This is a genomic window from Lactiplantibacillus pingfangensis, assembly GCF_005404945.1.
Classification (GTDB): domain Bacteria; phylum Bacillota; class Bacilli; order Lactobacillales; family Lactobacillaceae; genus Lactiplantibacillus; species Lactiplantibacillus pingfangensis.
In genome coordinates, this window is record NZ_BJDG01000018.1 from 1 (window position 1) to 57,671 (window position 57,671).

At 44.4% G+C, this 57,671-nt stretch carries 51 protein-coding genes and 1 riboswitch (1 of these 52 running past the window's edge); of the genes, 13 read left to right on the forward strand and 38 right to left on the reverse strand.

The genetic code is table 11. The features are described 5' to 3' along the window. Nucleotides 1-307: 307 nt before the first annotated feature. Entirely contained in the window at nucleotides 308-1,975 is a 1,668-nt protein-coding gene (locus FFM74_RS09025; protein ID WP_137626304.1) for a BCCT family transporter, read from the reverse strand. Nucleotides 1,976-2,841: 866 nt separating this feature from the next. On the opposite strand from FFM74_RS09025, the gene FFM74_RS09030 reads away from it, so the two are divergent. Next, entirely contained in the window at nucleotides 2,842-4,680 is a 1,839-nt protein-coding gene (locus FFM74_RS09030; protein ID WP_137626305.1) for a heavy metal translocating P-type ATPase, read from the forward strand. Between the two features lie 8 nt (nucleotides 4,681-4,688). Here the strand turns inward: FFM74_RS09030 and FFM74_RS13660 are convergent, their stop codons facing one another. After that, on the reverse strand, nucleotides 4,689-4,853 hold the full coding sequence (locus FFM74_RS13660; RefSeq protein WP_171000695.1) for a hypothetical protein: 165 nt from the start codon (nucleotides 4,851-4,853) through the stop codon (nucleotides 4,689-4,691). A 150-nt stretch (nucleotides 4,854-5,003) separates the two neighbouring features. Continuing rightward, nucleotides 5,004-6,692 carry an adenine deaminase gene (gene ade, locus FFM74_RS09035; RefSeq protein WP_137626306.1) on the reverse strand — a complete coding sequence of 563 codons (1,689 nt, stop codon included), beginning with the start codon at nucleotides 6,690-6,692 and terminating at the stop codon, nucleotides 5,004-5,006. Nucleotides 6,693-6,763: 71 nt separating this feature from the next. Continuing rightward, a riboswitch (purine riboswitch) is annotated at nucleotides 6,764-6,862 on the reverse strand. Between the two features lie 479 nt (nucleotides 6,863-7,341). Here ade and FFM74_RS09040 point away from each other — a divergent pair. Beyond that, nucleotides 7,342-8,439: an SIS domain-containing protein gene (locus FFM74_RS09040; RefSeq protein ID WP_223877208.1), complete on the forward strand. Its 1,098-nt coding sequence runs from the start codon at nucleotides 7,342-7,344 to the stop codon at nucleotides 8,437-8,439. A gap of 260 nt (nucleotides 8,440-8,699) precedes the next feature. Here the strand turns inward: FFM74_RS09040 and nhaC are convergent, their stop codons facing one another. From nhaC to FFM74_RS09055, 3 genes are all read right to left on the reverse strand, one after another. Next, a complete protein-coding gene (nhaC, locus tag FFM74_RS09045; protein ID WP_137626307.1) occupies nucleotides 8,700-10,130 on the reverse strand; it encodes a Na+/H+ antiporter NhaC in 1,431 nt (476 codons plus the stop codon). Nucleotides 10,131-10,580: 450 nt separating this feature from the next. Further along, nucleotides 10,581-11,570 carry a 2-hydroxyacid dehydrogenase family protein gene (locus FFM74_RS09050; protein ID WP_137626308.1) on the reverse strand — a complete coding sequence of 330 codons (990 nt, stop codon included), beginning with the start codon at nucleotides 11,568-11,570 and terminating at the stop codon, nucleotides 10,581-10,583. Nucleotides 11,571-11,703: 133 nt separating this feature from the next. After that, nucleotides 11,704-12,579: an alpha/beta hydrolase gene (locus tag FFM74_RS09055; RefSeq protein WP_223877209.1), complete on the reverse strand. Its 876-nt coding sequence runs from the start codon at nucleotides 12,577-12,579 to the stop codon at nucleotides 11,704-11,706. Nucleotides 12,580-12,781: 202 nt separating this feature from the next. On the opposite strand from FFM74_RS09055, the gene FFM74_RS09060 reads away from it, so the two are divergent. Further along, entirely contained in the window at nucleotides 12,782-13,282 is a 501-nt protein-coding gene (locus FFM74_RS09060) for a phosphatidylglycerophosphatase A family protein (protein WP_137626310.1), read from the forward strand. A 182-nt stretch (nucleotides 13,283-13,464) separates the two neighbouring features. On the opposite strand, the gene FFM74_RS09065 is transcribed toward FFM74_RS09060, so the two are convergent. Beyond that, on the reverse strand, nucleotides 13,465-13,869 hold the full coding sequence (locus FFM74_RS09065; protein ID WP_137626311.1) for a Spx/MgsR family RNA polymerase-binding regulatory protein: 405 nt from the start codon (nucleotides 13,867-13,869) through the stop codon (nucleotides 13,465-13,467). Between the two features lie 223 nt (nucleotides 13,870-14,092). Further along, nucleotides 14,093-14,452, reverse strand: a complete 360-nt coding sequence (locus tag FFM74_RS09070; protein WP_137626355.1) for a DUF488 domain-containing protein — start codon at nucleotides 14,450-14,452, stop codon at nucleotides 14,093-14,095. 38 nt (nucleotides 14,453-14,490) lie between these two features. On the opposite strand from FFM74_RS09070, the gene FFM74_RS09075 reads away from it, so the two are divergent. Continuing rightward, nucleotides 14,491-15,126, forward strand: a complete 636-nt coding sequence (locus FFM74_RS09075) for a DNA-3-methyladenine glycosylase (RefSeq protein ID WP_137626312.1) — start codon at nucleotides 14,491-14,493, stop codon at nucleotides 15,124-15,126. Between the two features lie 46 nt (nucleotides 15,127-15,172). On the opposite strand, the gene rbsK is transcribed toward FFM74_RS09075, so the two are convergent. From rbsK to deoC, 4 genes are all read right to left on the reverse strand, one after another. After that, nucleotides 15,173-16,093 (reverse strand): ribokinase, encoded by a 921-nt coding sequence (gene rbsK / locus FFM74_RS09080; protein WP_137626313.1) that lies wholly within the window; start codon nucleotides 16,091-16,093, stop codon nucleotides 15,173-15,175. 12 nt (nucleotides 16,094-16,105) lie between these two features. Then, nucleotides 16,106-17,122 (reverse strand): aldose 1-epimerase family protein, encoded by a 1,017-nt coding sequence (locus tag FFM74_RS09085; RefSeq protein ID WP_137626314.1) that lies wholly within the window; start codon nucleotides 17,120-17,122, stop codon nucleotides 16,106-16,108. A gap of 17 nt (nucleotides 17,123-17,139) precedes the next feature. Then, entirely contained in the window at nucleotides 17,140-18,507 is a 1,368-nt protein-coding gene (gene fucP / locus FFM74_RS09090) for an L-fucose:H+ symporter permease (protein ID WP_137626315.1), read from the reverse strand. Nucleotides 18,508-18,666: 159 nt separating this feature from the next. Then, the gene (gene deoC, locus FFM74_RS09095) at nucleotides 18,667-19,317 is read right to left on the reverse strand and encodes a deoxyribose-phosphate aldolase (RefSeq protein WP_137626316.1); all 651 of its coding nucleotides are present in this window, start codon (nucleotides 19,315-19,317) and stop codon (nucleotides 18,667-18,669) included. 135 nt (nucleotides 19,318-19,452) lie between these two features. Here deoC and FFM74_RS09100 point away from each other — a divergent pair, with 135 nt between their 5' ends. Then, a complete protein-coding gene (locus FFM74_RS09100) occupies nucleotides 19,453-20,391 on the forward strand; it encodes a sugar-binding transcriptional regulator (protein WP_137626317.1) in 939 nt (312 codons plus the stop codon). 73 nt (nucleotides 20,392-20,464) lie between these two features. Here the strand turns inward: FFM74_RS09100 and FFM74_RS09105 are convergent, their stop codons facing one another. The 7 genes from FFM74_RS09105 to FFM74_RS13665 all read right to left on the reverse strand — a co-directional run bounded on the left by FFM74_RS09105 (nucleotide 20,465) and on the right by FFM74_RS13665 (nucleotide 25,147). Then, entirely contained in the window at nucleotides 20,465-20,788 is a 324-nt protein-coding gene (locus tag FFM74_RS09105; protein WP_137626318.1) for a hypothetical protein, read from the reverse strand. A 71-nt stretch (nucleotides 20,789-20,859) separates the two neighbouring features. Then, entirely contained in the window at nucleotides 20,860-21,993 is a 1,134-nt protein-coding gene (gene mutY, locus FFM74_RS09110; RefSeq protein ID WP_137626319.1) for an A/G-specific adenine glycosylase, read from the reverse strand. Nucleotides 21,994-22,058: 65 nt separating this feature from the next. Continuing rightward, nucleotides 22,059-22,427 (reverse strand): hypothetical protein, encoded by a 369-nt coding sequence (locus FFM74_RS09115; protein ID WP_137626320.1) that lies wholly within the window; start codon nucleotides 22,425-22,427, stop codon nucleotides 22,059-22,061. 32 nt (nucleotides 22,428-22,459) lie between these two features. Beyond that, on the reverse strand, nucleotides 22,460-22,966 hold the full coding sequence (locus FFM74_RS09120; protein ID WP_137626321.1) for a putative immunity protein: 507 nt from the start codon (nucleotides 22,964-22,966) through the stop codon (nucleotides 22,460-22,462). Nucleotides 22,967-23,263: 297 nt separating this feature from the next. After that, nucleotides 23,264-23,707, reverse strand: a complete 444-nt coding sequence (locus FFM74_RS09125; RefSeq protein WP_137626322.1) for an Hsp20/alpha crystallin family protein — start codon at nucleotides 23,705-23,707, stop codon at nucleotides 23,264-23,266. A 102-nt stretch (nucleotides 23,708-23,809) separates the two neighbouring features. Next, the gene (locus tag FFM74_RS09130; RefSeq protein WP_171000696.1) at nucleotides 23,810-24,148 is read right to left on the reverse strand and encodes a hypothetical protein; all 339 of its coding nucleotides are present in this window, start codon (nucleotides 24,146-24,148) and stop codon (nucleotides 23,810-23,812) included. An 855-nt stretch (nucleotides 24,149-25,003) separates the two neighbouring features. Then, nucleotides 25,004-25,147, reverse strand: coding sequence for a hypothetical protein (locus FFM74_RS13665; RefSeq protein WP_171000307.1), 144 nt, complete (start codon nucleotides 25,145-25,147; stop codon nucleotides 25,004-25,006). 164 nt (nucleotides 25,148-25,311) lie between these two features. On the opposite strand from FFM74_RS13665, the gene FFM74_RS09135 reads away from it, so the two are divergent. Beyond that, nucleotides 25,312-25,950, forward strand: coding sequence for an SDR family oxidoreductase (locus FFM74_RS09135; RefSeq protein ID WP_137626324.1), 639 nt, complete (start codon nucleotides 25,312-25,314; stop codon nucleotides 25,948-25,950). Between the two features lie 213 nt (nucleotides 25,951-26,163). After that, the gene (locus FFM74_RS09140; RefSeq protein WP_137626325.1) at nucleotides 26,164-26,622 is read left to right on the forward strand and encodes a GNAT family N-acetyltransferase; all 459 of its coding nucleotides are present in this window, start codon (nucleotides 26,164-26,166) and stop codon (nucleotides 26,620-26,622) included. Between the two features lie 40 nt (nucleotides 26,623-26,662). Here FFM74_RS09140 and FFM74_RS09145 read toward each other — a convergent pair whose 3' ends face one another. Further along, nucleotides 26,663-27,295 carry a uracil-DNA glycosylase gene (locus tag FFM74_RS09145; RefSeq protein ID WP_137626326.1) on the reverse strand — a complete coding sequence of 211 codons (633 nt, stop codon included), beginning with the start codon at nucleotides 27,293-27,295 and terminating at the stop codon, nucleotides 26,663-26,665. A gap of 245 nt (nucleotides 27,296-27,540) precedes the next feature. Between FFM74_RS09145 and FFM74_RS09150 the strand changes: the two genes are divergently transcribed. Next, complete coding sequence (locus FFM74_RS09150; RefSeq protein ID WP_137626327.1) at nucleotides 27,541-28,662, forward strand: NAD(P)-dependent alcohol dehydrogenase; 1,122 nt, start codon at nucleotides 27,541-27,543, stop codon at nucleotides 28,660-28,662. 432 nt (nucleotides 28,663-29,094) lie between these two features. Here the strand turns inward: FFM74_RS09150 and FFM74_RS09155 are convergent, their stop codons facing one another. The 11 genes from FFM74_RS09155 to FFM74_RS09205 all read right to left on the reverse strand — a co-directional run bounded on the left by FFM74_RS09155 (nucleotide 29,095) and on the right by FFM74_RS09205 (nucleotide 46,271). Then, a complete protein-coding gene (locus FFM74_RS09155; RefSeq protein ID WP_137626356.1) occupies nucleotides 29,095-29,985 on the reverse strand; it encodes a DMT family transporter in 891 nt (296 codons plus the stop codon). A gap of 178 nt (nucleotides 29,986-30,163) precedes the next feature. Beyond that, entirely contained in the window at nucleotides 30,164-30,859 is a 696-nt protein-coding gene (locus FFM74_RS09160; RefSeq protein WP_414672078.1) for a VIT1/CCC1 transporter family protein, read from the reverse strand. A 27-nt stretch (nucleotides 30,860-30,886) separates the two neighbouring features. After that, nucleotides 30,887-31,564 carry a VIT1/CCC1 transporter family protein gene (locus FFM74_RS09165; protein ID WP_137626329.1) on the reverse strand — a complete coding sequence of 226 codons (678 nt, stop codon included), beginning with the start codon at nucleotides 31,562-31,564 and terminating at the stop codon, nucleotides 30,887-30,889. Between the two features lie 264 nt (nucleotides 31,565-31,828). Next, the gene (locus FFM74_RS09170) at nucleotides 31,829-32,818 is read right to left on the reverse strand and encodes a choloylglycine hydrolase family protein (protein ID WP_137626330.1); all 990 of its coding nucleotides are present in this window, start codon (nucleotides 32,816-32,818) and stop codon (nucleotides 31,829-31,831) included. A gap of 91 nt (nucleotides 32,819-32,909) precedes the next feature. Next, on the reverse strand, nucleotides 32,910-34,922 hold the full coding sequence (locus FFM74_RS09175; RefSeq protein ID WP_414672079.1) for a heavy metal translocating P-type ATPase: 2,013 nt from the start codon (nucleotides 34,920-34,922) through the stop codon (nucleotides 32,910-32,912). A gap of 463 nt (nucleotides 34,923-35,385) precedes the next feature. Next, the gene (locus FFM74_RS09180; protein WP_137626331.1) at nucleotides 35,386-36,747 is read right to left on the reverse strand and encodes a PTS sugar transporter subunit IIC; all 1,362 of its coding nucleotides are present in this window, start codon (nucleotides 36,745-36,747) and stop codon (nucleotides 35,386-35,388) included. 197 nt (nucleotides 36,748-36,944) lie between these two features. Continuing rightward, nucleotides 36,945-37,715 carry a MurR/RpiR family transcriptional regulator gene (locus tag FFM74_RS09185; RefSeq protein WP_171000698.1) on the reverse strand — a complete coding sequence of 257 codons (771 nt, stop codon included), beginning with the start codon at nucleotides 37,713-37,715 and terminating at the stop codon, nucleotides 36,945-36,947. Nucleotides 37,716-37,837: 122 nt separating this feature from the next. After that, complete coding sequence (locus tag FFM74_RS09190; protein ID WP_137626333.1) at nucleotides 37,838-38,269, reverse strand: CopY/TcrY family copper transport repressor; 432 nt, start codon at nucleotides 38,267-38,269, stop codon at nucleotides 37,838-37,840. Nucleotides 38,270-38,542: 273 nt separating this feature from the next. Continuing rightward, nucleotides 38,543-41,662, reverse strand: coding sequence for a bacterial Ig-like domain-containing protein (locus FFM74_RS09195; protein WP_137626334.1), 3,120 nt, complete (start codon nucleotides 41,660-41,662; stop codon nucleotides 38,543-38,545). A gap of 259 nt (nucleotides 41,663-41,921) precedes the next feature. After that, on the reverse strand, nucleotides 41,922-45,518 hold the full coding sequence (locus FFM74_RS09200; RefSeq protein WP_171000700.1) for a BspA family leucine-rich repeat surface protein: 3,597 nt from the start codon (nucleotides 45,516-45,518) through the stop codon (nucleotides 41,922-41,924). 477 nt (nucleotides 45,519-45,995) lie between these two features. Further along, the gene (locus FFM74_RS09205; RefSeq protein WP_137626336.1) at nucleotides 45,996-46,271 is read right to left on the reverse strand and encodes a hypothetical protein; all 276 of its coding nucleotides are present in this window, start codon (nucleotides 46,269-46,271) and stop codon (nucleotides 45,996-45,998) included. Between the two features lie 141 nt (nucleotides 46,272-46,412). On the opposite strand from FFM74_RS09205, the gene FFM74_RS09210 reads away from it, so the two are divergent. From FFM74_RS09210 to FFM74_RS09225, 4 genes are all read left to right on the forward strand, one after another. After that, a complete protein-coding gene (locus FFM74_RS09210) occupies nucleotides 46,413-46,829 on the forward strand; it encodes a Zn-Finger Containing protein (RefSeq protein ID WP_137626337.1) in 417 nt (138 codons plus the stop codon). A gap of 112 nt (nucleotides 46,830-46,941) precedes the next feature. Then, on the forward strand, nucleotides 46,942-48,387 hold the full coding sequence (locus FFM74_RS09215; protein ID WP_137626338.1) for a DHA2 family efflux MFS transporter permease subunit: 1,446 nt from the start codon (nucleotides 46,942-46,944) through the stop codon (nucleotides 48,385-48,387). Between the two features lie 122 nt (nucleotides 48,388-48,509). Continuing rightward, nucleotides 48,510-48,701 (forward strand): hypothetical protein, encoded by a 192-nt coding sequence (locus FFM74_RS09220; protein WP_137626339.1) that lies wholly within the window; start codon nucleotides 48,510-48,512, stop codon nucleotides 48,699-48,701. A gap of 12 nt (nucleotides 48,702-48,713) precedes the next feature. After that, a complete protein-coding gene (locus FFM74_RS09225) occupies nucleotides 48,714-49,010 on the forward strand; it encodes a hypothetical protein (protein ID WP_223877211.1) in 297 nt (98 codons plus the stop codon). A gap of 884 nt (nucleotides 49,011-49,894) precedes the next feature. Here the strand turns inward: FFM74_RS09225 and FFM74_RS09230 are convergent. The 5 genes from FFM74_RS09230 to FFM74_RS09250 form a co-directional block, all read right to left on the reverse strand. After that, nucleotides 49,895-50,203 carry a helix-turn-helix domain-containing protein gene (locus FFM74_RS09230; RefSeq protein WP_137626340.1) on the reverse strand — a complete coding sequence of 103 codons (309 nt, stop codon included), beginning with the start codon at nucleotides 50,201-50,203 and terminating at the stop codon, nucleotides 49,895-49,897. Next, entirely contained in the window at nucleotides 50,200-50,601 is a 402-nt protein-coding gene (locus tag FFM74_RS09235) for a type II toxin-antitoxin system RelE/ParE family toxin (protein ID WP_137626341.1), read from the reverse strand. Before FFM74_RS09235 ends, FFM74_RS09230 begins: the two co-directional genes overlap by 4 nt. A gap of 784 nt (nucleotides 50,602-51,385) precedes the next feature. Further along, the gene (locus FFM74_RS09240) at nucleotides 51,386-52,480 is read right to left on the reverse strand and encodes a hypothetical protein (RefSeq protein ID WP_137626342.1); all 1,095 of its coding nucleotides are present in this window, start codon (nucleotides 52,478-52,480) and stop codon (nucleotides 51,386-51,388) included. A gap of 155 nt (nucleotides 52,481-52,635) precedes the next feature. Beyond that, nucleotides 52,636-53,019 (reverse strand): DUF1398 family protein, encoded by a 384-nt coding sequence (locus FFM74_RS09245; protein WP_137626343.1) that lies wholly within the window; start codon nucleotides 53,017-53,019, stop codon nucleotides 52,636-52,638. Nucleotides 53,020-53,065: 46 nt separating this feature from the next. Continuing rightward, entirely contained in the window at nucleotides 53,066-54,439 is a 1,374-nt protein-coding gene (locus tag FFM74_RS09250) for a cytosine permease (protein ID WP_137626359.1), read from the reverse strand. Between the two features lie 218 nt (nucleotides 54,440-54,657). On the opposite strand from FFM74_RS09250, the gene FFM74_RS09255 reads away from it, so the two are divergent. Next, on the forward strand, nucleotides 54,658-55,875 hold the full coding sequence (locus FFM74_RS09255; RefSeq protein WP_137626344.1) for an MFS transporter: 1,218 nt from the start codon (nucleotides 54,658-54,660) through the stop codon (nucleotides 55,873-55,875). Between the two features lie 64 nt (nucleotides 55,876-55,939). Here FFM74_RS09255 and FFM74_RS09260 read toward each other — a convergent pair whose 3' ends face one another. Continuing rightward, on the reverse strand, nucleotides 55,940-56,773 hold the full coding sequence (locus tag FFM74_RS09260; RefSeq protein WP_137626345.1) for a PRD domain-containing protein: 834 nt from the start codon (nucleotides 56,771-56,773) through the stop codon (nucleotides 55,940-55,942). Between the two features lie 21 nt (nucleotides 56,774-56,794). Beyond that, a protein-coding gene (locus FFM74_RS09265) for a glycoside hydrolase family 1 protein (RefSeq protein ID WP_137626346.1) crosses the window boundary here: on the reverse strand, nucleotides 56,795-57,671 show its 3' portion. 575 nt of this gene lie beyond the right edge of the window; the window shows 877 of its 1,452 coding nt (coding positions 576-1,452); its start codon lies beyond the right edge, outside the window; the stop codon is at nucleotides 56,795-56,797.

Consider the following 57,671-nt stretch of genomic DNA (forward strand, 5'->3'; position numbering starts at 1 on the left):
GCATAAAAAGTGCATAAAAAATCCGTTGCCAGTAACCAAGATTGGTCTTGATTACCAACAACAGATATTATAGAGCCGGTTTAACTTATTTTATTGTCTAAAGGTTGAAAGCACAAAAAGAGTCGTGAACAGGACCCTATCAGTAACAGTGGCTTTTAAACTCGCAGTGAGCGCTTCGCCAGGCAGAAACTAGTTAATTGTAGCTGCAGATTGAGACTGATAACATCGGTCCCACGACCGCGTGTTATCAATCCCAATCGGAAGCGGCTAAATTTAAGTTATCCATGCGCTTTTGTCATTTCAATCTCTAGTCCGTTTCCGAAGCAGATTTACGCCGTGTCCGGCGTTCACCGGCATAGTCGGATTTGGTTGAAATCTCAACGTCACGAGCAAGCGCTTCACGTTTAGCCGCGACTTTCTCTCTTGCAGCGACCTTCGCCGCTTCCTTCACTGGATCCGTTGTCAAATCATGATAGATTGAAACTAACAAGACCAAGCAAACCGCTATCAGTGGGAATCCAGACATCGCACAGATAGACTGAATGGCTTTGAAACCACCAACCGTTACTAACCCTAATGAGAACAGTAGAAAAATCACGACCCAGCTCATCCGATTGAAACGACTTGGTTGTTCACCAACTGATAATTGTTTACTCGTGAATGATGACGTAATGAACGCAAATGAGGAAACTGTGGTTGCCAAGAAAATGAAACATGAGAGGCAATATAAGGCCAACATGATCATTTTAAGTGGCAAGGTGGTCAAGACGGCCGCAATCACCGCGGCTTGGCCTTGGGTATTCAAGATATGCACTAAGTTAACGATACCCATTTTTTGTAAGTACAACGCGTACCCACCTAAAATGGCGTAAAAGCTCACACAACCTAAAGAACCCCAGAGTAACATCCCGCCTAAGACCTGACGAATGGTCCGACCGCGTGAAATCCGCGCGATAAACAACCCCATGACTGGCATAAAGGATAACCACCAGCCCCAATAGAAAATGGTCTGACTCTGCATGGCAGTCATTGGGCCATTTGGTGACGAGTTAAAGCTCAAACTGACAAATTTATTAATAAACAAGCCAATACTATTGGTTTCAGAATTTAAGATATACGTCGTTGGACCGACGAGTAAAACAACAACTAAGAAGCCAATGGCTAACCAGATATGGGCTGAACTTAACCGGCCAATCCCGCGTTTAAGCCCATTGAAGACGGCCGCTGCGAAAATGACAAATAAAATCGCAAATAGACCAAGCTTTAAGGTCATCGTATCGGCAATTCCAGTAACCGTGCTCAAAACTTTTGAAATAACGGGAATTTCCATCCCAACAGAAGTCCCGACACCACCCATAATTCCGATGATGACTAGGAAATCAATGACATTGCGGGCCAGCTGTTTGCCGAGACCCGGACCTGCTAAAACTGAAATGGCGGCACTAAGCCGTTGCACTTTGACATGCTTCACATACATCGCATAAGCAATCCCAATCGTGGCTGGTGCAAACATCATCCACGCCATGGGGCCCCAGTTGAACTGGCCGAGCATGTGCGCATAATTATACGCGGAATTTGAAAATGGCTTGACGCCAAATGACGGATTTTGTAAATATCGCAATGGATCGGCGATACTCAACATCAATATGCTGGCATCGATCCCGGTTGCGTAAACCATGCTGCCCCAATGAAAAGTCGAAAATTCCGGTTTGTCTTTGGGACCGCCTAGTTTGGTTTTACCGAACTTACTAAAAGCCAAGTAAATGAAGAAGATAAAGTTGATGACGTAAACGAGCATATACAACCAACTCATGTTGACCGTTAACCAGTTTAAGATTGACCCTAAACCAGTCTCCAATGATTTCCCACCGACTAATAAAAACACTGACGCGATGGCAAATAAGCCAATCGTTGGTAAGTAAACCCACCAATCAATATTCTTGCTTTTTAAAATAATAAACCTGCTACTGAACATATACTTTCTATATCAAATATTCGTGGTTCTTCCTCCCATCACTGGGAGTCCCCACGCGTTAATTTCCGACTAGCAATCGGTACACCCCTCCGAGATTGATTCCTCGGAGCACTCAGTACCCTTATTAAATAAGGTTTAATCGGCATTGTCTACAGAACTCGGTTTGTGCTAACTCAAAATCAGTAGCAGAATTTCCTTCTTTCCGTTGGTTGAATTCCGCGGGACGCCATACTGACAATTTTTAATTGCTGAATCTACGTTGGTATTCATAGCAATGTTAAGAGTGTGAACGAAGGCGGGAGCTGGTGAGCATTGCCTAGCCAATCACATAATGCGTTTTTGGCATTCTGTGACTGGCGTAGCAAGCGGAACCCGTGCCGGTTCACACTCTAACACACAACGTAACGATCAAATTGTTACATTCAATATCTTGCTAATGGATAACCCCCTTGAATTTATCAGATAAGTTAGTTGTATGCAGTCACCTAGCAAGTTTAAATGGTGCCATCATACACAAAAAGGTCGCACAACAGGGTAACAAGTTACCACCTGTATCGCGCGACACCGCTAATACAAATGCTGATTTCAGTATTTATTCTGATATCTGATATTCATCTATTAGTATACTAGCATTAGAAATAATGTAAAATGACTGGTTTGTCAGGCGTTTAAGCCTATCATGATAAGCTTAAGCCACCTTTTAACCGGTCTTTTTTGGGCTTTTTTCAGAAAATTAATCTCAATTTCCGCAAATTATTATGTTTTGTTTAGAATCATTCTTATCTGTTTAAATTTAAACCATTAAGTGTTACGCTTGTGCTAATCATAAAGGAACCGATTACAAAGTTCAAGAGGAGGGGTTATAAATGCGACATTATTACAAATTAACTTTAACCGTTAGTGTTGGGATTGTGGCACTAATCTTAGAGTTTGGCTTACACCAACAGTTAGCCGCGCAAATTATCATTACGTTGATGGGGTCAATCATGGCCCTTTCCATGTTTGTTGAAATGGTCAAAACATTGCGGTCGGGGAAATACGGCGTCGATTTACTCGCCATCACCGCCATCGTTGCCACTTTAGCCGTCAGTGAATACTGGGCTGGGCTCGTCGTTTTAATTATGTTAACGGGTGGTGACTCACTCGAAGACTACGCTGCCAAACGAGCGAACACCGAATTAAAGGCGTTGCTAGATAATTCGCCGCAGACTGCCCATCGGCTCGTTGACGGTCAATTGAAAGACATTGCGGTTGAAGATGCGGTTGTTTCAGACCAATTAGTCGTTAAGCCCGGCGAACTCGTCCCCGTTGACGGTCATTTAATTGACGGTACGGCGCTTTTCGATGAATCTTCCCTAACTGGTGAATCCAAACCAGTTGAAAAAGTGGTCGGTGATGATTTAATGTCTGGGGCCGTCAATGGCGATAGCGCGGTGACGATGGTCGTTGATAAAGTCGCGGCCGATAGTCAATATCAACAATTGGTTAAATTAGTCAAAGAATCCGAAGCACGACCCGCAAAATTCGTTCGCTTGGCTGATCGCTATGCTGTCCCATTCACCTTAGTAGCTTATGTGATTGCCGGCGTTGCTTGGGCGCTGAGTGGTGACCCCCATCGTTTTGCAGAAGTCTTAGTCGTTGCTTCCCCTTGTCCATTGATTCTAGCTGCGCCCGTCGCACTCGTTTCTGGGATGAGTCGCACGAGTCGAAACGGGATTGTCGTGAAAACTGGGGACATGTTAGAAAAACTATCAACAGCAAAATCAGCGGCATTTGATAAGACTGGCACGATTACTAGCGGCCAATTAACGGTCAACCAAATTTTGCCACAGACCGGTTTTACCGCCGAACAAGTGTTGCATTTAGCAGCTAGTGCCGAACAAAATTCAAGTCATATTTTGGCACGTTCGATTGTTAAATATGCGAACCACACACCATTAAGTCCGGCCAACGATTTGGCGGAAGTTACTGGCAATGGGGTCACCGCTCAAGTCGATGATCACAACGTTAAAGTCGGAAAATTAAGCTTTGTTGACCCTCAGACTAGCGAAAAGCCCTTGGCTCAAACCGCGATTTACGTGGCGATTGATGACCAATACGCCGGCGTTATTACTTTTATTGACAACGTCCGACCAGAAGCCGCGGCCACCTTACAAGCGCTGCATGCTGAAGGGGTCAGAAACGTGATGATGCTCACTGGGGATCAACGGGCCATTGCCGATAAAATTGCGGCCGAAGTTGGCATTGATACCGTGCAAGCCGACTTATTGCCCGCCGATAAAATCAAAAATCTAAAAGCCATTCCCGAAGCCGGTCGACCAGTTATCATGGTGGGTGATGGCGTTAACGATGCGCCCTCTTTAGCCGTAGCGGACGTTGGGATTGCCATGGGAGCACACGGCTCAACCGCTGCCAGTGAATCGGCCGATGTGGTTATCTTAAAAGATGATCTCAGTCGCGTCGTGACCGCCATTCAAATTGCTAAAGATACGATGGCCGTGGCAAAACAGTCCGTCTGGATTGGGATTGCCATCTGTACCATTTTAATGTTAATTGCCAGTTCTGGGATTATTCCGGCACTCTTTGGGGCGATGCTACAAGAAGTTGTCGATACCGTTTCTATTTTATGGGCCCTACGCGCATTGCGTGACCGTCCTCATGCCGCGATTAAGCGCACAAAAACAGCCACGATTCGACAAAATTAAGGGCCAACTTATGTTAAGCTGGAATGAAACGAAACGGACGTGATTGTATTGCCTAAATGGGTACTCGACTGGTCGGAAGGTTCTTTAATTTTCATCATCGTCTTAACACTAGTCTCAGTCATTTTGCTCAGTGTGCCATTAAGAGAAACGATTCCAGTAGACTTTTTATACATGCTCATCACCTTTTACTTTGCTTGGCGACGAAGTAAACGACCAAAGAACTGATTACGACTAGCACCTTTAATAATTAAAAAAACAGATTGTAACTCAGTCACTCACCGTTGACACTTGGTGAATAACTGAAATTAGCAATCTGTTTTTTGTCAGGCGATACTGCCTTGATCTTCAACCGAAATCAATTTAAAGCTGTCATAGTCGAACAACCCACGATCCGTTAGTTTTAACGTTGGAATAACGGGAAGCGTTAGAAATGACAAGGTAATAAATGGATCAAATGGGATGGTCGTTTCACAAATTTGGTTATAAGCGGCTTTGATTGTCCCCAGTTGTTGTGACGCAACGTGATAAGAATCGGCTGAGAGTAGCCCACCAATCGCCAATGGCATGTTGGCAATAACTTGTTCATCATCCGCGACGGCAATGCCACCATTCGTCGACGTAATCTGATTAATCGCCCGCAAGATCGCCAGGTCCGACGTCCCAACCGCCACGATATTGTGGGAATCGTGAGCGACTGAACCAGCCACCGCCCCATGTTTTAATTGGAAGCCATGCACGAGGCCAACACCTACTCGACCGGTATTCTTATGCCGTTCCACCACAACCATTTTCAAAACATCTTGTGCCAGATCGGTCTGAAACTCGCCATCAACAACTGGCACATCCAAATGGAGATGATCGGTCTCAATATGGTTCGGTTGCACCCCAATCACATTCACGTGACCGGTCTTTAATCGTAATTTCAAGTCTGCTAGCGTGGCATGTTGATGAATCCGAGTTGCCGTGAATGGCAATGGCGTGGTTGCTGCTTCTGAGGTAATCCACTGGCCATTTTTCATGGTCCGCGCAATCTTCACCGATTCCAGGTCATCCAAGACCACTAAATCTGCCAACTTGCCGGCTGTTAAACTACCACGATCATTCAAGCGGTGCGCGTTAGCCGCGTGATAACTCGCCAATGTATAAGCTAAAGCCGGCCGCATGCCGTTTGCAATTGCTAATTTGACGTTATAATCAATCGACCCTTCCGTAATCAAATCGGCAATCGTTTTATCATCTGTACAAAAAGCAAACCGACTCGCATTAGCTTCCGTGACCGCGCCAATCGTCCCTAAAACGTCGCGTTCAACTGTGCCTTCACGCAGGAAGACAAACATCCCAGCTTTCACGCGATCTAACGCTTCGGTGACGGTCGTACATTCATGATCGGTATCCAGACCAGCATTACGCATGACGTTTAATTGATGGGGCGTCAATCCGGCCGCATGCCCATCCGCATGATAGCCATGCGCGGCAGCATCCCGAATTTTAGCCAAAGTATCTGAATCACCACGCTCAACGGCACCATAATCCATCACTTCGGCGAGCCCATGAACTTCTGGTTCTGTGTATAACGGCCGTAGATCTGCGGCATGTAACGTGGCACCATTATCGTCGAACGGCACACAGGGTACCGACGATGGCAACATAAAGAAGACATCCAGCGGCGTTTGACGGGCATCATCAATCAAATACTGAATCCCCGCCGTCCCAGCAACATTCGCCAATTCGTGTGGATCGGTCGCAATCGCTGTAACGCCGTGTTTCAATAAAACCTTACCCAATTCACTTGGCGCGACCATCGAACTTTCCATATGGACATGTGCGTCAATCATACCTGGTACGACCCATTTGCCGGTAGCATCATAGTGGTTCTCAGCTTGAAATGGCTCGTCCTTTAAGTTACTAATAATCCGACCGTCTTTAATCCACAAACTCGTTGCCTCAAATTCACGTGTTAACACATTTAAGACTTTAGCACCAGTAATAACCATATCCACTTTTTCTGTCATGCCGCTCTCCTTCTGCCTATTCAGAAAGAAAAAGAGCCGACCACTAGCCGTCGCAAAAAGAGCTACGGAAGTCATCGACTCAATTCGCTTATAGTCCAACATTTACGGTGCTGGGTAGAAACTTGCCATCCTTATCATGGCATTATATAGGCAATTAATTTATTTAACTGTTTTGGTTTGTCAGTAACCTTAGCAGACTTGTCCATTAAATGCAAACTCAATTCATTGATTGTAAGTGAATGAATGGATGGCTGCTAATTTCCGCCTACCGGGGGCTTCGTTTGGGGCTGGAACGCCATGAACCAGTTTTGAGTCAAAAGGCGGTCTCAAAAGCTGGTTTTTGACTAACCGTGGACAACTACCACGCTAAGTCAAACGCCACGGCTGAGCCCCAAACGCCCCCCTCACGGCTAGAGATGTGCATTATTTTGATTTTGAATGACCAGTCACCTAAAAATCTTAGCTGGCTGTGCAACGGTAGAACTAGTCAACATTTAAAAGTAATCGTACCTATGATTATTCAGCAACAAATCAATCAAGCGAGTCAACGGTTACCCGTTGCTTTCACCCGAACGACCGACTATGATATGAACAGCTAATAAAAACATTATTTAACAAACTAATTAATATTCGTGAGGTGCAATTTTTTATGATGATGATGAATAATCCAACGATGTTATCTTATATTCGCCGGGAGCAAACGGTCCTCGGAAATTTATTGACCGCTTATCCAGATGCAACTGCCAACGCCCTAGCCACTGTACCGACAACGACGAAGCATTGGCTCATTCTAACAACGGCTTCCAGTCTTAACGCTGCCAAGAGCGCCCAACCATACATGCAAAAGATGGCTGATACGCAAGTTGATATCGTAGACGCCGCGACCTTTCTCCATTACGGCCACGTTAATCCAGCCATCGACACAATCATCGGGATCTCCCTTAGTGGTGAGAATCAAACCACGATTGCCGCCATCAAAAAGGCCCAAGCTGGGACCACTGCCACGACAATTGCGATGACGGCTCAAAAAGAGAGTGAAATCGTTAGCGTCGCCGATACGAGTTTTAACCTACTGACGGGCAAAGAAACGATTCCCTATATAACGCTAAGTTATAACGCCATTGTCCTATCACTAATGTTTTTGAGCTTACGCAGCGCTGCCGATCGTGGATTACTGACAGAATTGGCCGCCAACCAAGAACTTGATGACTTTGGCCTGATCATCGAGCACATGAATGAGACCATTCAACGGGCCAATGACTACTACCGTAAATTCACCATTGATTTCGGCCTGGCCACGGAATTTACAAGTATCGGTGCGAGCAATTTAGCAGGCACGTTGGCTGAAATGCAGACTAAGTTTACCGAAATCGTCCGCGTCCCAACCCATGGTTACACCTTGCCTGAATTTACCCGCGGCGGCTATCTTGGTGCTCATGAAACCCAGCGACAATTCTATTTAGAGCTGACAACCAATCCAACTGTCATGGCAGACTTGCAAGCGGTCAAAGCCTATGAATCACGGCTAACCCCGCATATTTACACGATTAGTTTCATTGATGAACAGCCAGCCATCAATGATGGACAGACCTTGCAACTTTACCCGATTGAAGATGATTTGAAGGTTCCACTGTTAGCAATCATCCCATTCCAAGTCCTCTGCTGGTACATTGCAAAGGCAAAAGGCATCAATTTGTCACATCCGATTTTTGATAATTTTCAAGCTAGTTTGAAAGCTGAAGAATAAGTTAAACGAGCCTGGGGCAATCCTCAGACTCGTTTTTTTAACTTCGAATATTTGTCCTCGAAACGTGGAACAAAACATCCCTGACTTGGATCGGTCCCACGACTGCATGCTAGCAGGTCCAACCGGAAGTAACATCTGTTAATTACGCTGTATGCGCTAGTTACTGACCAGATGGGGGCTTACTCGCAAATTTTTTAACTATAACCTAAAACGACCGATAACAGCTTGGTAGCTTCCAAGCCATTATCGGTCGCATTTTCTTAATTTATTTCAGTGGCTTGTGTCAATTTAGCCTTCGCTTTTTTCGTTTGACCAACGTGTGCTAATCCAATACCAGTAAACCCACTGATAATCGAAATGATTGGGCAAAGTAAGCTAAAGAAAACGAATGGTAAGTACTGAACCGTTGGTACACCTAGGGTTGTCGTTAAGAAGACCCCACCAACACCCCAAGGAACTAAGTAGTTGATGACCGTCCCACCATCTTCTAAGACCCGACCAAGGGATTGATCCGCTAAACCACCTTCGTTAAAAGCTTTACGGAAGGCACGACCAGGTAAGATGATGGATAAGAATTGTTCACCAACAAAGACATTGACACCGATACAAGTTAAAATCCCCGCAGTAATCAACTTACCATCACTCGTTAAATGTTTGGCAATCGGCGTCATAATTTGACCAATTAAGCCAAATTTCATCAACAGACCACCTAAGGAAAGTGTGACCACGATCAAGGCCACCATACTCATCATGCTGACAATCCCACCACGAGATAATAGCGTATCCACACTGGCATTCCCGGTTTTTGAGACGAAGCCGGTATTAATAATTGCAGTTAGTTTGGTCATAGTAATTTTAGGTTGTTCAAATAAAATCAAACCGGCAGAAACAAAGATATTTAGTAGCATCGTTGGAATCGCGGGCATTTTAAAGCCGGCACAAACGAAAACTAGAATAATTGGTAACAAGGATAACGCGGAAATGCTGAAGTTGCCATTTAAGACAGCCACGGTTTCATTGATCTTGGCTAAGCTCACGTTGGCATTGTCATGACCTAAAACGGCGAATAATCCAAGGCTAATCAGGCCAGCTGGCAAGGTCGTCCAAAGCAAGTGTTTGATATGGGCAAATAAATCCGTATCAACGACTGCTGAGGCTAAGTTGTTTGTTTCAGATAGTGGGGATAATTTATCCCCGAAGATTCCGCCGCTAATAATCGCCCCGGCAACTAACGCTGGATTCAAGTTCATGGTGACACCCATCCCGAAAAAGGCAATCCCAACCGTCGAAGTCACGGTAAAGGCACTCCCGACAGCGGCACCAACTAACGTACAAACGATAAAGACGGACGGTAAGAACCACTGAATGTTAATCAATTTAAACCCAATCACCATCAAGGTCGGAATGGTCCCAGCCGCAATCCAAGTTGAGATCATCGCGCCAATTAAAATAAAAATGAAGATTGGAATGATCCCTTGATCAATACCTTCTTTAATGCCGGCATTCACCGCGGACCAAGGAAAGCCGCGTAGCATCGCCCAGGCGGTAACCACCCCCATGGCTAATAAGACTGGGACTTGAGGTGACAGGCCGAAGCCAATAACACCGAGGCTCATAATGCCTAAAACGACTAACAAAACGATTACTGCTTCTAAGGTGCTAATTTTCGGGGTGCTTTTGGTTTTATTCATGATTAATAACTCCTTTAATCAAAACTTCAGTAACAACCAACTAGCAGCGCCGATATCGCGCAATCCCACCACAATGTTTAAGTGTCATTCTAATCATCCTCTTCTATATAAAAAAATCGTCCCCATTGTTCGTTAGAACAACAGGGACGATTAGACTAGTCGCGGTACCACCCAGGTTGAGGATTCATTAAAAAATCCCCACTCACTAGAAGATAACGGTTCTAGTTATTACCCGTCCAAATCTGAAACTCCGTTACCGTATTTCAACCACAGCTCCTGATCGGTTCGCAGCAACCACCGACTTCCTGACACCCAGACCTGCATCTACTTGATGTAACGTTTAACGTTCGCTTATTAACTTGTGATTAACAATACCACCGTTATTTTTAATCGTCAAGACATTATTCTAATCTTTTTATAATTTAAGGTAACAACGACCAGCACTATGCCTTAATCGCGCGGCTTAACTGGTGCTTTAACGCCATTCACGACCGCTTGCGGCAATTCATCATTTAAAACGGCAATCGCATTACCGGTCACAATTTTAGCCATGGCGTCACGCGCTTCAACGGTCGCATTACCAATATGCGGCGTCAAGACGACGTTTTTCAGTTCAGCGAAACCGGGAGTTAGTTCAGGTTCCGTTTCATAAACATCCAACGCGGCGCCGGCAAGTTTTCCTTGTTGCAATCTTGATAATAGCGCCTGTTCGTCCACTAATGGGCCACGAGCGGCGTTAATGACATAGGCACTCGTTTTCATCAGCGCCAATTGATCCTTGCCCAATAAATGTTGGGTTTCACTGGTCAGTGGGGCGTGTAAGCTGACAACATCGGCCGTCTTTAATAACTCGTCTAGGGAAACATAAGTTGCGTCCGTCTTGCTAGCACTAAATACATTCAGGGGATGCCGTTGCGTATAAATAATCGTCATCCCAAACGCGTGTAACCGTTTAGCCACTGCTTGACCAATCGCACCCATTCCAATAATTCCGAGTGTCTTCCCTTTCACTTCATGGCCTAAGAAAAACAGCGGTGCCCAACCATCAAAGCCAGTTGTTCGCATGACTTGGTCCCCTTCGACCAAGCGATGCACTAATGCCAAAATCAAGCCAACAGTAACCTCAGCCGTGCTTGCGGTTGATACCCCCGGGGTATTGGTGACCGCAATCGCCCGATTGGCTGCATAATTGACATCAATATTATTGAATCCGGCACCAAAATTCGCAATCAGCTTTAACTTGGGTGCGTGGTCAATCACATCGCGATCAACTCGAGTTGAAAGTGGTGTAATCAACACTTCAGCATCCGCGACGCCCGCAACTAATTCCTCGTGCGAGATCAACCCGTTGCCTTGATAAACTGCTGGTTCGAGCCCAGCACGTTGTAAACTAGTAATCCCACTCGTGGGAATTGCCGCTGAAATAAAAATCTTTGCCAATGTTATTGCTTCCTTTCAAAGAGTGGGACAAGGGGCGGGTTGCTACCGAGCAAAGCCGCTTGTGCCACGTTTCGACAATAAATATTCGGAGCTACAAAAGAACCGACCACTAATGTGGCTGGCTCATCGTCACTTACCATAAAAATGAAATCATCGCTTTTGCGACTTGTGGATTTTGATTTAATGCACAGTGGGCCGCGTTCGAGCCACTATAAAACTGTTCTTGGTACGTGGCTAACTGTCGCCGTAAAACATACCCAATTGAGCGTGCCGAGGCGACGCTGACATAACCATCATTGTTAAACCCGTTATCAGTATCACCAATCACATTCAACATTTTAACGTCTTTCGGAAAGTTATGTCGTTGTTTGACCATGGCCGCAAAATGGCTCGTGAACCGAATTGGCTTGGCCGTCATCTGCCGGACTTGGCGCTCAGTTTCGGCATTTAAATAGCCAGTTAAACCATCGAATGGCCCACCAATCGTCACCACTTTGTTCAACGTTGGCAGTTGCCGGTCATGGCCATACTTCAACGCTTGATTCACAATGTCATTAGCACCCAGTGAATGACCGACGGCGTTATATCGGTTGACCCCATACTTGGTCTTTAATTGAACCAGCACTTGATGTAACCAATAGATCTGGGCCTTTTGTGACGCATGATTATCTTGAAAAATAACTTGCACCATCGGATTCTTGAGTGACTGATGCCAGTAACCCTTGAATGCCATGACGCCATTTTTATAAACATGGACCACGAGTGCCTTCTGTGCCGCACCGGCCTTTTGCGCATGGGTCATTAAATAATTAGTCGAACTCGCGCCACCATTGTAGCCATGTAAAAATATCGTTGCTGTCTTCGTTTTCTGATACTGATTACTGAGTTTTACCGCCGTTGTCGGCGTTAACTGGCTCGTCACCTTTGTAATTTTTGGATCACTGTTGCGGGCACCAATTAGAATAACTGCCATGCCGATTACAAAGGCCAACAGTAGAAATTGAAGCACCGTTCTAAACCGTTTCACCAAAATTTTCGCTCTCCCTATTATGTTTACTCTTTCTATTCTAACCGATTCAACCCAAATCACAATTATTATCTTTATCTGACTTAATCATGGACCGCTTCGATATCGTTTTTAACTTAAGACGCCTATAATTAAACTTGTGCCAGTTAGGCCACTATTTTAACGAACAGGCTTGGAGGAAATCATGTACGATAAAAATTTTAAATACCCGGATAAAGCGGCTTATGATTTTGTCATCAAAGCGCTCGCTGCCAAGGGTATAACCTATAAAGAAATTGCACAAATCACCTATAACTTACAAATTAATTATGTCCCCAATCTAACCATTGAAGAATGTGAACTGGAAACCAAAGAAGTGCTCCACAAACGCGAATTGCTGAATAATGCCATGGTCGCACTGGAACTTGACCGGCTGGCAACTGAGGGACAACTTAAAGAACCCTTGCAAACAATCATCGCTAGCGATGCGGGGGTCTTCGGGGTCGATGAAGGCTTAGCTTTGAATATGGCTAACATTTATGGGACTATCGGTGTCACCAATTATGGCTACGTTGATAAGGTCAAGGAAGGCGTCATTAAAAAGCTTGACACCGACAAGTCTGGCGCTGTAAATACCTTTATTGATGACTTAGTCGGCGCAATTGCCGCCGCTGTAGCGGCTAAAATTGCCCATAAATACGCTTAATCATTTACCAGCTGTGTACATCCAAAATTGGTTAGACCAGTGTCACAACTTCGATTAATATCAAGATTGTTATAAAAGTAAAAGAACGTCAACTGTCCTAATCAGTTTAGGAAGCCAGTTAACGTTCTTTTATTAACTTATTTTTCACTAAGATTAGTTTATGACAGCTAATCAAACTAACCTTAGGCCAGTTGATGTTCTGATAATGCCTTCATCTTCAAGACACGTTGATCCCGTGGAATAAACATGCGAATCTCATCCTGATTAAAACCACATAATAACCGATGATCATCAAAAATAATTGGCCGACGTAACAACTGTGGCGTTTGACTTAAAACATGGACCGCTTCACTCAGCGACATGTCCTCAATCGGCGTCGTCCGACTCAATTGTTGGTACGCATTTGACTTGGTGCTAATTAAATCATCAATTCCGTCGTACGTGTACTGTAGCAAATGTTTAATTTCAACTTCAGTCAACGGCTGGGCATTCATGTTGCGTTCATGGAACGGAATTCGATGCTCTAATAACCAACGATGGGCTTTCCGACAACTTGCGGTACTTGGTAACACACATAAGTTTATCATATTATTATCCCCAATCTTGCTTGCCTCACAATGCAACCCCCATTATTGTGCACTGTAATAGTTGACGTCATTAATTAACACCCTAATCATAGCAAAATTATGTTCTAATTGCTAGCGTTTTCAAGAAAATAATAAAAATAATTTGATGACCGCAGTTTATAAGCCGAATTATTCGGATTTTATAATGACCATCATTAAGAAATTAATATTAAATCAGCAGTTATTAGCCCCGTTCTTGCAAGTAAGCCAGTAAAACGACGGCTTGGTTGTGCTGCTCATCCTTAGCGCCGTATAATAAGATAACGTTGGTTTGCTTGAGTTGTTCGGCTACTTTTTTTACAAACTCAGCGGTCATCGGATTGGCTTCAATTTCTGCAAGATACCGTTTTTGAAATTCAGGATACTTGGCAGGTTCGTGATTGAACCATTTGCGTAATTCGGTAGTTGGTCCCATTTCTTTGGCCCAATCATCCAAATGTGCATTTACCTTAGAAATACCTCGTGGCCATAAGCGGTCGACTAAAATCCGATAACCATCCAGATCGGCTGGCTTCGTATAAATCCGTTCTAATTTCAAGTCCAACTTCATCATCTTCAATCTTTAGAATTCGAGGAATTATCTTGTCTCACTCACAATACGTCAATGCCGACTTTTTTACCGGTCGGCCAACAATTGAAATCGCCCAAGCGTTATTAGGTTCAACCTTATTATATCGCACTCCCGAAATTACGGGTGGCGGTTTAATCGTTGAAGCCGAAGCTTATTTGGGCACTAATGACACTGCCGCACACGCGTTTAAAGGTCGGCGCAGTGCCTTCAGTGAACCACTCTACCGCGGCCCGGGGACCTTATATATCTATCGCTTACGTGCCAACTATTTATTGGATATTGTCACGCAACCGGCAGAGACGCCCGAAGGCATTCTCATTCGTGCCATTGAACCGAGTATTAATCCCGAACAACTCATTAAAAATCGCGGCAAAAGTGGCGTGCTCGTTACCAATGGTCCAGGAAAACTCATGCAGGCACTCGGCATCCAAGATCAAGGCATGAATTTGATGGCAATTAATGATAGTCAGCTAGCCGTCGACCTTGGTCAACGAAAAGTCCCCCGGCAAATTTTAGCGTTGCCGCGCGTTGGTGTGAATCCCAACGCTGCCAGTGGCCAGCTTCCACTGCGTTTTGTGGTTGCCGGTAACCCTTACTTGAGTGATATTAAGAAACGCGATTGGCAGTCGGACCATGGTTGGAAATAAGTCAAAAAAATTGCAAGCCTAAAATAAGGCTTGCAATTTTTTTATATTAGACAGGTTGAACCAACATATCAACCAATTCAGCCTTAGTTGGATAAGACTTTTGAGTACCTTTTTTAGTAACCGTCATCGCTGCATATTGATTCGCATGTTGTAACGCTGTTGGCACATCTTCACCCTCAGCGAAATAGTGTGAGAAACTCCCGATAAATGAATCACCAGCTCCAGTCGTGTCAACGGCCTTGACCTTCATCCCTGGAACAATTTCCGAATGTCCGGCGGTAACCCAGAGTGCACCTTTGCTGCCAAGCGTGATGATCAAGTTCCCAACACCACGACCAATTAGGTTTTCGGCAGCCAATTTAATCTCATCCAAATTACCCGTTGGCATGCCGGTTAATGTCGCCAATTCAGTTTCATTAGGGGTAAAGAAAGCGACTTTTGAAACATAATCAATGTTTAAGTCTTCATTAGCAGGGGCTGGATTAAGTAATACCGGCACACCATACTTCACGCCCAAATCAATGGCATGATAATTTGTTGCTAACGAAATTTCTTGCTGCAACACAATTAGTTTTGAGTTTTTAATGAGATCTACTTTTTCATCTAAAACGGCTGGCGTTAATTCTTTATTAGCACCTTTGATAATTAAAATCCGATTATCACTCGTTGGATCAACAAAGATTGGTGCAACCCCACTCGCTTGATGACCAATGCCGATACCATCAGTCCGAATTCCACTAGCCTTATAGTTTGTAAGTTGTTGTTGACCAAAATCATCATTACCGACCATTGTAATAAAGTTAACGTCGGAACCAAGACGGGCTGCAGCCATCGCTTGATTAGCACCTTTGCCACCAAAACCCATACTAAATTCTGGGGCTTCAATTGTCTCGCCTTCAATCGGCATTCGATCAACATACGCGGTTAAATCAATCATATTTGAGCCAATTACTGTAATATCTGCCATGATGTGGCCTCCTTAGTTTTCCAAACCTGTCGTGACGGTAAACTGCCGTTGTTCCATCGGCTTCAATTGGATTAAGGTTCCTGCCTTTTCAGCAGCGTGCTTACCTTCTGGCGTGCTTGTCCCAGGTAACGCAAAAGCGGCAACTTGTTGGTCAGCATTGTATAAAATCCACCGAGTCGCAATTGGGAATTGGCTCGTCTTGAATTTTGTTAAGAAGTTATGTTCATCGTTTAAGTGCAAGCGGAATTCAGCAACATCCGTGAATTGGGTCAAATCTTTAGAGAAGAATACAATCTCTGGGTCATAGTGATCCGGATCATCTAATCTATTGATCAGTTCACCGCTAGCTTTAAGTTTATCATTATACGCTAACCAATCTGGCGTTGGGTGCACATGACTTGGCACCGTTTGACGTAATTGGAAGGCTTCATCGGGCATATTTTGTTCAATTCTGCCATTTTCTGCATAGGCATAATTCATGTGACACATATATTGTAATGGCATTGGTTGATACTTGGATAAGTTCGTGACACTCAAATTAATATCGAATAACCCAGAATCTTTACGCATCATGACTGAAGGTTCACTTAAATAATGATCGCCAAAACCTTTGACATATTCAAAGTCTGCATGAATCGTTAACGTCCCTTCCCCTAAGGTTAAATAAGCATGATCCATTCGACTAGTTGGAAATTCACCATGTAGTTGATAGTCATCTTCCGGCGCCGGCGTCCCATTGCCTAGTAAGCCAGAAGTGAATTGGAAACAACCATACGTATCTGCAATCCCCTTACCCGGAAGTGGTTGCGAAAACATATCCTTCATTTTTAATGAGATATTGTCAAAAATTGCATCCCAGATAATTAGCCCCATAAATGGCAGGACTACTAAATGGCCTCGACTATTTTCAATCCGCAAACCGTCGACACTCGAAGGATACGTAAAAGTTGTTGCTTTAAAATCATCATCTTGGTACAAAACTTTTTCTGCTTCTCCAAACATTGCATGGGTTAAATTAATTTTTTTCATTTTAGTTACTCCTCGTTTTAATTGGCAACACGTTGGTGTTTTTGATAGTAGTCGTACGCATATAAACCTACAACTGCAAAACTAATGACATTGATAACGAATGATAGTGAGATAGAGCCGGTCATGTCGGCAACTGCCCCTTGTAATAATGGTGAAACCGCCCCACCGATAATGGACATCACCACAATGGCACCGGCTGTTTCGGTATAACGTTTATCCTTCACAGTGTTTAAAGTCTGTGAGTAAATCGTTGGCCAGCCTGGGCCAAATAAACCGCTTGCAAGAATGGCGAAATAAATTGCCGTGATGTTTGGCACGAGCATGACATAGATTAAGGCTAAAACACCGATGACTGAGAAGCCCATCAGAACTTGCGATGATTGGAATCGTTTCATCAGGCTCGTGGCAATAATCTTACCTAAGAAGAATGCAATATAGCTATATACCATAAAGGTTGAAGCATCCCGTTCAGTAATCGTCTTTGAAAAGCTCATAGCCAACGTGATTGTGAATGACCAAACTGCCGTCTGCATACCCATGTAGATAAATTCAGTTCCAATCCCCTTCATAAATTCTTTGTTATGAATGAGGTAACTTAGCGTTTCACCAATTTTTGCGTCAGCAACTTGCTTCGTTCCCTTGGCTGCATGTGGACGACCACTTGGAAATTGCGTTAAAGCAAATAGTAGCATCCCCACAATCAGGACAATAATAATGTATTTATATGGTAGTAATGTCTGTTGCAGCATTTTTTGGCCATAGGCTAATCGAGCAGCACCATGCATTTTAGCCATGGTAGATTCTAAGCTCGCACCGTCGTTAAAGACTAAATACTTTCCTAATAAAATCCCCGCAACCGCCCCAATGGGGTAGAAGATTTGTGAGATATTCAGACGAACGGTTGAGGCTGATTTAGGCCCCATTAACGTTGAAAACGTATTGGCACTCGTTTCCAAGAAACTTAATCCGCAGGCGATTGCAAACAATGCAATCAAGAAAACCCCGTATGTTGCTAGATGTGACGCTGGGAAAAACAACCAGCAACCGACCGTGTATAAAGTCAGTCCCATTAAAATCGCAAACTTATAAGACGTTTTTTTAATAATTCGGCTAGCCGGAATGGCTAAGATAAAGTACCCCAAGTAGAAGGCACTATTGACAAACGCACTGGCGGCATTGCTCAGTGTAAAAATCGTTTTGAACTGCGTAATCAAAATATTATTTAAACTAGCCGCCGCTGCCCATAGCGGGATTAAAAGCGACAACAACATAAATTGGAAGATTGGTGTCCGGTCTAAGTACCCATCATCAAGCTCTTTCGCGTGCAGTTTAATAAAACCGAACTGACGCTTGGGTTTGAGCGACCCATTAATTGGTTTTTCCATGTGACGAAAATCCTTTCATATCTAAGTTGATCAATCTAAGTTCAGCTGAACAATCGTGGTACTTTTATGTGTTATGACTTAACAAGTCTAATCGCAAGCATGTAGCGCTTACATTTACGATGTATAAGTTGAGCCGCTTTGCTCACGGCTCGCTTAGCTTTACGCTTTCCCAATAATTTTCATGCTGGCACTTACGCCTAAACGTTCAGCACCGGCAGCAATCATTGCTTGGGCTTCTTCAGCAGAATGAATACCGCCAGAAGCCTTTACTTTAATACGCCCATTAACTGCAGCTGTCATCAATTCAACATCATGAACTGCAGCGCCACGTGTTGAGAAGCCAGTAGATGTCTTAACAAAATCCGCGCCAGCAGTTGCGACAATATCACTAGCACGACTGATTTCTGCATCCGTTAACAAGGCCGTTTCGATAATGACTTTTACGAGCTTACCGGCTTGATGACCAGTTTCAACCACTGCTTCGATATCTTTTTGAACGATTTCATCATGACCTGATTTGAATTCACCAATGTTCATGACCATATCAAGTTCGTCAACACCGTCCGCGATGGCTTGCTTACTTTCAGCAACCTTAATTGCAGTCGTATTTGCGCCTAGTGGGAAACCAATAACACAAGCAGTCTTGACTTCTGAGCCCGCTAATTGCGTATGTACGTGGTTCACCCAGTATGGATTGACCATTACTGAGAAGAAATGATTATCTAAAGCTTCCTTGGTCACACGATCAATTTGAGCCTCAGTCGCTTCCGGATTGAGTAGTGTGTGGTCGAGATAATGATTTAATAACATGTTTTTGAAACCCCTTTCTTTTTCAACAAAATCATCATATCAGGGAATTGAACATTTGTAAACACTTACTTTGAAATTATGTTCAATTTGTAAAATGTGCTATAATAACGCTATCAATAACGATGGAGTACGCTAATGGATAATCAGGATAAAATTAAAACTGCTTTAAAAGTCTGCCATTTATATTACGAAGACGGCCTCAGTCAAGGCGAAATCGCCAGTAAATTATCAATTTCACGCCCCACAATTTCACGGTTGCTACAGTTTGCCCGTGATCATGGCTTACTTAAAATCGAGATTATGGATCCGTTGAAAGATTTAGATGTCCTTGCAGCACAATTAGAAAAAAAGTATCATCTCAAAAAAGTGATTCTTATTTTTGACGCCACAAATGATCTTGAAGCAATCAACCCCAAAATTGGGGTGGCCGCCGCTGACTACCTAGAAACCATCGTCAAAGATGGGGATAGTATTGGCATCAGTTGGGGAGAAACCCTCGAAAGTGTTGCAAATCATTTGCATCCTAGTAAAACTAATAACGTTTCTGTCGTTCAACTCAAAGGCAGTGTGTCTGGAAGCGAAATGAATAACTTTGCAAATGATATCATCAATAAATTTAGCAATGCCTTCCACACTGATGCTGTTAATTTGCCACTACCAGTTATCTTCGACAATGCCACAACTAAACAAGTTGTCATGCAAGATCGATTCATCAATGACATTATTCAAAAGGGCATCAACACCAATATCGCACTATTTACTAGTGGTACTGTCCGAGATGATGCCATGCTTTTCAATTTAGGCTATCTTAGCAATGGTGAAATTAGTCGCTTGCAAGAACAGGCCGTGGGAGATATCGTTTCCCGCTTTTTAACTGCAACTGGTGAGATTGCCAATTCAGGCATCAATGACCGCACCGTCGGGATTCCATTGTCAGCACTGCACAACAAGGACTACTCAATTTTAATTTCTGGCTCAAGTCGCAAAGTCGCCTCTATTCGCGGGGCCCTACTTGGTGGTTATGCGAACGTTTTAATCACCGATTCGCAAACTGCTGCGGCGTTATTAGCCTAAAATCGCCAAAATAAAAAGCACCAGTTTAGTCCATCATCATGACGAGACTAAACTGGTGCTTTCGATTTAGGCGTTACCCTTCACCCACGACAACTTCAACCTGCCCACGTTTGGGGACGAAGTTGATATCATAGATTGGTTCGCGTAAAACTTTCTCATATTCTTCAAGAACATCATTCGGTAGCGGCGTGTGCGCCGACAGCGCTTGTAAGAGATCATCGACCGAATAAACCTGAGTCATGTCAACGAATAACCGGATATTGCTGATGGCGTCATTGAGTAATTCCGTCAAAACCGCATTGGGTTTGCCATTACCATCCGTCACCACAACTTGATTACTGTCCACTTCCTGATGATTTATCTTAGTTAACTTAACGATATCAAATATATTAAGCATGTGGTCTCGCCCTCCGTTAGTTTCTGTCGTTTTCCGCGCCAATAATTAGTTGGTAATAGTTTACCACAATCTCACTGCCTTGCGGGTAGTATCGCATGCTTGGGCTGAGTGCTTTGATAACGATCCCAAATCTTAGCCTGAACTTTGGGCATTGGATATTGACTTAGGTCGCTTGCACGAACCGTCTGACCGGCAAAAAAAGCTAAGTCAGCTGGGGCGACTTGACCTTGTAACAACTGGATGGTCCACTTTTGGTGGGTGAACGTATGCGTCACTGGCCGAACAGCGAGTGGCACTGCAGTCAGGGCCAACTGATACTCTCGTTTAAAATAGGCCACCGTCGCAGTAACTAGTTCAGTTGGCGTATACTCATCTTCTAAATCCAAATCAGTCAACTTAATCAGCGGGACGGTCCATAAATTAGCGAGCATTCCCTGACTACTCCGTTGGGTCAGCAACCAATCTGGCCCCATTTTAGTGACCACCGCCACATAATCAAACGGCTGTGGTCGTGGCTTTTTCGTCCGTACTGGGTATGCCAGTTCTTTGCCATCTAAATAGGCTTGATTGAAGCTTTTTACCGGTGAGTGCGCCGTATCTGGTTGGCGCGCCGTCATGTAACTTGCGCCAAGATCCATGATGGCTTGATTAAAATCCCCCGGCCGCTGACGAGAAATAATTTTGCTAATCGCGGCCTCAAAAATAGCCCGCGTCCCCGGCTTCGTAATATCAGCGTCAATTTCCAGTAGCCGACTAAACACTCGATAGGCATTCCCATCGACCGCTGGCACTGGTTCGTTAAAGGCAATACTGGCAATTGCGCCGGCTGTATAGGGACCGATGCCAACCAAGTCGCTCAGCTCAGCAGCCGTCTGTGGCCACTGACCGTTGTAATCGGCCAATAACTGCCGCGCACAGCGTTGCATATTGCGTACCCGAGAATAATACCCCAACCCCTCCCAGGCCTTTAGCAACCGTTCCTCGGGCGCCTGCGCCAATGCCGTTACAGTTGGAAACCAGGTCATAAAGCGCTGATAGTACGGAATAACCGTTTGAACTTGGGTCTGTTGTAGCATGATTTCTGATACCCAGACATGGTATGGCTCATGATCTTGTCGCCAAGGCAAGTCACGGCCATTTTCGTCATACCAGTCTAACAAGGTCGTTTGAAATGCCTTGATTGTGGCAGGTGACCACTCAATCATTTTGTGTCCTCCTAAAAACGCCACGCACCCAGTTTCCGGGCTCGTGGCGTTACTTTTTATTTTGCTTATTCTAACCGGTCAGCTAAATCAACCAGTGTCTTTTCGTAATGATCAGTGACACTCGCATCTTGAAAATCGGCATTAAAAACCGCCAATGTCATATATTCTGGATACTTCACAATCACCGTTGCTAAACGGTCATTCGATTGTGGATACTTCTGATCTTCATTATTTAAAATGTCCAAACTTGCTTGGTAGCAAACATTTGCTAAAAATAAATAATCGACAAAATAGTTAAAACCTAATTCATTTTTTAATTTAAAATGCGCGTCAGCGTCCACCGTTTCATGAATATTTGTTAAATACTTAGTCACGATTTCTTGATATTGACGCAACAACTCTTGCTTGGCTTCCGCATGTGCTTCGGTTGTCATAAATTTCCCCACCTAACTTAACTCTGTGAGAATTATAACATATGCCGCAACCCCAAATTAATGTTTTGGACGAGGCCAGCCAGTTGTTGATATTGCCATTGGCGTTCAGCAGTTACAGCGGCCGCATCATTCGGCTGCGTTAAATTGATTAATTTGATGCCTTGATCAGCGGCGCGCAACGCATTTTCATCGACATAAGCCGACGCAATCGCCCAGCTGACACATTCCAAAGCAGCTGCACCAATCGAGCTCGTGCTGTCCGCAATCATCGCATCAACCTTGGCACTTGCTTGCCGAACTTGATAGACATTTGCTAAATTAACCTGCCACAATTCATTGGCATCAATCGCTAATCGTAATTTACGATCATACTTCTGATTGTCATCGACATACTGCATCGCCTTTTTCGCGATAATCAACGCCCATTTGGCGAGTTGTTGTTGTGAGAGTTCACCAGTTAACCCTTCGATTTGGGACCGTATTCCAGGGTCATCGTCAATCGATATCTTAGGGTGACTCGGTCTAAAACCTTCCGTCATCACGCATTCCTACTTTCTGCTATTCCTACGACTACTATTCCAAACTATACGCCATCAGGCACTGCCGCTGCTAAACAGGCAACGACTTGCTCAGGGTTATAAAATGACTCCGATAATGCGACTGATGTTACTGCATTGTAACAGAAATTCAGCTGCTTTTGGCAACTAAACCTCAAATCGCAAAAATTCTTCAACTTTGATTTTATGATGACTGAAACTTGGCACATGAAGTTCCGGTTTAAGCGTCAAAAAAAACGGTGTCTAAGCTTCAGCACTCAGGACACCGTTTGACATTAATTATTGAATTTCAATATGGTGCGTGTCAGCCGCAGCCTTCTTAGGCAACGTCAACTTTAACACCCCATCTTCATAGTGGGCTTCAATTTTTGAGGCATCAACATCTGGCAAAGCATATTGACGGCCAAAGCGACCAGTCCGGCGTTCGCTAGCAATGATGTTGCCATCCTTATCGCTGTCATCACTAATACTATCGCGTTTAACCGCAATCGATAAGTTGCCATCGCGATACTTCAAAGCAATGTCATCCTTCTTAATGCCAGGGACATCAACGTGCATCTCATATTGTTCATCGGTTTCTTTGATGTCAGTCTTTAAAACAGCGCTGGAACCAAAGTTACCTGAAAATGAACGTTCCAAACCATTCACTAAATCATCCATCTTAGTCAAATCATTAAACCGATCAAATAAGTCGTTGTGCCAATTCATCATATCGTTAGCCATATCTAAATCACCCTTTCAACTTGATTACAAGTTCTATCCTAATCATTTAATGCATAATTGCAAGAATTTAGCACTCTTAACATTCGAGTGCTAAATTCAAATTTAATCCACTTGATAAACACCCATATCGACCGGAATAACCCGCACCACTTTATGCGGCGTAATTGTCAGGTTCTTGGTCAAACTTTGTAGTGGCCAACGCGATTTTGGTCGATCAGCTAATTCGAGACCAACCAGCATCCGAATGCGATCCAAAATATCAGGAACTGCGTAGGCATTGTCACCTTGGTTAAACGAGGTCTGTAACATATTAATCTCAACTTGTAAGTGCTGATCATGATAACTGAACGTAACCGGCACATAGACTAACTCGGTGGACGAACTGGTTTCTTGCGCAAGCGTTTGATCCAGCGTCGCAATAAAAGTCGTAAATTGATCCATACGAGCCACCCCCATTCGTTGCTAATATTATACAGCGGAGAAACTCAGACGGCTATCTTTATGCTAAAAAACATCAGTGTCTGGCTTTTCGCTAAATTCATGGTTTTCATGATAAATTCCGCCTACCGGGGGCTTCGTTTGGGGCTGGAACGCCATGAACCATTTTTGAGCCAAAGAGCGGTCTCAAAAGCTGGTTTTTGACTAAGCGCGGATAAACCCACCGCGCTAAGTCAAATGCCACGGCTGAGCCCCAAACGAAGCCCCCTCACGGCTAGAGATGTGTATTATTTTGAATTGTCAGTCAGCTAAAAAACCTAGGCAGTTGATGATCGAACTTAATCGACGTTTGCAAACAATCGTATCGGATAGCTACCATTCAAATTTCTTGTCTGAAGGTTGGAAGGTGACTAGTGGCTATCAATTTCATTTTAACAAGGTTTTCAAGTGAAATATTAATCACGAACAGTCAATGAAAATCGCCAAGAAAGTTTAAAACATTGCTAACTGGCACCATTATTTTTAAGAATCAAATCAACTGTTTTTAAGTCTTTTATCCATATAACCATTAGCCTGGCTGAAGGGCGACGCTGATTGCATCGGGTTTTGCAACCATTCCGGGCGAAGGACAAGACCGACCCTCAGGCTTGGCCTGGTCCCTCGTCCGCATGTAATCAGCGACGCCCGGAAGCGACAACGTTGACTTTTTTCATCATCAAAGTACTGGTACAACTGCATTTATTAGTGTTTTTCGTCAAATATCATGAAAGACAGTTTCTCTCTATTTGATGTGTGCTAACGCAAAAAAAGACCAATCACACTAAATGTGGTTGATCTCTTTGGTATGAACGTTAGAAATTAGTTATTAGATAATTTCTTAGCATCTTCATCGATCGTTTCAAAACCGGAAACGCCGTTCTTTTGCTTTGGATGCTTTGCACGTTCTTCTTCAGCTTTTTGAATCATAGCCTTTTTTTGTTCTTTGCTAAGCTTTTGTGCCATGATAATCGCCTCTTTTGTTTTGGAAAACGGATACATTATCCGTTACAAGTTCATTATAGTGCTAAATTCAAAAAGTGGCACACTTTTGCCTAAAAAGTTTTGAACCCTTCGACTTGCATTCTGTAACCATAAGTTTTACAGTTAAGACATTCAGGAGGGATATTATGACAAAAGTACTGATCCTCGGTGCCGCTGGCCAAATCGCCCGGTTAGCCGAACAACAATTTTTAGCAACGAAAGATGTAGAACTCACACTTTACTTACGTAACGCCGAACGGGTCGCTGCGTTAAAGTCAGATCGCGTCAACGTCATTGATGGAGATACGACGGATGTCAACAAGCTGACCCAAGCAATGCAAGGTCAAGATGTGGTTTATGCCAACTTGGCTGGTCAAAATATCAAAGCGCAAGCTGAGAGCGTTTTGAAGGCCATGCATGCGGCCGGCCTCAAACGCCTCATCTGGATTTCAACCTTAGGCATCTATGACGAAGTTCCTGGCAAGTTTGGCCAATGGAACAATGATACCTTAGGCAGTTATTTGACGACCTACTACAGTGCCGCCGAAGTCTTAGAAAATTCTGACTTGGACTATACAATCATTCGCCCAGCTTGGTTAACTAATAAAGATGAAATCGACTATGAAACAACTGGTCGTCACGATGCCTTTAAAGGGACCGAAGTTTCTCGTAAGAGTATCGCTGCGTTAGTCGTTAAACTCGCAGAAACTCCCGGTGAAAGTGTGCGTGAATCACTCGGTGTCAACAAACCAAATACCGATGGCGACAAACCGGCTTGGTATTAATCCAATAATATAATCGAATCAAATTTGCAGCCATTATTTATCATGTAATGGCTGCAAATTTTTTAATTTATTTTTCATTTTTGGCCCTATGAAATCAAGCTTTCAAAATCGAAGTCCTTTCGAGTTGACGCCGCTAAACTCGGGTGTTAAATTGTAGACTCAATTTGAAAAAAACTTGGATTTTCTGATCCAATTTTCAAGGAGGACTTCTAAATGAATTTAAAATGGTTCGTTAAGCAATTTAACGGTCTGACGACTACCCAGTTACACGACATTTACCAATTACGCGCAAAGACGTTCGTTCAAGAACAGGCGCGCAGTTACCAAGATCCCGATAACACGGATTTTGATGCCCGCCACGTGTTTGCTTACGATGGCAACCAGCTAGTGGCTTACGCTCGCATCTATGAACACGATGGTCTCGTCACCTTTGGCCGCATCACGACCGACAGTAGTTACCGCGGTACTGGTCTCGGCAAACAACTCATGAATCACGTCATGGCAATTTTAAAGGTTCATTACACGACCGCGACGATTGAAATTGATGCCCAAACGCAAGTCCAAAAATTTTACGAAAAATTCGGCTTAACCACGCAGGGTGAACCATTCACAGACCTAGGTGCAGAAGTCATTAAAATGCAGGCCCCTGCTCGCGCTCTGGTCCTTGCTTAAACTCAAGTCCAGCTCAGCCATTTGACTAGCCGGACTTTTTTTAATCCCATTGATTAGTTTGTAGCACCTGTTTTAAAGCCGCCAGGTCAGCTTCAACGGTCGGTAAAATCTGTTTAAACCGGCGACTATAAGATGGGTGGTAGAGCGGAAAAATTGAATAGTTGCTTGCCGAGAGTTCAAACGCTTGATCCTGTGTCGACCATTGCCGAATTGGCGCTTGAATCAGCTGGCCGTGCACGGCACTAATTTTCACCTTCGGACCGAGCAGCCGTTGCAAACCGGTATTGCCTAAGGGCACCAACAGTCGATCATGTAATTGTCGGAGTTCCATATCCAACCACGGGGCACTCGCTTCAACTTCAGCCCGGGTTGGTCGCCGATCACTTTTCCGGCCAGTAGCGCCGACTTTAAATGGCCGAGAACGCACGGCACCAGTTAAATAAATCTGATCACGCGTTAAGCTTAGCTCAGCTAACCAGCGATTCAATTCACTGCCGGCCGGCCCTTGAAACGGATGACCAACTTCCGCTTCAACCTTGCCGGGAGCCTCAGAAACCATGACGAGCACCGGTTCTAGTGACCCTTCACCCGGTACATAGCCTTCCAAGCAATCAAATTGTGATAATAAGTCACGTCCTGCCGCTTGTTGTGATGCTGTCAATAATGTTGCCATTCGTGATCCCTCCACTTGTTAACTAATCATTTTACCCCGAACTCATCACGTCAAATTCCAGACGTCAAATCTACAGAGCTTTTGTACCAAATCTACATTTTTTGAAATCAATCACTATTATACCGGCATTTATAGCTCGTTCCAGCATACCGATGACCGCTTGCACGTGATTGTGTAATGTGTCACAATGTCAATTGTAAGCGCTTTACATATACGCTAAATTTCAAAAGTGAGAACTCGATATTATGAAAATTAAAGCAGCCGTTGTTGATCAAGTCAATGATCCATTCGTGATTAAAGATGACATTGATTTATCCGAGATGGGACCAACTGATTTACAAGTCAAATTAGTTGCCAGTGGCATCTGCCATTCCGATGAGGCCATCCGTAAAGGTGACGCCTCATTAGGTTATCCGGTTATTTTAGGCCATGAAGGCTCTGGGATCATTGAAAAAGTTGGTTCTCAGGTGAAAAATTTCGACGTTGGTGACCACATTGTGATGTCCTTCTATGCCAATGGCACCTGCGATAATTGTCTGAAAGGTACGCCAACGAAATGCCGAAACTACGCCGATTATAATCTCAGTGGCACCCGTCCCGATGGTAGTGATCATTTCCAAGAAAATGGTCACCACGTCAGCGACATGTTCGACCAATCCTCGTTCACAACTCACACCGTTGTCGACCAACGTAACGCCGTGAAAGTTGATAAGGACTTAGATTTGCGGCGACTTGGACCGCTTGGCTGTGGCTATGTCACTGGTAGTGGCACTGTTTTAAACAGCTTACAACCTCGGCCCGGTCAAACCATCGCGGTCTTCGGAACTGGTGCGGTCGGTTTAGCCGCAATGATGGCTGGTAAGATTTCTGGTTGTACCGAAGTCATTGCCGTCGATATTGTCGATTCTCGCTTAGCGTTAGCCAAAGAACTTGGCGCAACCCACACCATCAATAGTAAAACCGAAGATCCTGTCGCAGCCATTAAAAAATTAACTAACGGCTACGGCGTTGACTTTACGGTTGATACCACCGGTGTGGAACCAGTCATGATTTCAGCCATTCATGCCTTGGCACAAGGTGGGACGGCCGCATTAATCGCTGTCACTGCCAAAAACATTACGATCAGCTCATGGAATGACCTCTGTGTTGATGATAAAAAAGTCATCGGCGTTAATATGGGCGATTCAATCCCACAAGTTGATGTTCCTCGCCTAATCGACTTTTACAAGCACGGCATGTTCCCATTTGAAAAGACTGAAAAGTTCTACAAATTTGATCAAATTAACGAAGCAAACGCCGATTCTGTCAGCGGTAAGACCATCAAACCAGTTTTGATTATTGATGAAGACTACCAACCAGAAGCCTAAAGCACGCTAGCCTTAGTCGTTAACGAATCAGCAAGAAAACTCCTTGTTTTTCCAAGCAACAGCGCAAACAACGCCGACACAATTTTATGTGTCGGCGTTGTTTGATCGTGCCTGTCTAAAAGTTGCAAGTACAAAAGGAAACGTAAACCGGACCATATCAGTAACAGTCGCGCCTATACTAAACTCGTGGTGAGCGCTCCGCTAAGCTTAATAGCTGGAGGTTGGGACTGATAACATCGGTCGTGATGGTGGCGTTACATCGGCTGCTTTTTGCCGACGTTACCCCACGGACGGGCCGGGACACTTGCGATTTGTGCAAGGGTTTCCGGGCGAGGCCCAAGACGTGCTTGGCTTGGGCCGGTCCCACGACCGCATGTTATCAATCCCAACCGGAAGTGAGGCTGTTGATACGATAAGGCTTAATTGTCTGGCTTAATCTAAATTCGGATCGCTGCGGAAACGTTGCAAAATGTAAATTGCGAAGACGACCAGCACGGAACCGATAATCTCAATAAAGCTTACTTTCAACCCTAAGAAAATAATACTCAGAATAAAGGTGACGACCGGTTGAACCGCATCCACGATACTCACTACCGCGGATGGTGCAAATTGGAGACTATGTAACAAGGATAGAAAGGCAAAAATTGTCCCAATTAAGACGATTGCCCCAATTGACAGCACTAAACTCGGCGTGATTTTGGGTGCGCCGCGCCAAAGCGGGTGATATAAGTTAAAGAGGACTCCCGCAATCAACGTCCCCCACCCTAGAATGACGACCGGTGAATTTTCGGAGACGATTTTACGTGGCAAGACCACGTATAACGCCGCCGTTACCCCGGACAAGACACCCCAAACGAGTGCATCCATCGGAATCGCCAATTCATGAATATTTCCACGCGTAATGGCTAAGAAGACGCCCAATAATGACACGCCAAAGGCAATCATATCCGTTCGCAACGGCCATTCACGTTTGAAGGCTAAAGTTCCTAACACAATAAATAGCGGACTTAAATATTGCAAAATCGTGGCAGCGGCCGCCGTCCCTTTTTCGATACTGACGTAAAAGGTGTACATGTTCGCCATCAATCCCAAGGTCGCATAAGCCACCAGTTGGCCGACAGACGCCCAGGAATGGAACACTTTAAAAATACCACGGCCTTGTTGCACCGCACCAATTGCAAGTAAAATCACCCCAGCAGATAAGGTCCGGACTGATAAGAACCAGTCAGCAGGAATCGCCTGATTTTGTGAGACAAATTGCATCACCGTACCGGAAATTCCCCATAACGTCGATGCCAACATTGCCCACATGATACCTTGCATATAGCGACTTCTAGTTTTTGTTTTCAATTCTCATTTACCCCAATTAATCAATTAATGGCAATATTATACCGGGGCTTGATTAAAACTCACTGAAAATTTGTCGCGAATTTTCAATAAAAAACAATGGACTCGAGCAAAAACGCCGAATCCATTTCATTAGTCATTTGATATTGATATTTTAAAATAATGTCCCGATATAGTAGTGAATAAACATGGTAATAATACCGACAATCACATTTCGCGTCACCGCTGTCTTAACGTTACCTTTGCCCAGCACGGCTGACAAATAACCCGTTAATGCCACTGACAATGACACGGCAACGATCGTCCCAGGCCATTTGAGTGCCGTGGGTAAAAACGTCATGGCGACCAATGGAAAGACCCCGCCTGCCGAAGCCGAAAATAAGGAAGAAAAGGCCGCATCCCACGGATTCATATAATGGCCTAACTTCATATCGTATTTGATACTGACCATTGTCTCTAGTGGTTTCTTGGCCAATAAATCTTTACCAATCGCAACCGCGGTTGCTTCTGTTACGCCTAGCGTCATATAGTGTCGCTTAACGGCTGCGAGTTCATCATCAAAATTCGTCTTTAACAATTGCCGTTCCTTTTCAACGACTGCTTTTTCAGTATCCTTTTGGGTGCTAACTGAAGCATACTCACCTGAAGCCATTGAAAAAGCACACGCCAATAAATCAGATAGCCCGGCGATAAATATCGTAAATTGATTGCTCGTTGCCGCCGCAACACTGAATAACACCCCAACGACCGTTAAAATACCGTCATTCGACCCTAGCACGCCGGCCCGTAAAGTATTCAGTTTTTCGTCCATCGTTTTAGTTTTATCATTGGACTTTGTTTTTGACATCATCATCTGCCAACTCCCCCTTAATTCTCGCTATGCAAATAAGTGACCAATGAAATACGTCACTAGCATCGTCAACAATCCCGCAACAACATTACGGAAAACGCTGTGCTTCCGGTCGGCATTCCCTAAAACTGCCGCAGAATAACCAGTAATTGCTAACGCAATTGCGACCGCAACGACCGTCGCTAAGACTTTGATGCGTGCCGGGAAAAAGGTAATTGAGACTAACGGTAAAATTGACCCGGTTGGGAATGAAATCATTGACGCAATCCCTGCTGCATAGGGACTAATAAATTCACTCGGATTAAATCCATAACGTTCACGAACCGTTGTCACCAGGGCATCATCTTGCATCATTTCCTTAGTTGCCTGTTGCGCTAATGGCGCACTAATCCCCTGATCGACATACTTTTGCATGACCATCTTGCTTTCATGCTCATAATCCGTTTCTAAAGCGGCTTTCTGACGTTTAATGGCCATTTTTTGAGCATCTTTTTGCGTATTAACCGAGACATATTCGCCCATCGCCATCGAAATTGTTCCGGCTAACATCCCCGCCAAGCCTGAAATCAAAATTGAATAACTATTGGTGGTTGCTCCGGCGACCCCGACAACAATCCCTGCGACAGAAAGAATACCATCATTGGCACCCATCACACTCGCCCGTAAAACGTTAACGCGTTGCGCTAAAGTCCTTTTTTGTTTCATTTGTTACAACCCCCATTAGCTACTTTATAATCATTATCACCTAGTAGATGTTATTCCTTTTTGTTTAAAAATGCAAGCTGTTTCGGCATAAAAAGTTATGTATCCCTAAATTCAATCCAAGTGTACCATTAATTTCATTGTTTTGTTAAATTAACTAAAACTTGATTGACCTAAAGCTGTGCGATCAATCACGACTGATCACTAGGAAACCGACTAATTTAGACACAAAAAAGCGCCTAACCCTAATCAGTTAGACGTTCTTGATTAATTGACTGCATTAAATTGTTGGGTAGTAGCTAACGCAAATTCAGTTGGTTCGGCTGCTGTCATTAGGTCTTCCGTCAACGCAACCCGGGTGATCGTTTGATCATTATATGGTTGCATATAAAATGCTGGTTCAGCCATACTCATATATGACCGATATTGCGTATAATCCGCAGAACCATCTGACTTAATTTTGACCCCTTTAGGAATTTCAACCGAATTTAACATGTGTGATAAGGCATTCACCGCATCACCATCAGTCTCAACCTCATCCGTATGTTCACGGTTAAAGACCGTCCGAATGAAACGTGAAGGTGAGGTGTAGTCCCCAGGCATGCCTAAGGCGCCAGTTCCTGGGCCAAAAGCATTCACCGTTAACTCACCATATTGCCGATTAACGGCATGTGGTTCTGGTTGGAGTTCCACGTAATTGCTCAAGTTTTTTAAATGCCAATCAAAGTCGGGTGAATTGGTCATGACACCAACCGGATTCTTCATATAATGCATGCCATCAGCTTCTTGTTCCAAAACATAGGTCTCGCCTTGGCGATCGCTGATAATCCAGTGTAATGGCACGACGATATTCAACAACGGTGCGGCAGATTCGGTAATCGTTAAGTCCGCGAGCCGGTCAGCCAGTTCAGCGGTGTTCTTAACATTACCTAAAATCCACATAATGACTTCATGTGGCGCCAAGTTGATTTGACCATCAACCGGTTCCATGGCGTAGTGCGCCTGCCCGGCAAAATACAACGCTGCAGCACTGACACCATATTCATTAACCCCATCGACTAGAATATAGCCGTTCAAATCACGCCCAGTTCCCGCAAAACTGTATGGCGTGTCAAAGCCTGTCGGATTCGAGACACTCGTAAAGTGGTGTTGTCGAGGAATTACCACCGGTCGACCACCGAGTTCAAAGGCAAAATCCATTGTCCGGGCTAAGAATTGATCACCACCCGTTGTTTGATACGTTAAACTTGTACACATGGGACTCACTTCCTTGATTTCAATACTATTATTTTAGCACCTAAATCAAGGAGACACACGCATTTGCAACAATTAATTTACGGTCATCAGTTTAATCTTTAATATGCAAGGTCATCGCGTTAATTGCCACGACCACCGTGCTTAAGGCCATCACAGCCGCGCCGACCATTGGGTTTAGAATGAAGCCGATTGGGGCTAAAACACCGGCTGCCAATGGAATCGTGATGACGTTATAACCAGCTCCCCACCAGAGGTTTTGGGTCATCTTCCGGGTGGTTTGCCGTGCTAATTCAAGGAATTCGACCACATCGTTAGGATTACTCTTAACTAAGACAACGTCCGCTGAATCAATCGCAACATCCGTCCCAGAACCAATTGCGACCCCAATTTCAGCACTCGCCAAGCTAGGCGCATCGTTGACACCATCACCAATCATCATGACATGACTGCCATCACTTTGATACTGTTTAACTAACTTAGCTTTATCTTCAGGTAACAGGCTGGCATGAACTTCAGTGATCCCAAGTTGTTTCGCAACGACTTGCGCACTCTTTTCATTGTCACCAGTTAACATCACTGGGGTAATTTTTTGCGCCTTGAGACTATCAATTAAATTCTTGGATTCTGGCTTGATCTGATCCCCTTGGGCGACATAACCCAGAACTTGTTGATCTTGAACTAAGAAACTGACGGAATTACCGGCTGAAGCCAAACGATTGAAGGCTGCCACATCATAAGCCAACTTTTGTTTGTCTAAATAAGCCGCTGACACGATTTCATACGTTTGACCGTTAACCGTGCCACTCAGCCCAACCCCGGTAATTTGATGACCGTCCGTGGCTTCTGGAACGGTTAAACTTTGCGCTTTAGCGGCCTTTAAAATGCCGACTGCTAAAGGATGACTCGAACCATTTTCCAAACTTGCCATAATCGTTAAAACGTCTTCCGCCTGATAGTTTGCGTCCAAATTTTGGTATTCAGCGACTTTAAAGTTCCCAGCCGTTAAGGTCCCGGTTTTATCCATTAAAGCGTAGTTCAACTTCTTCACTTGTTCCATTGAATCCCGGTTCCGAATGAGTAAACCGTGGCTGGCCGCAATCGCGGTACTACGCGCAACGACCAATGGCACTGCTAAACCAAGTGCATGTGGGCAGGCAATGACTAAGACAGTGACCGCAATGGAGAGGGCCAACGCCAAATTACCAACCAACATCCAAACGATAAAGGCAACAATCGCAACCGTTAAAGCCGCATAGAACAATAGACCGGCGACACGATCAGCCATATTTTCTTGTTCCGACTTGGCAGCTTGTGCATCGGTGACTAATTTCATCACTTGTGCTAAATAACCCGTTTCACCAGTCCCAGTGACCCGCATTTCAAAAGTTCCTTCGCCGTTAACTGACCCACCAACGACTTTGCCATCTGGACCTTTTTCAACCAAACGTGCTTCACCAGTAACCATGGATTCGTTAACTGACGTATTCCCACTAACAATGACACCATCGGCCGGAATCTTTTCACCAGCGCGAACCTGAATATGATCTTCTTCAACTAATTCTGAAACATCAACATCTTTCGTTTCACCGTTGACGACTTTGTGGGCAGAACTTGGTAATAATTTGGCTAAATTATCTACCGCAGATCCGGCATTCATGACCGTATCCATTTCAATCCAGTGCCCTAACAACATGATGTCGATCAACGTTGACAGTTCCCAGAAGAAGTCAGTGACTTGTGGCGTCACATTTAAGACATTATTCGCAATCACCGCGTAAATACTGTAGACGAATGCGACACCAATGCCCATTGCGATCAAGGTCATCATCGCCGGCTTCTTGTTGGCTAGTTCAGCTTTCGCGCCGCTGAAGAATGGTTGCCCGCCATAGATGAAGACGATCGTCCCAATGACCGCGACCAAGTAATCCGACCATGGATGAAAAATTAATTGGAATGGCAATTTCATGCCCATCATCGGGCTCATCAAGATAATCGGTAACGTTAAAATTAAGGAAACCCAGAACTTCCGTTTCAAATTCCCCATATGCATCATTTGCCCGCCACCCATATCCATGTCCATATCAGACATATCCATCTTGCTCATGTTCTTCTCTGGCGTCGTCTTTGGCATGTCGTTCATTTCTGCTTTATTCATACTAACAACCTCCCCAACTTTCTAACTCATATCGTTTACATTTGTAATTCATGACTAAAGTTTACAATCGTAAACGATAAAAGTCAAGTCATTAGGTCATAAAAATTTAAATTAATTATGGCATCATCTGACAAGAACCGCTAAATCGGTAACGGATACGTCTAACTAACAAATAATGTGCGTAGACTAGTGCCGCTATAATGCAAATTACGTCGTTGCTATCTACCAGTATTGATTACGTCCATCCAGATGAAAAACCAGCAGGCCAAGTTGAAAACTGCATGATAATCAGATGAATTATAGTATTTCATCTGACAACCATAGAGGGAACATAACAAACCTAGCTATGGACTTTTTTGGAGGACAAAAAAGCCACGATAGATCACCTATCGCAGCTTCTTTCAACTTCAATTTAGTTAGCTTTCACGCCTTCGCTGGCATCTGCGTCAGTTTCAGCTTGTAGCTTAGCTTGTTCTTGTTTGTAAAGAATTGCATCTTGTTTGCGGGCAAATGGCCAGTAAACGAAGAATGATAAGACGATCATCCCAGCTTGCCAAACAGCGGTACGCCAGTCACCAACAAGTAACCCTGAAATAATTGGCGGCGTGGTCCAAGGCACCATTGGTCCACGGAAGTATGGGATAACCCCAAACTTGATGGCCAAATAAGTGGCACCCATTGAAATCGCTGGCATCAAGATAAATGGTGCGGCCAATAATGGGTTCATAACAATTGGTGTCCCAAAGAGGACAGGTTCGTTAATATTGAAGACCCCAGTCCCAATACCTAAACGACCAATTGATTTCATCTGTTGTGACTTTGCAAAGAAGACCATGAAGACAACCAACCCAAAGGTCATCCCAGAACCAGTAACCGTCCCGAATTGATCAAGTAATGATTGGGTAACAATGTGGCCACCGTTAGTTGCAGAAGCAATGTGACCAGCAGCAGTAATCTTAGCGTTAGCTAAAGAGTTTGCTTGCAATAATGGTCCCATGATCCCGCCAATAATAACGGCACCGTGAACACCGAAGAACCAGAATAATGGAATGAGTAACGCAATAATTAACATCCCACCAAAGGTATCAGTCAATCCTTGTAATGGTGTTTGAACAACTTTGTAAATAAATTCAATGAAAGTGGTCTTGCCGAAGACGTCGAATAAACCGTAGACGACTAACCAACCAACAGTAATTGCGGTCGCTGGAATTAAAGCCGTAAATGAACCGGCAACAGCGGCTGGAACTTGTTCTGGCAATTTGATCCGGATATCGCGCTTTAAGAACCACGAATAAATCCAACCAGTGATTAAACCGATAATAATAGCTGCAATCATGCCTTGGCCGCCTAACCAAGTCCGGTCGATCATTTGAACTTGTGGCGCTTGAGCTGCGGTAACTGCAATTTTGCCATTAATCATAATGGCAGTTGTAGGCCGCTGAATAATTAAGAAACTGACTAATGCGGTTAAACCTGCTGGCAATGGATCAAAACCATCATCTTTAACCCAGACGTACGCAATCCCTGAAACAGCAAAGATTGACATAACCCCAAATGACGCATTGTAGATCTGCATACAAATCGCTGATAATCCAGTCTTGGTCATCCACGCTGCCCATGAAGCAACTGGCAACTGGGCTAAGATCAAGAACACTGAGCCAATCATGATAAATGGTAAGGTGAAAAGCATCCCATTTTTCAGAGCAGTGATGGCTTTGGTGTTTACGAACTTCATTATTGGTGGCAAGATTTTGTTATTCATAAAATCGCCCATAATTGAACACCCCTCCGTACTATAATTGCAAATCAATTGCGAATCCTGACTGGCCAGTCGGTTGCTGTATCCGCTTTCATTTACAACTATAACGGACGCCATTAGCTTTGAACAGGTCTAACGGCGTTAAAAAAACAGGTGCTATAAATATAACCTGTCACAAAGAAATAACTGGTTACATTTTAGGGCAGACGTCCCTATTTATCAGCGTTCTCACGCCGGGCTGCTTGAATTTTATGTGTCTTGTGCATAATTTGTTCCATTGTTAAGACAACTGGCACTTGGGTCGTCAAATCCACATCATCGTTGATCACATCACGAACCTCATGCGCATTATACGCAATGTTGACATCCGATAGCCGGGCTAAAGTGGAAATCGCTGTGTTCGTAATTGACACCACTTTGGCCCCTAATTCATGATAAAACTGGGCTTGTTTCAAAACCTGTTCCCGTTCACCAGAAACCGAAACATCGACGAGCACGACATTTTCTGCATGCCGGATTCCTGCGGGTTGCGGTTGAAAAGGATCAATAATTGATAACGTATACAAGCCGAGGTTCGCCAACAACCGGGCGCCATATTGGGCAAAGGTCGCACTCGTCCCAATCCCGAAAAATAAGATCAGATCAGCATCAACCATCAACTCCGCCACTTGTTGCACATGGTCTTGATAAGTTTGATCATTGAAGCGGCTCAAAAATTCATTAACGGAATCCACAACCCGTGTCATTTTAGGTTGTTCGAGCTTTTGATGTGCTAAATCACGTTTAAGGACATATTTTAATTCCATGAACCCGTCCAGCCCAACTTTATTGCAAAAACGTAAAACGGTCGTTGTCGACACATGACTCTGGTTAGCTAACTCGCGAATCGTCATATTGATCACAGCGCTTTTATTTTGAATAATGTAATCATACACAGTCAACTCTAACCGGTTTAAGCTCTCAATCTCTTGATAATTAAACACTGTCCTCTCTCCCTTCTGACTAACTACAATCATACCATTTTAAGCGCTTTATTATTGGCCAAAAAAATAGTCTGCAACGCTTGTAACTCAAGCCATCGCAAACTATTTACTTTCGTTGCTTGCTAGCATTTCACGCCGCCCGGTAAGCAGTCACAATCGACTTCTTCTGGCGCAGTCTTGGCTTTTTCCGCTAAGACTGTTTGTAAGCTAGCAATATCATTTTGACTAAGCGTTAACTTATCAACTAAATCGGTCAACGTCTGACCCACACGCATCTGACAAAGGTGACCAAACAAGGTTGTCACGGCTTCATCCATTGAGGGTTGCTCATCAACCGTTGGATAGTAAATAAACGCGCGCCCATTTTTCTCGGCGCGTAAGGCGCCCTTTTTAATCAACCGACCTAATAAAGTCTTAACAGTTGCCGTTTTCCAGCCCATCTTCTCAGCCATGATTTCGGCCATTTGACTACTCGTCACGCTACCTAGTGTCCAAGTCACCCGCATGACTTCCCATTCAGCATCACTAATCTCTAATTGTGTTTGTGCTTCCATTTGATTAGCCACCTTTCAATCCGTCTTTTTTACTAGCAGCAGTCTATTGCACTAATCATGTTTTACACAGTTTACATCCGTAAACAAAAGATTGCAATTAATTGTCTCTTTCATCATAGCCCCAATCTTGTCAGAACTAAATCTTTTTTACAATCATTCAAGTAATTTTATGATCTTAATTTCACATAGCGCTATACGACACTATAGCGTTTTTTAACCAAAATTACCGCAACTAAAAAGACCTGACCATTATGATCAGATCTTCTAAACTGCTTAATGTCGCCGACGATAACCCGCAACACCTAGAATCGCTAACAAGCCCATTCCAACTGCGACTAGCCCAGAAGTTGCTTTCGTCTCGTTAGTTCTTGGCAAATTACGGTTGGTTGTGTGCGTTGTGCCTGAACGCAATGTGCTTGCCGGATTAGTTGCCGCTAGTTCGGGCAACGTCTTAGCCGGTTGTTGGCTATTACCCGTGCTCAGCTGATCATCGGTAACACCGGGTTGACTGCCAACATTGCCTGGATCAACCGTCCCACCACCATTACCTTCGTTAATATGATCACCGTTGCCATTATCACCAGGTTCGGTCGTCTCAGCACTAACTGTGATTGTAGCGTTGGCCGTAAACACATTCCCGGCGACATCCGTGTACTGGTAAGTGACCTGATAACGCCCGGCTTTGGTCGTGTCAACTTTACCAGTGACGACTAAATCTTTAATCGAAAGCACGTTGCCGGTGGCATCCTTGGCAAGGGTTACATTATCGGCTGCGGACCAATCCGCACCAACCTTTAACTGACTATCCTTAGCCTGAACCGTTGCCTGACTCGCAACGACATGCACCGTCACCGTCTTGGTGGCCTGATTCCCATCAGTTCCAGTAATCGTATAAGTAATCGCATAATCACCGGGCTTAGTCGTATTAACCTCGCCAGTGACTTGGACATCCTTGATGCTTAAGGATTGGCCGTCTGCATCGGTGGCACCGACAAAGTTATCGGCCGCAGACCAAGTCGTCTTCGGACCAGCAATCACCGTTGTGTCTTTAGCGTCAATTGTCACCTTACTAGCAACGACATGAATCACGGCATCAAATTTCTGAATATTACCTTCGCTGTCCGTGTAGCTCAGGGTAATGGTCTGATCGCCAACTTCCGTTAAATCTGGCGTTTGGTCGGCTTTGATGGCTAGCGTACTCAAGTCTGTAACTGAGTTGCCATCAAAGTCCGTCGCATTAATCACACTATCCGTCCACGACCATTTAGCTGTTGGACTCGCAACGATCGTCACTGGCTTCGTTTCCAGCTTAGCTTGCGTGGCAATGACCGTTACCGGCGCGGTGGTCGTCACAACATTGCCGTATTTATCCGTATACGATAAAGTCACGGTTTGTTCACCAGCTGTGGTCAAATCCAACCCGGTTGCCGTTACGGTTGCCAATTCGTCAGCAGTCAACGGCTGACCGTCAGCCCCTACAGATTTGGCTTGGTCAATCGCTTGACTCACGTTCCAAGCGGCATTCGGGCCCATTTTGACCGAAGAAGCTTGGCCAACTAATTTGGCTTGACTCGCTGATACAGTCACGATTGATGTCGCTTGGGTTTCAACCCCGTTCGCATCCGTATATGTCAGTAAGACGGTATACGTTTTATTTGGGATCGACGCATCAATCGTTGTCACAGTCGAATCACCATTAATACTCGTGACTTTGACTAAGCTATTCACATCAGCAGTCGTCAAATCTAGCTCGTTACCATCACCATCGATGATCTTCGTGATACTATCCTTGGCCAACCACTGGCTATTTGGTCCAGCCACTAATGTTACGTCCTTGGCAGTCAGTGCCGCACTAGACGCAGGCGACCAAATATAAGTGGTGGTGGCGGTTGGCACCGTCGTACCAGTATATAAAGCGACCAACTCAGAGCTCGTGTAAGCTGGATCAGTCGCGGTAGTAGCCGCCTTATTTTGCCAAGTTCCTGCCGAAGTTGGCACATCCGGCAGATTGACGCCTGCCAATAAGCGCGTATTTGCCCCCAGCGTCAGTTCTCTCAAACTTGTCGTATCCGCAAAGACTCCCTTGAAACTCGACGGACTGCTAATATTCCGCAAATCCCAACTTGAGATGTCTAGCGTTTTAAGCTGGCTATCACCTGAGAAGAGATTGGCGATTTGGGTTGCCGTACTCGTATCCCAGCCCGACACGTTCAACGACCTCAGGTTCGCGCAACCGAGAAACATCCCACCGAGTGAAACGTTCGTGCCACTGGCGATATTCCGGCCAACTTGCCACTTGCTTAAATCTAAGGTCGTGATCCCTAAGCCATTAAATAAATTATCAAAATTAGCGACTTTGCTGACATCCCAATTTTCAACTGGGAGTTTCGCCGTATCAGTGACTAAACTACTCGAAAATAGTGATGTCATATCAGTCACGTTGCCTGTCTTCCAGCTCGCGACTCCCGTGTAATCTGTAATTTTAGTATTTGTAAACAAGTAACTCATATTAGTTGCCTGGCTCGTGTCAATCAGATCCAAGCCTTCAATACTACTGATCTTTTTGCTATACGTTCCTCGCTGTGAGAAGACCGATGAAAAATCACTGCCGGCAACAATTGGCCCGTCAATGACAACTTTAGTAATCGTTCCCCGTTGGTTGTACCAGGAGTCAGTCGCCGCTGCCGTAATGTTCGCGACATTACCCGCATGAATGGTCAAAACACCGGTACTGTCAATCGTCCACTCACTGCCACCAGGAATCGTTAATGTTCCAGAAGCGGTGATCGTCGGATCTGCTCGAACTAAGCTCGCACGAGTGGCTGCTTGCGAGGTTGCCGGAGCGGTTGACCCATTTGTCGTTGATTCAACTGTTTCGGAAACGCTTTCATTTGTTGGCGCTGTCACTTTAGACACGTTCTGCGTTTCATTTGAGGTCACAACTTTTTCAGGTTGCTTGGTCGTTGTCTCAGAAGTTCCTGGCACGACCGGTTCAGCTGTTACTTTGGCAGTAGGTGTTTCAGTCAATGCCGCCCGCTGTTGGGTTTGTGCTGCTGTTTTCACGGTAGTTGGTTGACCGGCATTTTTTGCTGGTTCGACACTAGCTTGATCGATCTTTGTAGCGCTTTCATTTTGGCTATTAGTTTCAGCCGTTGGTTGACTCGTTGTCCTATTTTTCAACGTGACGGCAGCTTGGTTGCTGTTGCTCGTGACAGTTGTCTTACTGGTAGTTGCTGCGGGATTAGTTGGCGTATCGGTCGCAGCCTGACCGGCAATGGTACCAAAATTTATCGTCGCTAAAGTTATCCCTGCAAACACCCAAAACCGACCCTTTTTATACATTTTATATGTGGTTCTAGCGTTCTGATTATTTTTCATGTTCATTCTCCCCATTAAAATGACATTCAGACAGTGTTCTTTCCCAGTGATGCTGATCAACAAACAGATTCATTAACGTCCAGAAATGACTAGTTTTCAGAAACAAACACGATTGTGGCACAGCTGCTTGTTAGTCAGGTTAATTAATAACGACATAGATAAATAACCGGCTTATCTATAATTAATGTATCATAAATCGTTCAAACAAATCAACCGGTTTGACTAAAATTTTCCGCATAAAAAAAGAGCGATAAATCGCTCTTTTTACGTCGCTTTAATTATGCCGGCGCTTACGCCCTAGGCCAATAAACCCAACTAGGCTAGTTAACGCTAATAAGACGCTGCCTAGTACTGGCTTGGTTGCTGAATCGTTTTCATCGGTTTGTGGTAACTTTGTCGTTGCCGGTGTTGCGGTCGCAACTGGCGTCAATTGTGCTTTAGCTGACACACCAGCTTGCACAGTCGCTGTTGTCATTAACTTCACAGGCTGTGTTGCAGGATCAGTAGTCTGAATCTGATCAGCATTAGTAGTGATTTGATCGGATTCAGGTACAGTCACTGTCGGCTTAGTGCTTGGATCAACAGGATCAGCCGGGTCGCTTGGATCTGTCGGATCAGTTGGATCAATCTGATCGCCATCCCCATCAGTCTCGTCAGTATCCGGTGTCGTTGCCGCAGCGACCACCGTTACTTGGGCAGTCGCGGTGAAGACGTTCCCCGCGGCATCCGTATAGTGGTACGTCACTGGGTAAGTACCTGGAATAGCGGTATTGACGTCACCATCAACTTGAATCGCTTTCAAGTCGACTGGTTGACCGGTCGCATCCAACGCACTATCAAGATTATCAGCAGCAGACCAGGCCACATTGTCACCAGCCGTGAGGGTTGAATCTTTAGCTTTTAATGCGGCCTGTGACGCCTTGACCGTGATTGTCGCCGTTTTATTAATTGTGTTGCCGGCCGCATCCGTGTACTGATACGTTACGGTGTACACATTTGGCGTGGTGGGCTCAACTTGACCGCTAACTTGCACGTCAGCTAGTGTACCCGCATTGCCGTCAGCATCTTTAACACTGACGAAATTGTCTTGCGCTTGCCAAGCTGATGTTTTTGGACCAGCGATTAAGTCAGTATCCGTAACTTGCAAATCAGCTTTAGTTTCAACAACATGAACCGTCACATCAGCCGCATGAGTCACGCCAAGACTGTCTGTATAACTCACCTTAACGACCTGATCACCAGCCGTATCAAGGTTCAATTGACTCGTATCCGCGACTAATTTACCATTAGCGATCGCATCAGCCACTGAAGTGTCTTGGCCGTCAACCGTCGTTAGTTCGTTAACTGCGGCGGCCAAATCAAATTGTGCCTTCGGACCAGCGATAACTGTCACTGGTGCGGTGGTAACTGCGGCTTGATTTGCCACCACGTGGATCGTCGTTGAATAATGATGCATGGTGCCGACACTATCCGTATAAGTCAGCGCAATTGGATAATCACCAGCTTGACTTAAATCCGGTTGCGAACTAGCAGTAATGTTCAAGCCAGTCAAATCAGTAATCGGTTGACCATTAACATCCGTCGCGGCTGAGACCACCGTTAGCGGATTCCAACTAGTTTGACTGCCAGCAACAATCGTTTGATCTGGCGCAACCGTCAAACTGGCTTTACTTTCAAGTACATGCACAACGGCACTCGCTTGTTGTGTATAGCCGTAGCTATCTGTGTATGAGAAGACCACCGTATAATCACGATCGCCCAGTCCCGGCGTATGCACATCAATCTTATGCACATTAGTATCCCCGTTTACGCTGTAAATCGTGACCCAGGGACTAATGTCGGCATTGGTTAATAAGTCAGTCCCATCACCATCTACTAGTTCGGACAGACTTTGCTTTCGTCCCCAACCAACATTAGGGCCGGCAACGATAGTTAAATCTTGCGTTGCAATTTGTGAACGAACTGCCGGTGACCAAATATAAGTCATCGTTCCAGCCGGATTAGCATCGCCTTGATATAGCGCCATTAACGCGGTACTCGTATAAGTCGGACCACCATCTGTACTTTGCCAAGTACCTTCCGGCGTTGGCACATTGGTTAGATCAACACCAACGAACCGGTCTAACAAAACTTTATCAAAAGTCATCAACCGGGTTGTGGCATTAACGGTAATCTTTTGTAAGTTCGGGGTTGTTTGGAACATATGTGCCACATCAGTCAAATTACTCATATCAAACATTGAAATATCAATCGTTTTGATTGGGAGGTTGGCGAACATCAACCCCATCTTAGTTGCTTTACTCGTATTGAAATGATTGATCAGATCCTGAATGGTCGCCTCAGACATCGCGGCACCATTAAACATGCCTGAAAAATTAGTTACTGCGGCAGTTGTCCAACCCGCAACAGTCGGATCAGTCGTCCAATCCCCGATTTGTAAGCCAGTCGTTAAGGATTTTGTATTCCCAAACAATTGACTCATATTGTCTACGGTTTTAGTATCCCAGCCGCGAAGATCCAATGAGGTCAGACCCGTATCATTCAGAAACATCCCGCCCATATGAACCGTCTGGGTCGTATTAATTTTCCAACTCGTTAAATCCAGAGACTTTAATTGAGCACTACTACCAAACATTCCCGTAAATTCAGTGACGTTGCTAACATCCCAATAAGTCTGGCCGGTCGTCGGATCAACCGTCGTTGCAATTGGCAGTTCAGACGCACTAACCGTATTAAACATGTCTAAAAAGCTAGTCGCTTTGCTTGTTTGCCATTTGGTAATCCCGGAGAAATCAGTAACTTGATCACCAGCGAATAGATAGCCAAAATCGGTGGTATTTGACACATCCAAATTTTCCAAGCCATCAATTTCTGTCAGCGGATCATTGCCGCCCCAGTCATTCGCGTTCTTGAAAAATAGATAACTAATTGAATCACCGGCAATGACATTCGGTTCAATGACCACTTTAGTAATCCGTGACCGCAAAATGCGACTTGGATTATCTGATGAGTATAATTGCGTACTTTCCCACGGCGCGCCACCAGTACCAAGCGTACCGGAACCGATCGTTAAAACGCCATCGCTAGTAACCGTCCAGGCACTCGTTCCCCAAACACCACTACCAATAGTCACGGCATCCGCTTTGACTAAACTGGCGCGTGACAACTTATTTTCTTGCACCGCCGCGGCAGCTACGGCCGTCGTCGTTAATTGTTTGAGATTGCTGACAACCGCTGCTTGAGACAACTGATCAGTGGTCTCAGTGGTCAAATTAGTGGTAGCCGTGCCAACCTCATCAGTGGTAACTGAATCTGTTGTCGCTTGATCAGACGCTGACGTTGTGGTCGCAGCATCGGCGGCTGTTTCCAGCGTCGTTGCGGCTGCTGAGGTCGTCGTGTCAGAACTCATTACTTGGTTGTTTGTCTCAATTGTTTTGTTGCTGTCGTTAACTATTTTGTTAGCATTGGCCGCCGTAGTCGTTGACGTACTTGCATTACTAGTCGCGCTTACTGCACTCGCCGAAGAACTGGCAGCTGACGCCGTTGCTGTAGTCGCTGTATCTGCTTTTGATGAGCTGGTCGATTCGGCTGTAGTCGTCACCGTTTCAGAAGCTTGTGAAGCTGTCGTAGTGGTGGTGGCATCAGTTGAACTGGTGCTAGTGCTGCTCGATAACGCCACTTGTGACTGGCTGATAGCACTCGCCTTAGTTGACTCACTGGTTGTTGTCGCTGAACTTGACTGTTCAGTTGTGTCCGCACGGCTCGTCAGAGTGTTCAAATTAATTGTGACAACGGCCATCCCGGCGAAAATCCAGAAACGCCCTTTTTTATACATTTTATAAGTTAATTTGTTAGTTTGATTTTGCTTCATGATCCTACTCCCCATTTCAAATCTATTCTGCAAACTTAAATAAACATAAAAAACGCCTAATTCTTATGTAAAACAGGTCTTACTTATACGATTCGTTTATACCCCATAACTGAAATCGGCTATTTATGCCCACATGACAAACATCTGACAAATTCATTAATAAGTGATATTAATCGCAACGATTAATAGATAAATACATTTTCTATTCATAATGTAACACTTTTAGGCGATCAAATCCAATAATTTCTGTTATATACTGATTATAAATTTGTTATTTCTAAAAACGTTAAGAAGGTTAACATTCCAGGCTTTCAGCCCATAAAATCCAGCATCCAAACAACTAGACCAATTTGCCATGTGTGTGAATTGCGATGTGATATTTTCCTCAAAATACGGCAAGCATTCACCAGACCAAGTCCCATCAAACTAAACAGCCTACAAAAAAAGTTCAACCATCATTTGGGATGGCCGAACTTTTTAATGGGGCTGTTTGACGAACTGTGCCAGTAACGTCATCAACGTTGTCACTGTCGTTGGATAGTCCGTCGTATGTTGTAATAAATAACTGACTAATTTACTTTGATATAAAACGGTCGTTGCGGTTTGACCATTGGTTTGTAGCAACGTCTTACGAAATTCATTCAATAATTGCTGTAACTGCGCTTGCATTGGATCGGCTCGATCTAAAGTCAGCGCCGCGCGACTAATCGCGTCCAACACCATCGCCTGGGTTATTTTTTGTTTAGTTGTCATGTGCTTCAGATCCCCCACCTTTAGAATACTTCTAAGTATACACTGCCTTTTCAGAAAAACGCCAATAAAAGTTTGCAAATTGCCGACTAGCGGTAAATGTGTTAGGATATGCCATTACCTAGCTATGGAGGTTGCCTTATAATGAAACCAAATTCTAAATTTTTACAACGGCTACAACGGTTCATGATTGGCCGTTATGGTCAAAATGATACCTTAAATAAATTTTTGAACAACTTAGCCTTAATTTTAATCGTTGTCAGCTTTTTTCCAAAGGTCACTTGGCTGGCACTAGTCGCCCTGCTCCTACTGGTGATTAGTTATTGGCGCCTGTTCTCTAAAAAAATCTATACGCAAGTTGCGATTAACCGCGGCTTTCAACGCATTTGGTTGCCGTTAACGCGCCCAGTGACCCGTCTAGGCTATCAACTAAAACAACATTGGCGTTACCGTTTCTTCCATTGTAGCGACTGCCATCAACGCATTCGGATTCCTCGTCATCATGGTCGGGTACGGGTCACTTGTCCAAAATGCGGCCATCAATTCGACGCGCGCACTTAACGGCCTATTTCTGAAATCACAAAACTTTTTTTCAGAAATAACTTACGAAGCGCGCTTTTTTCTGGTACAGTGACCTATTGTGTCTACTGGACGGAAAAAGGAGAATTTTAGCATGCAAACTAAGTCACATTCAAACCCAAATCTAATCATGATTGGGTTATTACTCGGGGGCTTTGTGGGTATGTTTAGTGAAACTGCGCTGAACATCGCACTCCCTCAATTGGAACAACAATTACAAGTCAATACTGGAACGATTCAATGGCTCGTCACCGGTTACTTGTTAATGGTCGGGATCATGTTGCCATTATCGAGCTTATTGACTAAACATTTCACCACCCGACAACTATTAATTTTCGCTTTAGGTGATTTCATTGTCGGCGCCATTGTCTCGGCCTTAGCAGGTAGCTTTGCGGTACTGCTGGTTGGTCGAATGATTCAAGGTATCGCCACTGGCCTGATTCTGCCATTGATTTTTATTGTTTTATTGGCGGTTTATCCACCTGAAAAACGTGGTGCGGCCATGGGATTTGTCGGCTTGGTCATCATGTTTGCCCCGGCGTTAGGCCCGACCTTAGCCGGCATCATTTTAGGGGCATTATCGTGGCACTGGATCTTCTGGCTATTTGTGCCATTATTAGCGATTGCCCTAATTATTACCTTAATGTTCATGCAAAATGTCTCCGAAGTGACGAAGCCAAAAGTTGACGTTTTATCAATTATTTTATCATCGTTTGGTTTTGGCGGTTTAGTCATTGGTGCCAGTTTGGCCGGTGATAAAGGCTGGGGGAGTCCTATGGTCTTAATTGCTTTAGCGATTGGGATCGTTTGCCTAGTTTTCTATTGCCAACGTCAACTCCATTTGGAAACGCCAATTTTGAACTTGCGTGCTTTTAGCTTCAAAAAATTCAGTGTTGGAACCATTCTCGTCATGATCGACTTCGGGATTATCATGTCTTCCATGTACTTACTCCCCATGTACTGGCAAAAGGGATTAGTCGTTCCAGTCGCAATGACCGGGGTGCTAATGTTGCCCGGCGGGATCGTCAATGCGATTGTTTCGGCAACTGCTGGTCGCTTATTTGACAATTATGGTGCCAAATATCTAACCCGAATTGGCTTTGCCATCAGCTTCGTCGGTGCTTTGATGCTGATCTTCACCACGACACACTCTGCTTACTGGTATGTTGTTCTAGCCCATATCATCTTAATGATTGGGGCACCACTGGCAATGTCACCCGCTCAAACTTATGGCTTGAACGCCTTACGCGGCCCAGTTGCCGCCGATGGGAGTACCATTTTGAATACCTTGCAGCAAATTTTAGGTGCCTTGGCAACCGCCATTGCAACTAGTTTGTTGGGCATTGGTCAAGCAGCTAGTCACGCGACGGGCGCAACGGCCTTTGTTCACGGTGTCCATTATGGCTTCTGGTTTACCTTGGCGCTATCAGTCCTAGGTTTCTTCCTCTCGATGCTCGTCAGCAACGAACCCGAAAAATCTATTGATCCTTTAGCTGAAAAACGGGCCGCCGAGAAAGCCAGTCAAACTTCCGCTGAATAATCTTAATTAGTCACCAAAATGAAACGTTGGGTCGTTGAAACCCAACGTTTTTTTGATTGCACTTTTAGGCGTAATCCGCCACAATAGAGATGACGGATTAAACAAGGAGTATTTAAATTTCAATGGAAATTATAATTAATCTAATTATCGGAACTAGTGTCATTTTGGCGCTCATTTGTTGGGGGCTTACCGGTTATTACTTTCACCAAGTTCAAAAATTAATGGCAACTATTTGGCTATTAGCTGGCATTGCCGCTGCCGGGGTTGCAGGTTTCTTCATTTGGACTGCAATTCCGCTTTGGACCAGCATTTAAGGAGCGTTTTTGATGATGAATCCAGCCGATGTTTTTAATAAATATCTCAATAAGTACCAGATTACGATGCAACACCCTGAACATGGCCTCGTCATGCTCACCTCACCAGTTTGGCCGGCACATCCTGAATTGCAAGCACAAGTTCTACAAGCCCTTGAAAGCTTTAATGGCGTTCATCAAGTGACGGTAAACAGTTCGGAACAACTGGTCATGCGCTATGATTCAGATCAATTACGTAAAATGAATCCATTAACGTTATTCTCAGTGGAACGACGGTTGAGTCGTCAATATCATCATGCTGGGTACTAAAAAGGTTAAGCCAAAATCCACCGTGTTTAGGCCGATTTTGACTTAACCTTTTTTGATTCTGCTGTTTTGGAATTAGAAAAGCGGTTTGGTCACTACATGTGAGTCCACCTCATTTGAAGCTAGCTTACACGCCGTTTTTCCTAAGCAAACAGCCCAAAATAAACCAACGCAATTACCAACCTACCAACTAAACTAGTCAGTAATCCTCACATTCCATCGCCCATTGTTACTACAAAAATCGCTTGAACGATAAAATATCCTAATGGAATAATACTACCAATCAGGTTAGTTTTATTCAGCGATGATACTTTAATCAATATTATTGAGTTATCTCTTACTATTCCCTCAATAAATCATCATGTAGTGTACTATTCACCTGAATTAAATCTTTTCTGGAACAATCAAACATGAACTTCCCGACACTAAGATACTCTGACACGGGCTCTTGATCAACGTAATATAGATCACCATGACAGCTTACCTTAACAAATAAATAATTTCCAATTGCTACATTATCGTCAATAATCGTGTATTCGCACCAGTTCCCAGCATTCATTCTTTTTACACTACCAAACAGTGCAATTTTACAATCATATTGATCTCCAACCAGCATAAAATTAAAGTTATTATTGCTTACTAATGCAGAGTCATCAAAACAAACATCTATTGTTTTATTTGTTTTTTATCAGCGATAGATAGGCGGTTAATTAGAGGCTTTGTTATTTCTAAAATAGATTTAGCGTCTGATTTTGATAAGAAATTAGGTTCGTCAATGGTTGCAACACTACTGGACAATTTCATTTCGAGTTCACTATGCCGTTTGGCATTGGTAGGCTCAAATGTGTTTGTCTATTTAATATAAGTTAATTCCTTTCAGTAATCATCTATTTGATAATAAGATTTAATGTTTCAGGCTGAACTTGAATGAGCTGGAGCAAGCGGCGTGCAGTACTGCTTGGGTGACTGTTACCAGCTTCCCATGATTCGACAGTACGAGGTGAAACCCCAATGTAATCCGCAAATACACGTTGGGTAACGGCCATCTCACTCCGAACTGTTTTAATGGCCGTAGCATCAAAATCTGGTACAGGCTTTAGTGAAACAGCGTGTGTAGTAACATGAGATTCATCGCCATGCAACGCAGCAGTTGCTTGCCGGATTGAAATTTGTAATGGTGTCAGTTTTTTAGTCATTTTATTATTCCTTTCTTCAATAACTTTGAGAACTTCAACAGGTCAGCCTTTTCAACATCAGTTAAGCTTTCCTTATCAGACTTTCCATAGAAACCGACAAACCATAAGGTACGATTATGCACGGCAAAATAGATTGTCCGATAACTACCACTCTTACCCCCGTTGCTATCCGAGTCGGCGTAACGATATTTAAATGCGCCACCAGTACCAGGTACAATCGCACCGGGAAACTGCTTCCCGTGATTGTTAGCTGGTAAATTTAGGTGATATGTCTTGATTGCAGTTTCAAAGTCAATTTTGTGTTCGTTAGTGAGGCCTGCTTTTTGCCAAAGCTCGTTGAACTGGTCAGTATATTTGAAATAAAGTTTGTTATCAGTCATGGGATTTCCTTCTGCCAACTACGATAATATCGTATACTATAATATCGTAGTTGGCAATATATTTGTTTGGAAAATAAGCGTCAATTTTTTCTTGGCTATCCTTGGATTAGTTCGTTTCCGCCTCAGCGAGTCTACAGCGTATCGTCAACAAGCCCATTAAAGTAGCTGATAAGTTTTTCAGCCGTCTCTAACCGCAAGTTAGGTACTTGGTGTTTGCCATTGCGCATGTCGACGATCGAAGAAACGTTCATGTCAGTTTGAGCAGCGATTCGATATGATGTTACGTCACTTTCAAGTAGGAGATTAATCTTTTCTTACGCAGTTAAATCAGCAAGGAGTTTGCCGATGCTATTGACTTTAATTTCAGTCCGCCAACCAAGGTCATGTAATGGGTCACCAGAATAATCGCGATCGCCTTCATTTTGGAAAAAACGTTTTTTCCATTGTGATGAGTGTTGTCACAGAGTAAGGTGATGATTCAACTTTTAAAATCAATACTGGATTAATTTGCTTGAAGATGGCATTGATTTTTTTGTATCTTATCTTGCCCAATAGCTAATTGATCGGCGATATCTTGATAGTGATGAACAAGTTCCACTTGTTCATCAGACAATGGTTCATAATCAAAGCCGAAATTGGGATAGTTTAAATTGGCTGATTTTTGTGAATAAATTGGGTTTGATTATTTTTTTGTAATAAATAACCTAGCACTTTCGTGATCTTGATTAACTAAAAAAACGACTAATCAGTCCTCGAAAAAAATCAAGGATTGATTAATCGCTATATATCACCTAAACATTAGTTATTTTGCAGTCAGTTCACCACCCGGATGTAGCGCCTTGACCATCAGTCGAAACGCACGCTGATGCTGGTACGCGGTCACTAATTGGCCTAACTTGACTGTCGTATTGGGGATCAGTTCTTGCTTTGGAATGCGGCCTTGCAAATCCGTTCGTTCACCAGTTGGGTCACTGGACTGAGACAAGGTAACAACGCCAGTCGATGCCACCCGTGCACTATAAATAAAACTCGTTTCATCTGTATCAGTCTGCCGTTTCACTACGTAAACTTTAGCCGATTTTTGTTTAACAACATAGTAAGTATAACGGGCGGTGACACCATTGCGCATCCGCCATAAATCTTGATTGCTGGCTGCTTCATAATACAATGACAACAAGCCAGCCGTTTGTTGCGCCGTCAATCCCGCTGTTGACCCAGTTGCTTGCTTCTGAACAGCTTTCGGATCATCAAGTAGCCGTTCGTCACCAGTTACTGGCTGAAGCTTGGTCTGCTTAATCTGATGGACCAAGGCCGTTACCGCTAACCGCCCAGCTTGATATCGTAATCCCTCAACCGGCCACCAATTAACGCTACTGGCAAATAAGCCTAGGACGACCACAGCTAACCAAGCTAACCGCATACTCGCATGATGTTTAGCCGCCGCTTCGCCTAATACTTTGGGCGTCGTTGCCAGCGTGATTGGCAGGTCATCGGTTGGCGCTGTCAACGTCGCTAACTTCCGATTAAAATCCCAATGACCGTAACTGTTTAACGCCAAGCCAATAACCACACCGCCTAAACTCTCACTAAACCAAAGTTGAGCATTCAGGGCGCCATCAAACAAGCCCAACAATTCTAAGCCAACTAAAATTGCACTGGCCACGGCGATAATTTTTCCAATCCGTGCGAGCCGATGACCACGCACTAATTGTGGTCGCCGCCAATAATCGCTCGTCATCATGAACTGACGGCTGGCACGAATTTGTTGCGGCGTCATCGTCTTGTGGTGATCTGACAAATAATCAACCAGTTGCCGTTGATCATACCGTAATCGCCATTGAAAATAGCCCGCAACCACGGCCAAAATCGCCGCGAGACCTAATACGAGTTTTATCATTATCGTTTTCTCCCATTTCAACTCACTATAATGGCATGGCGTTAGAGACACTAACGACCATTTAAGCAGTTTAACACGCCGCGTCTGATTGACCTAAGTTACTGTGTAAAAAAGAGATCCAGCACCTAATCGCTGAATCTCATCAACACGCCTCATTAAAATTGAACGGTCGCCATGAACTTCCCTTCGGCGCCGCTAAAATCAATCACATTACGCTTCAAGTTAGCCGTCCAAGCTTGGCAACCAGCCGCTGCTAACCGTTTCACTGCATCTGCCAATGACAAGGTTCCAGTAACATATTCTTGCCCGACCTTAGCAACTTCTTTAGCGTCTTCTTCCATGGCGACTTTAGTAGCTAAACCATTCGTGCGCCGTTCAACTAAATAGCCATCCGCGCCAAAATACGTGGTCGAACCGGTGGCAACATCATATTGAAAATGTTGAACGCCCAAGTCGGCTTGCTTTTTAGCAATCGTGGCAAAATCCACATGGTCGCCAAGTTCTGCTAAAACTTTATCAATTGCATCTAATTTAAACATAGTTACGCCCCTTTAAATTTCGTTTACTTCTCCATTGTAATCCAAATTACGCCGATTTGGTTTTCATTGGGTAGAAAATCCGCATTAGCCCCATATAAATCAAACCGATAATGACCATATCAATAAAGGTTGCGCCCAAAACATTTGCGACGAACGGAATGTGTTTCAACAATAAATAAATCACAACTCCCAGAACCCAACAGCCAAGCGCAATCCAGTTGATGCCGTGTGCATACCAGTACTGTCCTTTCGAGCTAGCGAGTTCATTCACGTCATAATTTTGATGATGTCGCCAATAATAATCAATCAACATCACCGCGATCATCGGGCCTAAAACCATCCCAATATAGTCCAAGAAAGCGGTAAAGGCCGCCAAAAAGCTGCCGATTGCCAATGGAATCAAGGTCACCAATGTCGCAATCACCGTAACGGCCCACAAAGCCGGGCGCAACCGAATCTTCGGAAAAATATTTGAGAGGGCCGAACCGGCGGCAAGTAAATTAACCGCATTGGCCGTCATACTCGTCAAAATAATCACGAGTAGCGCCAACACCCCCAAGCCTAACCGACTAGCAATCGTACTAGGATCAGAGTTATTCGGATCATACGTCCCAGAAGTGATCGCAATACTAATGGTTGCGGCCAAACCAATGAAGGCGAACCAGAAAACACCGGTAAAGGCACCCAAGAATGGCATCTTCGTTGCGCCCGACCGTTTGTGGGTAAAACGGGTAAAGTCAGCGCCAGCAATGACCCAGGCTAGGTTAAATGCGGCTAACGTATCCATCCCGGCCCCCGCTGTCATATGTAAACGAGCTGGTGCCTGCCAAGTCAATAATTGTGAAAAGGTGACCGTCTTGAACACGACGACCGATTCCCACAAGACGAATAAAATGACTAAAATAATGCCGACGCGTTCCACAATTTGAACCGAGCGTTGGCCCACTGAAACGCTGAGAAAATGCAAGATACTCATCACGATGACCCCCATGATCAGCCCCTTGGCACCTCCTGGTTGGCCATAAACTGGCCAGCCGATAATATCGTGTAACAAATAACTGACCGAAGTGGCCGCAATAAACGTATTCACCGCTGTCCAGCCAATATAAATGGTTAAATTAACAAACGACGGCACGTAACTGCCGCGCACCCCAAATGAGCCGCGAATCAAGCTCATGGTTGACGCCCCAGTCTTGTATCCCATAAACCCAACCAACGATAAACACAAATACGACAACGTCGACGAAGCAACGATTACTTTCAAAGCAGTTAATAACCCACAAGCTGCTAAGACCCCACCAACATACCATGTCCCATTGTTGGCATTGGCACCAATCCAAGTGGCAAACATGTCCCAATTTGACATGTGCCGGTGTTTTGGCGCCACAATTTCAATCTGATACTTCGGTTCCTGCTTCACGACGTTCACCCTTTCTACATTGTTAACCATTGTCCGTTTTTCAGCGAGAATGGTCAAGTCACTTTTACGCAAACTTGGTCGTTGTACTTACTTTTAAAAAGCCGTAAGATTAAGAGAACGTCATGATTCCATTAGTTTTGAAAAAATTTCAAAATAAAAAAGGAAATCCGATTAAACTCGCGTACTTATTAAATGACAGGTTAAGGAAGGTGACATAATTGAAGGGCACACTGGAAGGTTGGCGGCGAAATCTCGCTGTTTTATGGTTAGGCACATTTATTGCCGGCATGGGGTTCTCAGAAGTCATGCCGTTTCTATCCTTATATGTGAGTGAGCTTGGCCACTTCACCCGTGGTCAACTAACCATGTACAGCGGCCTAACGTATGCCGTGACTTTCTTTGTGATTGCCGTTGTGTCCCCACTTTGGGGCAAGCTTGCCGATCGTCGCGGGCGAAAACTCATGCTGCTACGCTCGTCGCTTGGCATGGCCATCGTCATTGGCGCCATGGGCTTTGTCCACAACATTTGGATTCTCATTTTCCTGCGTTTTCTGCAAGGCTTGTGTGCTGGCTATATTCCAAACGCTAGTGCCCTAATTGCGACAGAAACACCGAAGGAAAGCAGTGGGACCGCTATCGGCATTTTAACAACTGGCTACGTCTCCGGTAACTTGATTGGCCCAATTCTTGGTGGCGTGTTGGCGCAAGTCTTTTCAATCCGGCTAACCTTCATTATTACGGGGATCTTGTTACTCATCGTGTTCGTGCTCAGTCTGACGCTGGTTCATGAAAATTATCATCCTGAACCCCAACCTGCCGAAACCGAAAAGGGCAGCTTATTAAGCCAGTTCAAAAATCCAACTTTAATTGTCACGTTACTCGTCTCGACAATGATTATTCAAATGGGTAACAACTCGATTACACCAATTATCAGCCTTTACGTTAAACAATTAATGCATAACGTCGGCCCAATTACCGTTGTTGCTGGGATCATCGCCGCCTTACCTGGGATTTCCACCCTGTTATCGGCACCACGTCTCGGTCACTTAGGCGATACCCGGGGCACCGACCGCATTCTCGTCTTCGGCTTTGTCTTCGCAATCTTGATGTACTTTCCACAAGGCTTCGTTTCCAGTATTTGGACACTGGGTCTCTTGCGCTTCATGATTGGGGTTTCTGATGGGGCACTCTTTCCAACTGTTCAAACCTTGTTATCCAAAAATACCCCGCACCGGTTGACCGGGACCATTTTCAGCTGGAATCAGTCATTCCAAGCATTGGGCAGTATGCTAGGCTCCTTACTAGGTGGGGTCGTTTCTAATTGGTTTGATTACAACGGTGTCTTCATTTTCACCGCACTATCGTTACTTTTGAACTTCATTGTTGTGCTGATTTTTATTCCAAGCATGCGGCATCCGTTTAAGCATGGCGCTTAGAATTTAAAAATCAGTGTCAGCGCTAATAAAAAGGCCATCAACCGCTGAGTTGATAGCCTTTTTGCTATTTTAATAGTCGTTGAATTTGCATCGCCATCAGCATAATTTCTTCATCTGGTAGTGGTGCAGCAAATTTCATATCCAAATAAGCCGCAACCTTCTGGGCAACTTGATAAGCCCGTCGATTTTGACTCTGAACCAACGCTACCATTGCAGGATCACCATCCGCTAAAAGATGATGCGCAATCGCTCGTTCAACCAAAAACTTCACGTGTACCAAACAGCGTTGATAATTAGGATCCGCTTCATCCAAGACACCACCGGCTTGATACTTAATAATATTAATGACACGCCCAATCAGTTGCCCCGCTTTTAAAGCATCTTTGCGTTCATCTGTGCCATTCTCGGCATTAATCACATGTGCAGCAATGTTTGCTGCTTCTTGATCAGAAAAGGCGGTTCCTAAATGCGTATTCATGGCGCTTACTGCAAAACTACCAATTGCAAATTCGGCGGCATAGTAAGTCTTGATTTCCCAATAAACCCGATTCGTAATCACGATACCTTTTTCAGCACGTTCCAAGGCAAATTTTAAATGGTCTAGTAATGAAATGAACAACGTATCGCTCAACTTCATCTGCAACCGGGCTGTGGCGTGCGCGATGACTTGTTGCGTAATTTCAATTAATTGTGGCGATGATGACGCAATCGTCGTCAACAGTTGTTCAACATTCGGGTCCGGCGCTGGCACAAAGACTTGGTTAAAATCGCCGTCTGTCACAGCAGTTCCTGCCTTTTTCCCGTAACCAATGCCTTTACCGAGCAAAATGAACTCCTGATCACGTTCATTGGTCGCTAGCACAACACTAGAGTTCAACACTTTTTTGATGTGCAGCATGTCATCACCTCCCATTTTAGTCTAACTTAAGTCAGCACCATTTGTCTGAATAACTTTTTGATACCAATTAAACGAATCTTTCTTATAACGTTTCAAGGAGCCGTGGCCCAAATCGTCTTCGTCGACATAAATGAAGCCATAGCGTTTCGACATTTGAGAAGTGGATGCACTGACCAAGTCAATCGGTGCCCAACTTGTATAGCCAATCAAGTCCACGCCGGCATCCACGGCTTGAATCATTTGCTCAAAATGTGCCTTGAAATACTTGATCCGATAATCATCATGCACTTGGTGGTCGGCAGTCAAGTCATCTTTGGCTCCCATACCATTTTCGACGATCATCAACGGTTTGTGATAACGATCGTAGAGTTGGAGTAGCGAAATCCGCAAGCCGACTGGATCAACCGTCCAACCCCAATCAGTCATTTCAAGGTGTGGATTCTTACCACCGACAACCGTGTTGCCTGTCGTTAATGTTAAGTTATTTTCATCGTATGATGAGACCATCGACATATAATAACTGAATGACACAAAATCAACGGTATTTGCTTTCAAAATGGCTAGGTCATCTGGTGCCAACTTGATCTCAATGTCTTGTTCCTTGAAATAGTTTAAAACTAAAGCTGGGTACGCGCCAAAGACTTGTACATCGGCTGGAAAATAGTTCATCGTATTTTTGTTAAATGACGCCAGTACATCACGAGGGTCAGATGAATTCGGATAATCCGTCAATTTTGTCAGCATACAGCCCACCTGGCTACCAGGAATCGTCTCATGACAAGCTTTCGTTACTAACGCTGATGCTACGAATTGATGATGAAAAGCTTGGTATTCTGTTTGAAGTAGGTTCTCTGTTTGGTCCGGAATAATCCCCGCAGAAGTAAAGGGATGCCGTGTC

Coding starts and splice junctions, on each gene's coding strand:
- FFM74_RS09105 (WP_137626318.1), bottom strand. CDS start 20,788: ATGCTTAATATATTTGATATCGTTAAGTTAACTAAGATAAATCATCAG.
- FFM74_RS09215 (WP_137626338.1), top strand. CDS start 46,942: ATGCAAACTAAGTCACATTCAAACCCAAATCTAATCATGATTGGGTTA.
- FFM74_RS09125 (WP_137626322.1), bottom strand. CDS start 23,707: ATGGCTAACGATATGATGAATTGGCACAACGACTTATTTGATCGGTTT.
- FFM74_RS13660 (WP_171000695.1), bottom strand. CDS start 4,853: ATGTATAAAAAGTCTACTGGAATCGTTTCTCTTAATGGCACACTGAGC.
- FFM74_RS09025 (WP_137626304.1), bottom strand. CDS start 1,975: ATGTTCAGTAGCAGGTTTATTATTTTAAAAAGCAAGAATATTGATTGG.
- FFM74_RS09170 (WP_137626330.1), bottom strand. CDS start 32,818: ATGTGTACAAGTTTAACGTATCAAACAACGGGTGGTGATCAATTCTTA.
- FFM74_RS09200 (WP_171000700.1), bottom strand. CDS start 45,518: ATGAAGCAAAATCAAACTAACAAATTAACTTATAAAATGTATAAAAAA.
- FFM74_RS09130 (WP_171000696.1), bottom strand. CDS start 24,148: ATGGATCAATTTACGACTTTTATTGCGACGCTGGATCAAACGCTTGCG.
- FFM74_RS09240 (WP_137626342.1), bottom strand. CDS start 52,480: ATGATAAAACTCGTATTAGGTCTCGCGGCGATTTTGGCCGTGGTTGCG.
- FFM74_RS09150 (WP_137626327.1), top strand. CDS start 27,541: ATGAAAATTAAAGCAGCCGTTGTTGATCAAGTCAATGATCCATTCGTG.
- FFM74_RS09160 (WP_414672078.1), bottom strand. CDS start 30,859: ATGATGTCAAAAACAAAGTCCAATGATAAAACTAAAACGATGGACGAA.
- FFM74_RS09245 (WP_137626343.1), bottom strand. CDS start 53,019: ATGTTTAAATTAGATGCAATTGATAAAGTTTTAGCAGAACTTGGCGAC.
- FFM74_RS09140 (WP_137626325.1), top strand. CDS start 26,164: ATGAATTTAAAATGGTTCGTTAAGCAATTTAACGGTCTGACGACTACC.
- FFM74_RS09230 (WP_137626340.1), bottom strand. CDS start 50,203: ATGACTAAAAAACTGACACCATTACAAATTTCAATCCGGCAAGCAACT.
- fucP (WP_137626315.1), bottom strand. CDS start 18,507: ATGGAAAAACCAATTAATGGGTCGCTCAAACCCAAGCGTCAGTTCGGT.
- FFM74_RS09040 (WP_223877208.1), top strand. CDS start 7,342: ATGATGATGATGAATAATCCAACGATGTTATCTTATATTCGCCGGGAG.
- FFM74_RS09145 (WP_137626326.1), bottom strand. CDS start 27,295: ATGGCAACATTATTGACAGCATCACAACAAGCGGCAGGACGTGACTTA.
- nhaC (WP_137626307.1), bottom strand. CDS start 10,130: ATGAATAAAACCAAAAGCACCCCGAAAATTAGCACCTTAGAAGCAGTA.
- FFM74_RS09225 (WP_223877211.1), top strand. CDS start 48,714: ATGATGAATCCAGCCGATGTTTTTAATAAATATCTCAATAAGTACCAG.
- FFM74_RS09205 (WP_137626336.1), bottom strand. CDS start 46,271: ATGACAACTAAACAAAAAATAACCCAGGCGATGGTGTTGGACGCGATT.
- FFM74_RS09155 (WP_137626356.1), bottom strand. CDS start 29,985: ATGCAAGGTATCATGTGGGCAATGTTGGCATCGACGTTATGGGGAATT.
- ade (WP_137626306.1), bottom strand. CDS start 6,692: ATGACAGAAAAAGTGGATATGGTTATTACTGGTGCTAAAGTCTTAAAT.
- FFM74_RS09100 (WP_137626317.1), top strand. CDS start 19,453: ATGGATAATCAGGATAAAATTAAAACTGCTTTAAAAGTCTGCCATTTA.
- FFM74_RS09260 (WP_137626345.1), bottom strand. CDS start 56,773: ATGCTGCACATCAAAAAAGTGTTGAACTCTAGTGTTGTGCTAGCGACC.
- mutY (WP_137626319.1), bottom strand. CDS start 21,993: ATGATTGAGTGGTCACCTGCCACAATCAAGGCATTTCAAACGACCTTG.
- FFM74_RS09135 (WP_137626324.1), top strand. CDS start 25,312: ATGACAAAAGTACTGATCCTCGGTGCCGCTGGCCAAATCGCCCGGTTA.
- FFM74_RS09085 (WP_137626314.1), bottom strand. CDS start 17,122: ATGAAAAAAATTAATTTAACCCATGCAATGTTTGGAGAAGCAGAAAAA.
- FFM74_RS09175 (WP_414672079.1), bottom strand. CDS start 34,922: ATGAGCAAGATGGATATGTCTGATATGGACATGGATATGGGTGGCGGG.
- FFM74_RS09115 (WP_137626320.1), bottom strand. CDS start 22,427: ATGACAACCGAAGCACATGCGGAAGCCAAGCAAGAGTTGTTGCGTCAA.
- FFM74_RS09190 (WP_137626333.1), bottom strand. CDS start 38,269: ATGGAAGCACAAACACAATTAGAGATTAGTGATGCTGAATGGGAAGTC.
- deoC (WP_137626316.1), bottom strand. CDS start 19,317: ATGTTATTAAATCATTATCTCGACCACACACTACTCAATCCGGAAGCG.
- FFM74_RS09195 (WP_137626334.1), bottom strand. CDS start 41,662: ATGGGGAGAATGAACATGAAAAATAATCAGAACGCTAGAACCACATAT.
- FFM74_RS09030 (WP_137626305.1), top strand. CDS start 2,842: ATGCGACATTATTACAAATTAACTTTAACCGTTAGTGTTGGGATTGTG.
- FFM74_RS09120 (WP_137626321.1), bottom strand. CDS start 22,966: ATGACGGAAGGTTTTAGACCGAGTCACCCTAAGATATCGATTGACGAT.
- FFM74_RS09065 (WP_137626311.1), bottom strand. CDS start 13,869: ATGATAAACTTATGTGTGTTACCAAGTACCGCAAGTTGTCGGAAAGCC.
- FFM74_RS09220 (WP_137626339.1), top strand. CDS start 48,510: ATGGAAATTATAATTAATCTAATTATCGGAACTAGTGTCATTTTGGCG.
- rbsK (WP_137626313.1), bottom strand. CDS start 16,093: ATGGCAGATATTACAGTAATTGGCTCAAATATGATTGATTTAACCGCG.
- FFM74_RS09165 (WP_137626329.1), bottom strand. CDS start 31,564: ATGAAACAAAAAAGGACTTTAGCGCAACGCGTTAACGTTTTACGGGCG.
- FFM74_RS09060 (WP_137626310.1), top strand. CDS start 12,782: ATGTACGATAAAAATTTTAAATACCCGGATAAAGCGGCTTATGATTTT.
- FFM74_RS13665 (WP_171000307.1), bottom strand. CDS start 25,147: ATGGCACAAAAGCTTAGCAAAGAACAAAAAAAGGCTATGATTCAAAAA.
- FFM74_RS09210 (WP_137626337.1), top strand. CDS start 46,413: ATGAAACCAAATTCTAAATTTTTACAACGGCTACAACGGTTCATGATT.
- FFM74_RS09180 (WP_137626331.1), bottom strand. CDS start 36,747: ATGGGCGATTTTATGAATAACAAAATCTTGCCACCAATAATGAAGTTC.